The sequence below is a fragment of the Rhodoferax sp. BLA1 genome (assembly GCF_013416775.1).
GTDB lineage: Bacteria > Pseudomonadota > Gammaproteobacteria > Burkholderiales > Burkholderiaceae_C > Rhodoferax.
Genome location: NZ_SZVI01000009.1, coordinates 114890 through 171963 on the forward strand (window position 1 = coordinate 114890; position 57074 = coordinate 171963).

52 protein-coding genes and 2 pseudogenes (2 of these 54 running past the window's edge) are annotated in these 57074 nt (G+C 57.3%); 31 read left to right on the plus strand and 23 right to left on the minus strand.

What is annotated here, in order from left to right; genetic code table 11:
- Positions 1-262: the 5' end (the start) of an SPFH domain-containing protein gene (locus FDG13_RS09090; RefSeq protein ID WP_180126906.1), read on the minus strand. Its footprint begins 647 nt before the window's first position; only the first 262 of its 909 coding nucleotides appear in the window; its start codon is at positions 260-262; the stop codon falls past the left edge of the window.
- A 1-nt stretch (position 263) separates the two neighbouring features.
- Entirely contained in the window at positions 264-710 is a 447-nt protein-coding gene (locus FDG13_RS09095; protein ID WP_180126908.1) for an NfeD family protein, read from the minus strand.
- Between the two features lie 129 nt (positions 711-839).
- On the opposite strand from FDG13_RS09095, the gene FDG13_RS09100 reads away from it, so the two are divergent.
- The gene (locus FDG13_RS09100) at positions 840-3128 is read left to right on the plus strand and encodes an arginine/lysine/ornithine decarboxylase (protein ID WP_180126910.1); all 2289 of its coding nucleotides are present in this window, start codon (positions 840-842) and stop codon (positions 3126-3128) included.
- 72 nt (positions 3129-3200) lie between these two features.
- Here the strand turns inward: FDG13_RS09100 and fabI are convergent, their stop codons facing one another.
- On the minus strand, positions 3201-3992 hold the full coding sequence (fabI, locus tag FDG13_RS09105; protein WP_180126912.1) for an enoyl-ACP reductase FabI: 792 nt from the start codon (positions 3990-3992) through the stop codon (positions 3201-3203).
- 99 nt (positions 3993-4091) lie between these two features.
- Between fabI and FDG13_RS09110 the strand changes: the two genes are divergently transcribed.
- The 13 genes and pseudogenes from FDG13_RS09110 (at position 4092) to FDG13_RS09165 (ending at position 20297) form a co-directional block, all read left to right on the plus strand.
- The gene (locus FDG13_RS09110) at positions 4092-5891 is read left to right on the plus strand and encodes an extracellular solute-binding protein (RefSeq protein ID WP_255435178.1); all 1800 of its coding nucleotides are present in this window, start codon (positions 4092-4094) and stop codon (positions 5889-5891) included.
- A gap of 141 nt (positions 5892-6032) precedes the next feature.
- Positions 6033-7067: a microcin C ABC transporter permease YejB gene (locus FDG13_RS09115; RefSeq protein WP_180126914.1), complete on the plus strand. Its 1035-nt coding sequence runs from the start codon at positions 6033-6035 to the stop codon at positions 7065-7067.
- A complete protein-coding gene (locus tag FDG13_RS09120; protein WP_180126916.1) occupies positions 7033-8103 on the plus strand; it encodes an ABC transporter permease in 1071 nt (356 codons plus the stop codon). Before FDG13_RS09115 ends, FDG13_RS09120 begins: the two co-directional genes overlap by 35 nt.
- Positions 8100-9713: an ABC transporter ATP-binding protein gene (locus FDG13_RS09125; RefSeq protein ID WP_180126918.1), complete on the plus strand. Its 1614-nt coding sequence runs from the start codon at positions 8100-8102 to the stop codon at positions 9711-9713. The genes FDG13_RS09120 and FDG13_RS09125 overlap by 4 nt, the downstream gene beginning before the upstream one ends.
- 135 nt (positions 9714-9848) lie before the next feature.
- Positions 9849-10484, plus strand: coding sequence for a ribosome maturation factor RimP (rimP, locus tag FDG13_RS09130; protein WP_180126920.1), 636 nt, complete (start codon positions 9849-9851; stop codon positions 10482-10484).
- A gap of 17 nt (positions 10485-10501) precedes the next feature.
- Entirely contained in the window at positions 10502-12001 is a 1500-nt protein-coding gene (gene nusA / locus FDG13_RS09135) for a transcription termination factor NusA (RefSeq protein ID WP_078365617.1), read from the plus strand.
- A gap of 79 nt (positions 12002-12080) precedes the next feature.
- A pseudogene (locus FDG13_RS21365) lies at positions 12081-12381 on the plus strand (translation initiation factor IF-2 associated domain-containing protein); the annotation flags it as partial.
- A 68-nt stretch (positions 12382-12449) separates the two neighbouring features.
- Positions 12450-15008 (plus strand): annotated as a pseudogene (infB, locus tag FDG13_RS09140) (translation initiation factor IF-2); the annotation flags it as partial.
- 18 nt (positions 15009-15026) lie between these two features.
- Entirely contained in the window at positions 15027-15395 is a 369-nt protein-coding gene (gene rbfA, locus FDG13_RS09145) for a 30S ribosome-binding factor RbfA (protein WP_078365619.1), read from the plus strand.
- Positions 15396-15401: 6 nt separating this feature from the next.
- Positions 15402-16349 (plus strand): tRNA pseudouridine(55) synthase TruB, encoded by a 948-nt coding sequence (gene truB, locus FDG13_RS09150; protein ID WP_180126925.1) that lies wholly within the window; start codon positions 15402-15404, stop codon positions 16347-16349.
- Positions 16350-16360: 11 nt separating this feature from the next.
- On the plus strand, positions 16361-18184 hold the full coding sequence (gene typA, locus FDG13_RS09155; protein WP_180126927.1) for a translational GTPase TypA: 1824 nt from the start codon (positions 16361-16363) through the stop codon (positions 18182-18184).
- A gap of 134 nt (positions 18185-18318) precedes the next feature.
- Entirely contained in the window at positions 18319-19194 is an 876-nt protein-coding gene (locus FDG13_RS09160) for a DMT family transporter (protein ID WP_255435179.1), read from the plus strand.
- Positions 19191-20297 (plus strand): enoyl-CoA hydratase/isomerase family protein, encoded by a 1107-nt coding sequence (locus tag FDG13_RS09165; protein ID WP_180126929.1) that lies wholly within the window; start codon positions 19191-19193, stop codon positions 20295-20297. Before FDG13_RS09160 ends, FDG13_RS09165 begins: the two co-directional genes overlap by 4 nt.
- Before the next feature lie 7 nt (positions 20298-20304).
- Here the strand turns inward: FDG13_RS09165 and FDG13_RS09170 are convergent, their stop codons facing one another.
- From FDG13_RS09170 to smpB, 3 genes are all read right to left on the minus strand, one after another.
- On the minus strand, positions 20305-20730 hold the full coding sequence (locus FDG13_RS09170; protein WP_180126931.1) for an organic hydroperoxide resistance protein: 426 nt from the start codon (positions 20728-20730) through the stop codon (positions 20305-20307).
- Positions 20731-20865: 135 nt separating this feature from the next.
- Positions 20866-21342 carry a MarR family winged helix-turn-helix transcriptional regulator gene (locus tag FDG13_RS09175; protein WP_180126933.1) on the minus strand — a complete coding sequence of 159 codons (477 nt, stop codon included), beginning with the start codon at positions 21340-21342 and terminating at the stop codon, positions 20866-20868.
- A gap of 128 nt (positions 21343-21470) precedes the next feature.
- Positions 21471-21944, minus strand: coding sequence for an SsrA-binding protein SmpB (smpB, locus tag FDG13_RS09180; RefSeq protein WP_078365627.1), 474 nt, complete (start codon positions 21942-21944; stop codon positions 21471-21473).
- A 68-nt stretch (positions 21945-22012) separates the two neighbouring features.
- Here smpB and FDG13_RS09185 point away from each other — a divergent pair, with 68 nt between their 5' ends.
- Together FDG13_RS09185 and FDG13_RS09190 are read left to right on the plus strand one after the other, a co-directional pair.
- Positions 22013-22450, plus strand: a complete 438-nt coding sequence (locus FDG13_RS09185; protein ID WP_180126935.1) for a type II toxin-antitoxin system RatA family toxin — start codon at positions 22013-22015, stop codon at positions 22448-22450.
- A gap of 4 nt (positions 22451-22454) precedes the next feature.
- Complete coding sequence (locus FDG13_RS09190; protein WP_180126937.1) at positions 22455-22787, plus strand: RnfH family protein; 333 nt, start codon at positions 22455-22457, stop codon at positions 22785-22787.
- Between the two features lie 24 nt (positions 22788-22811).
- Here the strand turns inward: FDG13_RS09190 and FDG13_RS09195 are convergent, their stop codons facing one another.
- Positions 22812-23327, minus strand: a complete 516-nt coding sequence (locus FDG13_RS09195; RefSeq protein WP_180126939.1) for a DUF4124 domain-containing protein — start codon at positions 23325-23327, stop codon at positions 22812-22814.
- Between the two features lie 154 nt (positions 23328-23481).
- Here FDG13_RS09195 and guaB point away from each other — a divergent pair, with 154 nt between their 5' ends.
- From guaB to FDG13_RS09230, 7 genes are all read left to right on the plus strand, one after another.
- Positions 23482-24951 carry an IMP dehydrogenase gene (gene guaB / locus FDG13_RS09200; protein ID WP_180126941.1) on the plus strand — a complete coding sequence of 490 codons (1470 nt, stop codon included), beginning with the start codon at positions 23482-23484 and terminating at the stop codon, positions 24949-24951.
- A 129-nt stretch (positions 24952-25080) separates the two neighbouring features.
- Positions 25081-26697 (plus strand): glutamine-hydrolyzing GMP synthase, encoded by a 1617-nt coding sequence (gene guaA, locus FDG13_RS09205; RefSeq protein WP_180126943.1) that lies wholly within the window; start codon positions 25081-25083, stop codon positions 26695-26697.
- Positions 26698-26756: 59 nt separating this feature from the next.
- A complete protein-coding gene (locus tag FDG13_RS09210) occupies positions 26757-27392 on the plus strand; it encodes an FMN-binding negative transcriptional regulator (protein WP_180126946.1) in 636 nt (211 codons plus the stop codon).
- A gap of 76 nt (positions 27393-27468) precedes the next feature.
- Complete coding sequence (tadA, locus tag FDG13_RS09215; RefSeq protein ID WP_180126948.1) at positions 27469-28539, plus strand: tRNA adenosine(34) deaminase TadA; 1071 nt, start codon at positions 27469-27471, stop codon at positions 28537-28539.
- Entirely contained in the window at positions 28536-29495 is a 960-nt protein-coding gene (locus FDG13_RS09220; RefSeq protein ID WP_180126950.1) for an LD-carboxypeptidase, read from the plus strand. The genes tadA and FDG13_RS09220 overlap by 4 nt, the downstream gene beginning before the upstream one ends.
- A 53-nt stretch (positions 29496-29548) precedes the next feature.
- Complete coding sequence (locus FDG13_RS09225) at positions 29549-30463, plus strand: adenylate/guanylate cyclase domain-containing protein (RefSeq protein WP_180126952.1); 915 nt, start codon at positions 29549-29551, stop codon at positions 30461-30463.
- A 115-nt stretch (positions 30464-30578) separates the two neighbouring features.
- Complete coding sequence (locus FDG13_RS09230; protein WP_180126954.1) at positions 30579-31427, plus strand: plasmid replication/partition related protein; 849 nt, start codon at positions 30579-30581, stop codon at positions 31425-31427.
- Between the two features lie 1238 nt (positions 31428-32665).
- Here the strand turns inward: FDG13_RS09230 and FDG13_RS20870 are convergent.
- Together FDG13_RS20870 and FDG13_RS09240 are read right to left on the minus strand one after the other, a co-directional pair.
- Positions 32666-32986 carry a hypothetical protein gene (locus FDG13_RS20870; protein WP_218942679.1) on the minus strand — a complete coding sequence of 107 codons (321 nt, stop codon included), beginning with the start codon at positions 32984-32986 and terminating at the stop codon, positions 32666-32668.
- A gap of 15 nt (positions 32987-33001) precedes the next feature.
- The gene (locus tag FDG13_RS09240) at positions 33002-34045 is read right to left on the minus strand and encodes a DNA-binding protein (RefSeq protein ID WP_180126956.1); all 1044 of its coding nucleotides are present in this window, start codon (positions 34043-34045) and stop codon (positions 33002-33004) included.
- Between the two features lie 136 nt (positions 34046-34181).
- Here FDG13_RS09240 and FDG13_RS09245 point away from each other — a divergent pair, with 136 nt between their 5' ends.
- From FDG13_RS09245 to FDG13_RS09255, 3 genes are all read left to right on the plus strand, one after another.
- Complete coding sequence (locus FDG13_RS09245; RefSeq protein WP_180126958.1) at positions 34182-35354, plus strand: tyrosine-type recombinase/integrase; 1173 nt, start codon at positions 34182-34184, stop codon at positions 35352-35354.
- A 154-nt stretch (positions 35355-35508) separates the two neighbouring features.
- A complete protein-coding gene (locus FDG13_RS09250; protein ID WP_180126961.1) occupies positions 35509-36501 on the plus strand; it encodes a reverse transcriptase family protein in 993 nt (330 codons plus the stop codon).
- A gap of 3 nt (positions 36502-36504) precedes the next feature.
- A complete protein-coding gene (locus tag FDG13_RS09255) occupies positions 36505-37830 on the plus strand; it encodes an AAA family ATPase (RefSeq protein WP_180126963.1) in 1326 nt (441 codons plus the stop codon).
- A 490-nt stretch (positions 37831-38320) separates the two neighbouring features.
- On the opposite strand, the gene FDG13_RS09260 is transcribed toward FDG13_RS09255, so the two are convergent.
- Positions 38321-40093, minus strand: coding sequence for a hypothetical protein (locus FDG13_RS09260; RefSeq protein WP_180126965.1), 1773 nt, complete (start codon positions 40091-40093; stop codon positions 38321-38323).
- A 343-nt stretch (positions 40094-40436) separates the two neighbouring features.
- Here FDG13_RS09260 and FDG13_RS09265 point away from each other — a divergent pair, with 343 nt between their 5' ends.
- Entirely contained in the window at positions 40437-41687 is a 1251-nt protein-coding gene (locus tag FDG13_RS09265) for a metallophosphoesterase (RefSeq protein ID WP_180126967.1), read from the plus strand.
- An 80-nt stretch (positions 41688-41767) separates the two neighbouring features.
- Here FDG13_RS09265 and FDG13_RS09270 read toward each other — a convergent pair whose 3' ends face one another.
- The 3 genes from FDG13_RS09270 to FDG13_RS09280 form a co-directional block, all read right to left on the minus strand.
- The gene (locus tag FDG13_RS09270; RefSeq protein WP_180126969.1) at positions 41768-43261 is read right to left on the minus strand and encodes a hypothetical protein; all 1494 of its coding nucleotides are present in this window, start codon (positions 43259-43261) and stop codon (positions 41768-41770) included.
- A gap of 485 nt (positions 43262-43746) precedes the next feature.
- The gene (locus FDG13_RS09275) at positions 43747-44781 is read right to left on the minus strand and encodes an AAA family ATPase (RefSeq protein ID WP_180126971.1); all 1035 of its coding nucleotides are present in this window, start codon (positions 44779-44781) and stop codon (positions 43747-43749) included.
- Positions 44775-46727, minus strand: a complete 1953-nt coding sequence (locus FDG13_RS09280) for a hypothetical protein (RefSeq protein WP_180126973.1) — start codon at positions 46725-46727, stop codon at positions 44775-44777. Before FDG13_RS09280 ends, FDG13_RS09275 begins: the two co-directional genes overlap by 7 nt.
- A 245-nt stretch (positions 46728-46972) precedes the next feature.
- Between FDG13_RS09280 and FDG13_RS09285 the strand changes: the two genes are divergently transcribed.
- From FDG13_RS09285 to FDG13_RS09295, 3 genes are all read left to right on the plus strand, one after another.
- Complete coding sequence (locus FDG13_RS09285; RefSeq protein ID WP_180126975.1) at positions 46973-47509, plus strand: VC1465 family Xer recombination activation factor; 537 nt, start codon at positions 46973-46975, stop codon at positions 47507-47509.
- 92 nt (positions 47510-47601) lie between these two features.
- Positions 47602-47955: a hypothetical protein gene (locus FDG13_RS09290; RefSeq protein WP_180126977.1), complete on the plus strand. Its 354-nt coding sequence runs from the start codon at positions 47602-47604 to the stop codon at positions 47953-47955.
- Entirely contained in the window at positions 47952-48197 is a 246-nt protein-coding gene (locus tag FDG13_RS09295; protein ID WP_180126979.1) for a hypothetical protein, read from the plus strand. Before FDG13_RS09290 ends, FDG13_RS09295 begins: the two co-directional genes overlap by 4 nt.
- Before the next feature lie 210 nt (positions 48198-48407).
- Here FDG13_RS09295 and FDG13_RS09300 read toward each other — a convergent pair whose 3' ends face one another.
- The 6 genes from FDG13_RS09300 to mltG are packed head-to-tail and all read right to left on the minus strand — an operon-like array spanning position 48408 to position 52968.
- Positions 48408-49088, minus strand: a complete 681-nt coding sequence (locus FDG13_RS09300; protein WP_180126982.1) for an ankyrin repeat domain-containing protein — start codon at positions 49086-49088, stop codon at positions 48408-48410.
- Positions 49085-49882, minus strand: coding sequence for a TatD family hydrolase (locus tag FDG13_RS09305; protein ID WP_180126984.1), 798 nt, complete (start codon positions 49880-49882; stop codon positions 49085-49087). The genes FDG13_RS09300 and FDG13_RS09305 overlap by 4 nt, the downstream gene beginning before the upstream one ends.
- 52 nt (positions 49883-49934) lie before the next feature.
- Positions 49935-50306 (minus strand): PilZ domain-containing protein, encoded by a 372-nt coding sequence (locus FDG13_RS09310; protein WP_180126986.1) that lies wholly within the window; start codon positions 50304-50306, stop codon positions 49935-49937.
- On the minus strand, positions 50303-51316 hold the full coding sequence (locus tag FDG13_RS09315) for a DNA polymerase III subunit delta' (protein WP_180126988.1): 1014 nt from the start codon (positions 51314-51316) through the stop codon (positions 50303-50305). The genes FDG13_RS09310 and FDG13_RS09315 overlap by 4 nt, the downstream gene beginning before the upstream one ends.
- Entirely contained in the window at positions 51313-51960 is a 648-nt protein-coding gene (tmk, locus tag FDG13_RS09320) for a dTMP kinase (protein ID WP_180126990.1), read from the minus strand. The genes FDG13_RS09315 and tmk overlap by 4 nt, the downstream gene beginning before the upstream one ends.
- Before the next feature lie 24 nt (positions 51961-51984).
- Positions 51985-52968 (minus strand): endolytic transglycosylase MltG, encoded by a 984-nt coding sequence (gene mltG, locus FDG13_RS09325; protein ID WP_370528198.1) that lies wholly within the window; start codon positions 52966-52968, stop codon positions 51985-51987.
- A gap of 47 nt (positions 52969-53015) precedes the next feature.
- Between mltG and FDG13_RS09330 the strand changes: the two genes are divergently transcribed.
- The gene (locus FDG13_RS09330; protein WP_180126992.1) at positions 53016-53945 is read left to right on the plus strand and encodes a folate-binding protein YgfZ; all 930 of its coding nucleotides are present in this window, start codon (positions 53016-53018) and stop codon (positions 53943-53945) included.
- On the opposite strand, the gene FDG13_RS09335 is transcribed toward FDG13_RS09330, so the two are convergent.
- From FDG13_RS09335 to FDG13_RS09350, 4 genes are all read right to left on the minus strand, one after another.
- Positions 53921-55249 (minus strand): HAMP domain-containing sensor histidine kinase, encoded by a 1329-nt coding sequence (locus FDG13_RS09335; protein ID WP_180126993.1) that lies wholly within the window; start codon positions 55247-55249, stop codon positions 53921-53923. The genes FDG13_RS09330 and FDG13_RS09335 overlap by 25 nt on opposite strands.
- A complete protein-coding gene (locus FDG13_RS09340) occupies positions 55237-55914 on the minus strand; it encodes a response regulator (protein WP_180126995.1) in 678 nt (225 codons plus the stop codon). The genes FDG13_RS09335 and FDG13_RS09340 overlap by 13 nt, the downstream gene beginning before the upstream one ends.
- 113 nt (positions 55915-56027) lie before the next feature.
- Entirely contained in the window at positions 56028-56240 is a 213-nt protein-coding gene (locus FDG13_RS09345) for a hypothetical protein (protein WP_078365650.1), read from the minus strand.
- Positions 56241-56510: 270 nt separating this feature from the next.
- Positions 56511-57074 carry the 3' portion of an ABC transporter ATP-binding protein gene (locus FDG13_RS09350; protein ID WP_143541722.1) on the minus strand. It continues 123 nt past the right edge of the window, so only the last 564 of its 687 coding nucleotides appear in the window; its start codon lies beyond the right edge, outside the window; the stop codon is at positions 56511-56513.

Genomic DNA, 57074 nt, shown 5'->3' on the forward strand with positions numbered 1-57074 from the left:
AGTACAGGATGCCGTCCACCTGCAGCTGGGTGTTGTCGCGGGTGATACAGACCTGGCTGGGGATGTCGAGGGGAATCTCTTTGAGCACGTGTTTGTAGGCCACCTTGTCGATGAAGGGCATCAGAAAGTTGAGCCCCGGTGTCAGGGTGCCGTTGTATTTGCCCAGACGTTCCACCACCCAGGCATGCTGCTGCGGCACCACTTTGATGGATTGCCAGACAAAGATGCCAGCGATAACAAACAAGATAACAGCGATTTCCATATCAGGCTCCAGAGGTAGATGTTCGGATTGTTTTCAAAATCAGTCGGCTGCCCACCACTTCAACAATGGTGTAGCGGCCTGGGGTGGTGGCCTCACCGGGCGCGAGGGCGGCGTCCCAGCGGGCGCCACGGTAGAACACGCTGCAAGTGCCGTCGTTGTGGAAGCTGTCCACCTGCACCGTTTCACCGATGTCCAGGTTGACATCCTGATTGGCGTTGGCCGGGGCGGCAGCGGGCTGCGACTTCTTGAGCAGCCGCCAGGCCAGGACCGACCCGCCGCCGGCCAGCGCGGCCGTCACCCATTGCCCAGTGAGCGCCAAGCCAAGGTGAGCGGACACAGCCGCTGCCGCCAGGCCCAGTGCCATCATCAGTAAATAAAACGTGCCAGTGACCAGTTCTGCAGCGACGAGTCCGCCTGCAGCCAGCCACCAAAGCGTCGAATCAGCCATCTGGGTTTCCTGTAGTGTTGTGACCACGCCATTTTCAGTTGAAAGCGTGGGCGGGTCATCAAATCCTGGGTTTTAGTCCTTACACTTCGCGCCAATTTGTTCAATTACGCCAGTCGCTGGAGCCCCGCCATGAAGTTTCGCTTTCCCATCGTCATCATCGACGAAGACTACCGCTCAGAAAACACCTCCGGTCTGGGGATTCGGGCGCTGGCTCAGGCAATTGAGTCTGAAGGCTCCGAGGTGCTCGGTGTCACCAGTTATGGCGACCTGAGCCAGTTTGCCCAGCAGCAAAGCCGCGCCAGCGCGTTCATCTTGTCGATTGACGACGAAGAGTTCACCCCGGGCCCCGAGCTGGACCCGGCGGTGGTGAACCTGCGCCACTTCATTGAGGAAGTGCGCCGCAAAAATCTGGATGTGCCGATCTACATCTATGGTGAGACCAAGACCAGCCGCCACCTGCCCAACGACATCCTGCGTGAGTTGCATGGTTTCATCCACATGTTTGAGGACACGCCCGAGTTTGTGGCGCGTCACATCATCCGTGAGGCCAAGAGTTACCTCGAAGGGGTGCAGCCACCGTTTTTCAAAGCCTTGCTGGACTACGCCGAAGACGGCTCGTACTCCTGGCACTGCCCGGGGCATTCGGGCGGTGTGGCCTTCCTGAAAAGCCCGGTGGGCCAGATGTACCACCAGTTTTATGGTGAAAACATGTTGCGCGCCGACGTCTGCAACGCGGTGGAAGAGCTGGGCCAGTTGTTGGATCACGACGGCGCCATTGGCAAAAGTGAACGCAATGCGGCGCGTATCTTCAACGCCGACCACTGCTTTTTTGTCACCAACGGCACCTCGACCTCCAACAAGATGGTTTGGCACCACACCGTGGCGCCCAACGATGTGGTGGTGGTGGACCGCAACTGCCACAAGTCGATCCTGCACGCCATCATCATGACCGGTGCCATTCCGGTGTTTCTGAAACCCACGCGCAACCACTTTGGCATCATCGGCCCGATCCCCAAAAGCGAGTTTGAGCCGTCCACCATCAAGGCCAAGATCAAGGCCAACCCGCTGGTCAAGGAACACCTGCCCGACGTGGATGTGGACCTGATCAAACCGCGCGTGTTGACGCTGACGCAATCCACCTACGACGGTGTGCTCTACAACACCCAGACTGTCAAAAACATGCTGGACGGCTACGTGGAAAACATCCATTTTGACGAAGCCTGGCTGCCGCATGCGGCGTTCCACCCGTTTTATGGCTCCTACCACGCCATGGGCAAACACCGGCCTCGGCCCAAACATGCCATGGTGTATGCCACGCAATCGATCCACAAGCTGCTGGCAGGCATCAGCCAGGCCAGCCATGTGCTGGTGCAGGATTCCCAAACGGTCAAGCTGGACAAACACCTGTTCAACGAGGCCTACCTGATGCACACCTCTACCTCCCCGCAGTACAGCATCATTGCCAGCTGCGACGTGGCCGCCGCCATGATGGAGCCGCCCGGTGGCACCGCGTTGGTCGAGGAAAGCATTGCCGAGGCGCTGGACTTCCGCCGCGCCATGCGCAAGATCGATGAAGAGTACGGTGACGACTGGTGGTTCAAGGTCTGGGGCCCGGACAAACTGACCGAAGAAGGTATTGGCCGCGCCGACGACTGGATCATCAAGGGTGAGTCGCGCACCAACAAGAGTGGTGTCAACTGGCACGGCTTTGGCAAGATGGCAGCGGGCTTCAACATGCTCGACCCGATCAAGTCGACCATCGTCACGCCGGGTATGGATCTGAACGGCAAATTTGCCAAAACCGGCATCCCGGCCAGCATCGTCACCAAGTTCCTGGCGGAACACGGTGTGGTGGTGGAAAAGACCGGGCTTTACAGCTTTTTCATCATGTTCACCATCGGCATCACCAAGGGCCGCTGGAACAGCATGCTGACCGCGCTGCAGCAGTTCAAGGACGATTACGCCAAAAACCAGCCAATGTGGCGCATCCTGCCCGAGTTTTGCCAGAAACACCCCAAGTACGAAAACATGGGCTTAGCCGACCTGTGCCAGCACATCCACCAGCTGTATGCCAAGTACGACATCGCCCGGCTGACCACCGACATGTACCTGAGCGACCTCACGCCAGCCATGAAACCGAGCGACGCCTACGCCCACATTGCGCTTCGCAAGACCGAGCGGGTTGAGATTGACCACTTGGAAGGCCGCATCACCGTGGGCCTGGTGACACCGTACCCACCGGGCATTCCGCTGCTGATCCCGGGTGAGGTGTTCAACAAGAAGATCGTGGACTATTTGAAGTTCTCACGCGAGTTCAACGCGCAGTGCCCGGGTTTTGAGACCGACATCCACGGCTTGGTGGAAGAGCTGGGGGCGGATGGCCAGGTGCGCTACTTTGCGGACTGTGTGAAGTCCTGAGTTGCGGTCGTGATCATCTGAAATTGATAGCTGCTAGCCCTTATTGCATAAGGGCTAGCGCCTGATTTGACTTTAAGCGCCGGATTCAACCACCGCCACGGCAGTCTGGCTGACGCCGCAGTCCACGTACGAGATCTGTCCGGTCATGCCCGAGGACAGGTCGCTGAGCAAGAACGCGGCGACGTTGCCGACCTCGTCAATCGTCACATTGCGCTTGAGTGGGGAGGCCGAGGCAGAAATACCCAGCAGCTTGCCAAAGTCCTTGATGCCGCTGGCGGCCAACGTCTTGATGGCGCCTGCGCTCAGGCCGTTGACACGGATGCCTTTGGCACCCACAGCATCGGCCAGGTAACGCACCGAGGATTCGAGCGAAGCCTTGGCCAGACCCATGGTGTTGTAGCTGGGCACCACACGCACACCACCCAGGTAGGTCAGGGTCAGCAAAGACGAGGTGTCGTTCAGGTAGGGCAGGGCCGCCTTCGCCATGGCCGGGAAGCTGTAGGCGCTGATGTCGTGGGCGATACGGAAGTTCTCACGCGTCAGACCATCAAGGAAGTTGCCTGCGATGGCTTCGCGCGGGGCGTAACCGATGCTGTGGACAAAACCGTCGAACTTGGGCCAGTGGACGGCCAGGTCGGTGAACAGCTTCTCGATTTGGGCATCGTCAGCCACATCGCAATCAAAAATCAGTTTGGAGTCAAAGTCTGCCGCAAACTCGGTGATGCGGTCTTTGAAACGTTCACCCACGTAGCTGAACGCCAGCTCGGCGCCTTGTGCGTGGCAGGCCTTGGCAATGCCATAGGCGATGGAGCGGTTGGACAACACACCGGTGATCAACAATTTTTTGCCTGTCAGGAATCCCATTTCGACCTCTTCAATTTTTCTTGCTGCTGGAAAACACTGCAAACCGCACCCTTGAATGGGCCGACGAAACTGCAGTGACAGATGATGCAGAATTGTCGCATGCGTTGCCTTCTGTTTTTTGTGTGCCTGACTTGGATCAACCCGCTGTGGGCCGCGCATGGATACGCCCTGTGGGGCGATTTGAAATATCCGGCGGGTTTTACCCACTTCGACTATGTCAACCCGGACGCGCCCAAAGGCGGTGAGCTGCGGCTGGTCAGCAACCTGCGCGTCTCCACCTTTGACAAGTACAACCCGTTCACTATCAAGGGCAATGCACCGGCTTATCTATCTGACCTGATGTTTGACAGCCTGCTGGCCGGTTCTTCCGACGAGACCGGCTCGGGTTACGGACTGCTGGCCCAGGATGTGACGGTGTCGCCGGACGGGCTGAGCGTCACCTTCCAACTGCGCCCGCAGGCACGTTTTCACAATGGCGACCCGGTGTTGGCCCGCGATGTGGCCTTCAGTTTTGAGACGCTGATGGGCCCCTACACCTCGCCCGCGTACAAAACGGTGCTGAGCGATGTGGCGGGTCTCGATGTGCTGGACGAGTCCACCGTGCGTTACCGCTTCAAGAAGCCCAACCGGGAATTGCCGCTGACGGTGGGCAGCCTGCCGGTGTTCAGCCACGCCTGGGGCATGGCAGGCGGCAAGGCCAAGCGGTTTGACGAGATCGTGACCGACACACCCATTGGTAGCGGCCCCTACAAAATCGGCCCGGTGCGTTTTGGCAAAGACATCACCTACATGCGTGACCCCAACTACTGGGCCAAAGACCTCAATGTGCGCCGGGGCACCGCCAACTTTGACCGCATCACCGTCAAGATTTACAAGGACAGCACGGCGCGGCTGGAGGCGCTCAAAGCGGGCGAGTTTGATTTGATGCGGTTTTTCTCGGCGGGAGACTGGGCGCGCCGTCTTTACGGCAAACGTTTTGATACCGGTGAACTGGTCAAGAAGGAATACGCGCACCACTTGCCCACCGGGTTTCAGAGTTATGTGCTCAACACCCGGCGCGAGTTGTTCAAGGATGTGCGGGTGCGCCAGGCGCTGGGGCTGGCGATGGATTTTGAATGGATGAGCCGACAGCTGTTTTACGGCGCCTACCAGCGGGTCAACGGCCTGTTTGGCAACACCGACTGCGCCGCCAGTGGCCTGCCCAGCCCTGAGGAGCTGGCTTTGCTGACGCCCTGGCGCCAGCAGGTACCCGAAACGGTGTTTGGCCCGATGGCTCTGCCACCCAACACCGATCCGCCATCTTCGCTGCGCGCCAACCTGCGCCAGGCGCAGGCTTTGTTGAAGGCGGCGGGCTGGGAATACCGCGACGGTGCTTTGCGCAACGCCCAGGGCCGGGCTTTTGAGATGGAGTTTCTGGACAGCAACGAAGGCAGTGTGCGGGTGGTGTCACCCTGGGCACGTAACCTCGAAAAACTCGGCATCACACTCAAATTCCGGCCGGTGGACTTTGCGCTGTACCAGCAGCGACTGCAGAAATTCGAGTTCGACATGAGCTCCATCGCTTATGCCGGCACCAACAACCCTGGGCAGGAGTTTGCTGACATGTTTGGCTCCAAGGCGGCTGACCAGGAAGACTCTGGCAACATGACGGGCATGAAAAACCCCGCCGTGGACGCCCTGATCAGCCAGATGACCGCTGCCAAGACCAAGGCGCAGCTCTTGCCCGCCTGCCGCGCGCTGGAGCGGGTGATCACCCACAGCCATGTCTTGATTCCGCAGTGGTCAGCCAACACCCACCGCATGGTGTTCAACAGCTGGCGGCTGGACCAGCCGCCCGTCATGCCGCCTTATGCCCAGGGTGAAGGTTGGGCGATTGACACCTGGTGGGCTAAAAGATGAACACCCCCGTTGCTTGCTCGCTTCGCGTAGCCGCATCCCCCCTCAAGGGGGCAACACCGGTGGCCCGGCTAAGCCGGTTCCACGGTGTTTCTGGCTTTTGCGCTGTAGCAGGCCTGCACCAACTGATGGCACGGTACTGATATGTGGCTCTACATCCTCAAACGCCTGCTGTTGATGGTCCCCACCTTGCTGGGGGTGCTGTTGATCACTTTTGTGGTGATCCAGTTTGTGCCCGGTGGCCCGGTGGAGCAGTACCTGGCCGAGGCCAAAGCGGGCGTGGGCAAAGGCGCGGTGGCCGAAGGAGGGGGCTTGAGTTACCGTGGCGCGCAGGGGGTGGACCCCAAACGCATTGAACAGATCAAGGCGCTGTACGGCTTTGACAAACCTGCACACGAGCGCTTCGTTCAGATGCTGGGCCAGTTTGCCCGGTTCGATTTGGGCCGAAGTTTTTTCCAGAACAAAAGTGTGGCGGATCTCATCTGGGAGAAATTGCCGGTATCGATCAGTCTGGGCTTGTGGACGTTTTTCATCAGTTACCTGATTGCGGTGCCGCTGGGTGTGGCCAAGGCAGTGCGTGCCGGCTCCAAGTTTGATCTGGTCACCACGCTGCTGGTGCTGGTGGGCTACGCGATACCCGGTTTTGTGCTGGGGGTGGCGCTGCTGGTGATTTTTGGGGGCCAGTTGCAATGGTTCCCCCTGCGCGGCCTGACCAGCAGCAATTGGGATGAACTGACTTGGGGTGCACGTATCGTGGATTACCTGTGGCACATCGCGCTGCCGGTCACTGCGATGGTGCTGGGCAGTTTTGCGGTGACCACCATGCTGACCAAAAATGCGTTTTTGGAAGAAATCCGCAAACAATACGTGATCACCGCCCGCGCCAAGGGTCTCAGTGAACGTCAGGTGTTGTGGAAACACGTGTTCCGCAACGCGCTGATCCCGATCGTGACCGGCTTTCCAGCGGCCTTCATCGGTGCATTTTTCACCGGCTCGCTGTTGATCGAAACCCTGTTTTCACTCGACGGCCTGGGGCTGCTGAGTTACGAGAGTGTCATCCGGCGTGATTACCCCGTGGTGCTGGGCACGCTGTATTTCTTCACGCTGATTGGTCTGGTGACCAAGCTGGTCAGCGATTTGTCTTATGTTTGGGTGGACCCGCGTGTCAAATTTGACTGAGCCTGTCGCCAAATCGCCCAGCCCAGGTAAGCGCGCCTGGTTGCGCTTCAAACGCAACCGGCTGGGCTTCTGGAGCCTGATCCTTTTTTGTACGCTGGTGCTGTTGAGCCTGTTTGCCGAGGTGATCAGCAACGACCGGCCGCTGCTGGTGCGCTATCAGGGTGAGTTGTATGTGCCGGTGCTCAAGGACTACTCCGAGAAGACCTTTGGGGGCGACTTTGAGGCCAGCACCGACTATCTGGACCCGTTCATCCGCGAGCGCTTGAGTTCCAACGGCAACTGGGCGCTGTTTGCCCTCAACCCGTATGGCCCCAAAACGCTGAATTACTTTGCCAAAGCACCCAACCCGTCCGGGCCAACGCGCGAGAACTGGCTGGGCACCGACGACCGGGGTCGCGATCTGCTGGCGCAGCTGATCTACGGTTTTCGGGTGAGTGTTTTGTTTGCGCTGGCCCTCACGGCGATTGGCACCGTGCTGGGCATCATCACCGGGGCGATCCAGGGTTTTTTTGGGGGCAAAACAGACCTAGCTTTTCAGCGTTTTATCGAGATCTGGGGTTCGATGCCCGAGTTGTACCTGCTGATCATTTTCAGTGCGGTGTTTGCGCCCAGCCTGGCGCTGCTGCTGGTGCTGCTGAGTCTGTTTGGCTGGATGGGCCTGTCAGATTATGTGCGCGCCGAGTTTTTGCGCAACCGCCAGCTTGACTACGTGCGTGCCGCGCGTTCGCTGGGGGTGAGCAACTGGCACATCATCACCCGGCACCTGCTGCCCAACAGCATGACGCCGGTGGTGACATTTTTGCCGTTTCGCATGAGTGGTGCCATTTTGGCGCTGACCTCGCTCGATTTTCTGGGTCTTGGTGTGCCGCCGGGTACCCCGTCGCTGGGGGAGTTGTTGTCGCAAGGCAAAAACAACATCGACGCTTGGTGGATTTCGCTGTTCACCTTTGTCGTGCTGGTGGTCACGCTGCTGCTGCTGACCTTCATGGGCGACGCGCTGCGTGATGCGTTGGACCCGCGCAAGGCGGACGTATGAGCAGCAACGCCACACCCTTGCTCAGCGTGCACGACCTGTCGGTGTCTTTTGGTACCCACACGGTCGTGCATAACATCAGTTTTCACATCAACGCTGGTGAAAAGCTGGCCTTGGTGGGTGAGTCCGGCTCGGGCAAGACGGTGTCGGCGTTGAGCCTGCTGCGCCTGGTGGCTAATGCCAAAATCACCGGCCGGGCCTTGTTTAATAGGGGTGATTTGCTCTCATTACCAGAGCGCGAGTTACGGATCATCCGGGGCCAGGACATCGCCATGATTTTTCAGGAGCCGATGACGGCGCTGAACCCGCTGATGAGTGTGGGCGACCAGATTGCCGAGGTCATTGCCCTCAAACAGGGGCTAGCCCAGGTGAAATGTGCGCAGCTAGCTATTGATTTGTTAGCAGAAACCGGCATTGAGGAGCCGCAGCGGCGCTACCTGGCCTACCCGCACCAGCTCAGCGGCGGGCAGCGCCAGCGCGCCGTGATTGCGATGGCGCTGGCCTGCCAGCCGAAATTGCTGCTGGCGGATGAGCCCACCACCGCGCTCGATGTGAGCCTGCGCGGCCAGATTCTGGACCTGCTGGACCGCCTGCAGCGCGAGCGTGGCATGGCGGTGCTGATGATCACGCATGATCTGAACCTGGTGCGCCGGTTTGCCGACCGTGTGGTGGTGATGGAGCAGGGGCACATCGTGGAGCAGGGCAGCACAGCAGCCTTGTTTGCACAGCCGCAACACCCTTACACGCAGCGTCTGATGGCCAGCCGCCCAGAGCGTGATCCGCTGGCCAGCAACGCGGTTGCCAGCGAAGCTGACCCCGTCATGGTGGCCCAGGGCCTGCGTGTGACTTACCCGACACACTTGCCGGGCCTGAGAGGCTGGTTCAAGCGCGGCGAGTTTGTGGCGGTGCAGGGGGCCGATTTCAGCTTGTTGCCTGGCCAGACACTTGGCGTGATGGGAGAGTCCGGATCTGGCAAGTCCACACTGGCCTTGGCGGTGCTGGGTTTGCTGCCCAGCCAGGGGCGGTTGAGTGTGGCGGGTGGCCGTTGGGGCGCCACCGGCGCGGGTGACAAAGCCTTGCGTCGGCAGATTCAGGTGGTGTTTCAGGACCCGTTCTCATCGCTGTCACCCCGCATGACGGTGGAAGACATCGTGGGTGAAGGTTTGGGTGTGTTTGAGCCCCTGACGTCGCCAGAGCAACGCCGTTCACGTGTTGTGCAAGCACTACACGATGTGGGGCTGGATCGGGACACCACGGGCTCGCTCAGCACCTTGCTCGGGCGCTACCCGCATGAGTTCTCGGGTGGCCAACGTCAGCGCTTGGCGATTGCGCGTGCGCTGATCATCCAGCCGCAGGTTCTGGTGCTGGATGAGCCCACCAGTGCGCTGGATGTGACGGTGCAAAAGCAGGTGTTGCAACTGCTGCAGCGACTGCAACGCGAACGTGGTTTGAGCTACCTGCTGATCACCCACGATGTGGCGGTGATCCGAGCCATGGCGCACACGGTGCTGGTGATGAAAACAGGGCAGGTGCTTGAATCGGGGCCGGTGGAGACCGTGCTGAGCCAGCCAAACCACGCCTACACCCGGATTTTGGTGCGTGCAGCGGATTAAAGCGTTAAAAATCAAAGCTTTTCAGACATTTTTCAGGTACAATCCGTCGCTTCACGACCAAACGGGCGAGTCACTTCCGCCCGTTTTTTTTGGTCGATTGTTTTTGGGTGCATTGCGGCTTTATCTGGGGTTTTGGTGGCGCTAAAAGAAATCGTTGAACAAACTGTCATTGGCTTGGGTTATGACCTGGTGGAGATTGACCGCTCTGCCGGTGGTTTGCTGCGCGTCACGATCGACTTGCCCTGGGTGCCGCCGGTTGACGGTGTGACTGCTTCAGAGCAGTTTGTCACGGTGGAGGATTGTGAAAAAGTCACCCGCCAGTTGCAGTTCGCACTGGAAGTGGATGCCATTGAGTACAAGCGGTTGGAGGTCTCCTCGCCGGGGATTGATCGGCCATTGCGGCATCAGCAAGATTTTGAGCGTTTTGTGGGTCAGGTGATTGACATCACCCTCAAGGCGCCTTTGGGTGTGGCTGCTGCTGGACAGGTGAGCGCCAATCGCAAAAAATTTCGGGGTGTGCTGGAGTTGGCAGAGCAGATGCCGGGTGCTGATGCGCCAAGTGTGGGTTGCTGGCAGATTGTCTGGCGTGATGAGCCCGAGGTGAAGCCGGGAGCCAAAGTCAGCAAAAAGCGGCCATTGGCGCCGCTGCAGGCTCTGGGTTTTACGCTGGATGAGTTGCGGGATGCCCGTTTGGCGCCCATCGTCAGCTTCAAAGGCCGGGGACACACCGGTGGGGCTGAAGTTGGTGGCGAAGAATTTGAATCGAATTGAAACAGGAGACTCATGGCATGAATCGCGAAATGTTAATGTTGGTAGACGCCATTTCACGTGAGAAAAACGTGGAACGTGACGTGGTGTTTGGCGCGGTTGAGGCGGCGCTGGCCCAGGCCACAAAGAAGCTTTACGCGGGCGATGTGGATATTCGTGTGTCCCTGAATCGTGATACCGGTGTCTATGAGACCTTCCGGCGCTGGCACGTGGTGCCCGATGAGGCTGGTTTGCAACTGCCCGACCAGGAAATTTTGCTGTTTGAGGCGCTTGAGCAGATTCCTGACATCGAGGTGGATGAGTACATTGAAGAGACCATCGAGTCGGTGCCGATTGGCCGTATTGGCGCGATGGCTGCCAAGCAGGTCATCCTGCAAAAAATCCGCGATGCCGAGCGCGAAATGTTGCTCAACGACTTCATGTCGCGTGGTGACAAGATTTTTGTGGGCACCGTCAAACGCATGGATAAGGGTGACCTGATTGTGGAATCGGGTCGTGTGGAAGGCCGTTTGCGACGTGGCGAGATGATCCCCAAAGAAAATTTCCGCACTGGCGACCGGGTGCGCGCCATGATCATGGAAGTGGATCTGACCCTGCGTGGTGCGCCCATTGTGCTGTCGCGTTCGGCGCCTGAGTTCATGGTTGAACTGTTCCGCAACGAAGTGCCCGAGATCGAGCAGGGTCTGCTGGAGATCAAATCCTGCGCCCGTGATGCTGGTTCTCGCGCCAAGATAGCGGTGCTCTCGCATGACAAGCGTGTTGACCCCATTGGCACCTGTGTGGGTGTGCGTGGTACCCGTGTCAACGGTGTGACCAATGAGCTCGCTGGTGAACGTGTGGACATCGTGCTGTGGAGCGAAGACCCGGCCCAGTTCGTGATTGGTGCCCTGGCGCCTGCCAATGTGACCAGCATCGTGGTGGACGAAGAGCGTCACGCCATGGATGTGGTGGTGGACGAGGAAAACCTGGCGATTGCCATTGGTCGGGGTGGTCAGAACGTGCGCCTGGCCTCCGAGTTGACCGGCTGGAAGATCAATATCCTCGACGCCGCTGAGTCGGCCGAAAAGCAAGCCCATGAAGTGGACGCCAGCCGTGCCTTGTTCATGGAAAAGCTCGATGTGGACGAGGAAATTGCCGACTTGCTGATTGCCGAAGGTTTCATCAGCCTGGAACAGGTGGCTTATGTGCCGCTTGAAGAAATGCTGGAAATTGAGAGCTTTGACGAAGACACCGTCAACGAGTTGCGGACCCGCGCCAAAGATGCTTTGTTGACGATGGAAATCGCCAACGAGGAAAATGTCGAGAAGGTGGCAACCGAGCTGGCTGATCTGGAGGGGCTCTCTGCGGAACACATCAGCAAGCTGGCCGACAATGGCATCCATACGCTGGATGACTTTGCCGACCTGGCGGTCGATGAACTCACTGACATCACGGGGCAATCTGAAGAGGCTGCGACCGCGATGATTATGAAAGCACGTGCGCACTGGTTTTCCGGTGATGCAGCGTCTCAAGCGTCTTGAATCATGAATACAAAGTTTCAGTAAAGGCTGGCTGCCGCCCTTCGGGTGGCTTCAGCCGAAACTAAAGGTTACCCCACAAATGTCCAGTATGACCGTCGCCGAGTTCGCAAACGAACTCAAAAAATCTCCCGACACCTTGCTCGAGCAACTGAAGTCGGCTGGCGTGGCTAAAGCAGCCCCGACTGACACCCTCACAGAGGCTGACAAACAACGCCTGTTGGGGTTTCTTCAAACCGCCCACGGGACAGCATCGGCTGAGCGCAAAAAGATTACCCTGGTTAAGAAATCGACCACCGAAATCAAGCAAGCTGATGCCACCGGCAAGGCACGCACCATCCAGGTGGAGGTGCGCAAGAAGCGGACCTTTGTGCGTCGTGACGAGCCACTGGAGACGACGGGAGTCGCTGCGCCACGTGAGGAACAAGACGACACACCCGACACCACTGAGCCATTGATTGACCAGGCTGAATTGGCCCGCCGCGAAGAAGAGGCGCGACGTCAGGCAGAACTGATTCGCCGCCAGGAAGAAGAACTGGCAGAACGTCGCCGCCAACGTGAGGCGCTGGAAGCTGCTGCCCGTGAAGCGGCCGAAAAAGCGGCAGCGCAAGCTGCTCTGGAACTGGCTGCGCGTCAGAAGGCTCAGGCAGAACAGGCAGCGAAGGCACCGGTAGTCACATCGGCGCCGGTTGAGACGACCAGCGCCCAGTCCAAAGCCGTGGCGGTTGAGAAAGCCGCTGCCGAACAGCAATTGCAAGCCCAGGCCCAGGCCAAAGAAAAAGCCGCTGCCGAGTCGCAGACCCGTGCTGCCGAAGAAGCCGCGCGCGCTGTTGACCTGACCGAGCGTCGCCGCAAGGCCGAAGCCGAGGCCGCTGCCATCCGTTTGATGATGTCGCAGCCTGGCAAGAAGCTGCCGCCCAAAAAAGAAGAGCCACCCAAGCCTGCGCCCGAAGCGGCCAAGGCTGGCATCAAGGGCACCCTGCACAAACCTGCAGGCAGCCCAGCCGCCAAACCGGCGACACCGGCTGCGCCAGGGACGGCCGCCGCTGGTGCTGGCAAAGAGGTGAAATCAGCCAAATTGTCCAGCAGCTGGGCAGGCGATCCGGCCAAGAAAAAAGGCATTCCGACCCGTGGAGACACCGGTGCTGGCGCTGGTCGCAGCAGCAACTGGCGCGGAGGCCCACGTGGCCGTCGCGGCAGCAATGACCGTGATCGTGACGACCATCACACCCAAGCTGCCCCGGTCGAGGCGCGCGTGCTGGAAGTGCATGTGCCTGAAACCATCACCGTGGCCGAGTTGGCGCACAAGATGGCGGTCAAGGCCTCTGAGGTGATCAAACACCTGATGAAGCTGGGCCAGATGGTCACCATCAACCAGCCGCTGGACCAAGACACCGCGATGATTTTGGTCGAAGAAATGGGTCACAAGGCGATTGTGGCGGCGCTAGATGATCCGGAAGCCTTCACCGATGATGAAGTCTCCCTGCAACAAGCCGAATCTCTGCCGCGTGCACCTGTGGTGACCGTCATGGGCCACGTTGACCACGGCAAGACCTCCTTGCTGGATTACATTCGCCGCACCAAGGTGGCCTCGGGTGAAGCCGGTGGCATCACCCAGCACATTGGCGCCTACCATGTGCAAACCGCCCGTGGTGTGGTGTCCTTCCTTGATACCCCGGGTCACGAGGCGTTTACCGCCATGCGTGCCCGTGGTGCTCAAGCCACCGACATCGTGATTCTGGTGGTGGCTGCGGACGACGGTGTCATGCCGCAAACCAAAGAAGCCATCAAACATGCCAAAGCTGCGGGTGTGCCAATTGTGGTGGCGATCACCAAGGCCGACAAACCCGATGCCAACCCGGAACGTGTCAAAAACGAGCTGGTGGTGGAAGATGTGATCCCCGAAGATTTTGGTGGTAGTTCGCCGTTTGTGGCGGTCTCGTCCAAGACGGGCCTCGGTATTGACGAGTTGCTGGAACAAGTGTTGTTGCAAGCCGAAGTGCTGGAATTGAAGGCCCCGGTGGATGCCATGGCCAAGGGCCTGGTCATCGAAGCGCAGCTGGACAAGGGCCGCGGCCCGGTGGCCACTGTGTTGGTGCAAAGCGGTACGCTCAAAACCGGCGATGTGGTGCTGGCTGGCCAGACCTTTGGTCGCGTGCGTGCCATGCTGGATGAAAACGGCAAAACCATCAAGACGGCAGGTCCGTCGATCCCGGTTGAAATCCAGGGTCTGACCGAAGTGCCCCAGGCCGGTGATGAATTCATGGTGTTGTCGGACGAGCGCCGTGCCCGTGAAATCGCCACCTACCGTGCTGGCAAGTTCCGCCACACCAAACTGGCCAAACAACAAGCCGCCAAGCTCGAGAACATGTTCACCGACATGACAGCGGGCGAGGTCAAGATGGTGCCGATCATCGTCAAGGCTGACGTACAAGGTTCGCAGGAAGCTTTGGCGCAGTCGCTGCTCAAGCTCTCCACCGACGAAATCAAGGTGCAACTGGTGTACGCCGCTGTGGGTGGCATCAGCGAGTCCGACGTCAATCTGGCGATTGCGGCAAAGGCGGTCATCATCGGCTTCAACACCCGTGCTGATGCCGGTGCGCGCAAACTGGCCGAAAACAACGGCGTGGACATCCGCTACTACGACATCATTTACGACGCCGTGGACGACCTGAAACTGGCCATGTCGGGCATGCTGACACCGGACAAGAAGGAAGAAATCATTGGTACCGCCGAAATTCGCCAGATTTTCAAGGTCTCCAAGATTGGTTCCATCGCGGGTTGTATGGTTACCTCCGGTATTGTTCGCCGCAGCGCGCGTTTGCGCCTGTTGCGTCAAAACACGGTCATCTACACCGGCGAACTCGAATCGCTCAAGCGTTTCAAGGACGACGCCAAGGAAGTGCGCGAAGGCTTCGATTGCGGCTTGAACATCAAGAACTACAACGACATCCAAGAAGGTGACGTGCTGGAGTTCTTCGAGATCCGCGAAGTGGCGCGTACGCTGTAAAACTGACAAGAGATCAACGTGCGTCAAAAAGCAGCTGCTCCCAACCGCGCCTTCAAGGTGGCCGACCAGATCCAGCGGGATCTGACCGAACTGATCGCGCGCGAGTTGAAAGACCCGCGTGTGGGCATGGTGACGCTTCAGGGCGTTGAGGTCACTCCCGACTACGCCCACGCCAAGGTGTTTTTCAGCCTGCTAGCGGGTGACGTGAAAGCGTGTACCGAAGGTTTGAACCAGGCTGCGGGTTTTCTGCGCGCCGGCCTGTTCAAGCGCCTGCATATCCACACGGTGCCCACGCTGCACTTTGTTTATGACCAGACCCCTGAGCGTGCTGCGGACATGAACGCGCTGATTGCGCGCGCGGTGGCTTCCCGGGTCAAGGACGACTGAGCTCATATGAATGCGCCACGAGCACGGGTTGCCAGGCGCCCCGTGCATGGGGTGCTACTGCTGGACAAGCCATTGGGCTGGTCCAGCAACGATATTTTGCAGAAGGTGAAATGGCTGTTGCGCGCCGAAAAAGCGGGCCACACCGGTACGCTGGACCCTTTGGCCAGCGGGGTGTTGCCCCTGTGTTTCGGCGCAGCCACCAAGTTCAGCCAATTGCAGCTGGATGCGGACAAAACGTATGAAGCGGTGATGTGCCTGGGTGTCAAAACCAGCACCGCCGATGCGGAAGGGGATGTGATCGAAACCCGCCCGGTGGCCGTGTCGCCAGAGGATGTGGCGCGGGTAGCGGCGCAGTTCACCGGCCCCATCAGCCAGGTGCCACCAATGCACAGTGCCTTGAAGAAAGATGGCAAGGCGCTGTACGAGTATGCCCGCGCCGGGATCGAGATTGAACGGGCGCCTCGCCAAGTGCAGATTTACAAGCTAAATATGGCTCTAGCCCTTACAGATAAAGGGCATAGTGCTATTGATCTGGAAGTGAAGTGCAGCAAAGGCACCTACATCCGCACCCTCGGTGAAGACCTGGGTGAGGCTCTGGGATGCGGCGCTCATCTGAGCGCCTTGCGCCGGGTGGCAACCGGTGGCTACACCGCTGCCCAGTGTGTCACGCTGGCGGCGCTGGAAGCCATGACTGAGGAAGATCGCCTGAGATGCCTGTTGCCGGTGTCGTCCTTGTTGCCGGATCACACCGTGGTCATGTTGGACAAGGAGAATGCCGCCAGGTTTTCAAGCGGTTTGCGGCGCCGGGGCTCCTGGCCGGATGCAGCGCAGGTAGCGGTTTATGCAGAAAATGGCCAGGTGTTGCTGGGGACAGCACAGGTGGTGGCCGGTGAATTGATCCCCGGGCGCTTGTTGAGCCCGATTGAAATTGAACAGATGACTCAAGCTATTTAAGAAAGTGAACCATGGCTCATAAACAAATCCGAAACATTGCGATCATCGCCCACGTTGACCATGGCAAAACCACCATGGTTGACCAGTTGCTGCGCCAAAGCGGCACCTTTGCCGAGCACGAGAAAGTGGTCGACACCGTGATGGACAACAACGCGATTGAAAAAGAGCGTGGCATCACGATTCTGGCCAAAAACTGCGCTGTGACTTGGCAAGGCACCCACATCAACATCGTTGACACCCCCGGACACGCCGACTTTGGTGGTGAAGTGGAACGTGCGCTCTCGATGGTGGACGGTGTGGTGCTGCTGATTGACGCGCAAGAGGGCCCGATGCCCCAGACCCGTTTTGTGACCAAAAAGGCGCTGGCCTTGGGTTTGAAGCCGATTCTGGTGGTGAACAAGGTGGACAAACCCGGTGCGCGTCCGCAGTATGTGGTGAATGCCGCGTTTGACTTGTTTGACAAATTGGGTGCCACCGATGAACAACTGGATTTCCCGGTGGTGTACGCCTCGGGCATCAACGGCTGGTCGTCGCTGGAAGAGGGCGGCCAGGGTGAGCAGTGGGGCCCCGACATGTCGGCCCTGTTCGACACCATCCTCAAACACGTGCCGCACCAGCAGGGTGACCCTGCGGCACCACTGCAGTTGCAAATTTCTGCGCTCGATTTCTCGACCTTCGTCGGTCGTATTGGCGTGGGTCGTATCAGCCAGGGAACGATCAAACCGATGATGGACGTGGTGGTCATGGAAGGCCCGGACGGCAAGGCTGTCAAGGGCCGTGTCAACCAGGTGCTGACCTTCCAGGGCCTGGAGCGCGTGCAAGCCACCGACGCCGGTCCTGGCGAGATCGTGCTGATTAACGGTATCAATGACATTGGTATCGGCGTGACCATTACCGACCCGGCCACCCCGGCGCCGCTGCCCATGCTCAAGGTCGATGAACCGACGCTGACGATGAACTTCTGCGTCAACACCAGCCCATTGGCGGGTCGTGAAGGCAAATACGTCACCAGCCGCCAGATCTGGGACCGCCTGCAAAAAGAGTTGCAGCACAACGTGGCTTTGCGCGTCAAGGAAACCGACGAGGAAGGTATTTTTGAAGTCATGGGCCGCGGCGAACTGCACTTGACGATTCTGTTGGAAAACATGCGCCGCGAAGGTTTTGAGATGGCTGTCTCCAAGCCACGTGTGGTGATGAAGATGGTTGATGGTGAAAAATACGAGCCCATTGAGCTGGTAACCGCCGACATCGAAGAGCAGCACCAGGGTGGCGTGATGCAGGCCTTGGGCGAGCGCAAGGGCGATCTGGTCAATATGGAGCCAGACGGCCGTGGTCGCGTGCGCCTGGAATACCGTATTCCGGCGCGTGGCCTGATTGGTTTTACCAATGAGTTCCTGAACTTGACGCGTGGCTCTGGCCTGATCTCGAACATCTTCGACAGCTACGAGCCGCATAAAGGCGACATTGGTGGCCGCAAAAACGGTGTACTGATTTCCATGGATGCGGGTGAAATTTTCACTTACGCGCTTGGCAAACTCGATGACCGTGGCCGTATGTTCGTCAAGCCTAACGATCCGGTTTACGAGGGCATGATTGTTGGTATCCACAGCCGCGACAACGATCTGGTGGTAAATGCCACGCGTACCAAGCAGCTGACCAACTTCCGTGTGTCGGGCAAGGAAGATGTTGCCAAGATCACGCCGCCAATTGAATGCACGCTGGAATACGGTGTGGAATTCATCGAGGACGATGAGCTGGTCGAAATCACGCCCAAGTCAATTCGACTGCGCAAGCGTTATCTGACCGAGGGCGAGCGCAAGCGCGCCGGGCGCTAAAGCTTGTAGGCAATCGCAAAGTCCTTGTTCTTTGTGCTTGCGGGAATACGAGGGCGTTGTCAGTCCCGCTTCGGCGGTGATGGCAGCGCCTTTTTTACGTTTGAGGCGTCTCTTCTGATGTAGGAAGGTGATTTTTGAAACTCTCGCATAACCGTGCAGTGCTGCTGATGGTGGCGGTGACCCTGATGTGGTCTATCGCCGGCGTTGTCACACGCCATCTGGAGCACGCCCAGAAATTTGAAGTCACCTTCTGGCGCAGCCTGTTCACAGCACTGTCTCTTTTGGTGCTGTTGCCCCTGCTGCAAGGGCGTGCTGTGTTTGCACGCATGCGCCATGGCGGCACTGCGTTGTGGGTGTCAGGGCTGTGCTGGTGCGGCATGTTCACCTTCTTCATGCTGGCCATCATGCTCACCACGGTGGCCAATGTGCTGGTGACGATGTCGCTGACACCGCTGCTGACCGCGCTGGCCGCGCGTCTGTTCATCGGGCACCGCATCCCGGCGCGTACCTGGTTGGCCATTGCTGTGGCGGGTTTTGGCATTGCCTACATGTACGCCAGCCAGTTGGGGCAGGGCATGAGCCTGGCGGGCACGCTGGTTGCGCTGTGTGTGCCGATCTCTGGTGCAGCCAACTGGACCGTCACCCAACATTCCCACGCCCAGGGGCATGATGTGGACCTGATTCCTGCGGTGCTGATTGGCGCGGCGTTGTCGGCGCTGATCACACTGCCGCTGGCCTGGCCGTTTCAGGCCTCAGCCCATGACCTGGGCCTGCTGGCCGGGCTTGGTCTGGTGCAACTGGCGATCCCGTGTACGCTGGCGGTGGTCTGCACCAAGGTGTTAAAAGCCCCTGAGGTGGCGCTGCTGGGTTTGCTGGAGGTGATTTTTGGCATTTTGCTGGCCTGGTTTGGCGCGGGCGAGGTGCCAGGGCATGATGTGTTTGTCGGCGGCGCACTGGTGATTGGGGCCCTGGTGGCCAATGAAATAGTGGCTTGGCGGGGCAGGGCGTGAGTGTTGTTGCGGGTGACGTGCTGACAGAAGTCCGTGGCCAAGTAGGCTTTATCACTCTGAACCGCCCTGCTGCACTCAATGCGCTGAGCTTGCAGATGATCCGGGGCCTGACGATCTGCCTGCTGGACTGGCGCAACAACGATCAGGTGCAGGCGGTGGCGATTCGCGGCAGCAACAAAACTGGGCCGTTCGGGGCCTTTTGTGCTGGCGGTGACATCCGCTTCTTTCACCAGGCGCTGTTGTCGGGCGACCCCAGTCCTGAGGATTTTTTCACCGAGGAATACACCCTCAACCACCTGATTCACTCCTATCCCAAGCCCTACCTCGCCTTTATGGACGGTGTGGTCATGGGTGGGGGCATGGGCATCAGCCAAGGCGCATCACACCGTCTGGTGACCCTGCGTACAAAAATGGCCATGCCCGAGACCTCCATTGGCCTGTTTCCGGATGTGGCGGGCGGTTATTTCTTGAGCCGTTGTCCAGGGCATGTGGGCGAATGGCTGGCACTGACCGGCACCACCCTGACAGCGGGCGACGCCGTCGTCCTGGGTTTGGCCGACCACTGTATCGAGGTGGCGCAGCTGCCCGATGTTTGGCACGCGTTGGCCCAGCTTGAGTCGTTGGATCATGCGAGCCTGGATGCTTTGATAGCTACTTATTCAGTAGCTACTAGCCCTTTTGATACAAGGGCTAGAGACCAAATTGACCAATATTTCGGCAAAGCGTCCGTGCTGAGCATCGTGCAGGCCCTGGAGGCTGACCCTGGCGACTGGGCACAACACACAGCCCAGCAGCTGCGCCAGCGCTCACCCTTGATGCTGCATGTGACGCTGGAACAGGTCCGCCGGGCCCGTCAGATGGCGCTGGCTGACGAGTTGCGTATGGAGCGCGACATGGTGCGCCATTGTTTCTTCCCGGCGCACCTGGGCCGCTCTGCGGCCCAGACCGAGACCGCCGAGGGCGTTCGCGCCCTGGTGATTGACAAAGACAAGCAGCCGAAGTGGCATCCCGCGCGCATTGAAGATGTCACGCCCGACATGGTGCTGCCCTTTTTTGACAGTCCCTGGGCGCGACACAGCCACCCGCTACGAGATTTGACCTGAACTGGGCTCAGGCCAGGGTCAGACGAACGTCGATATTGCCGCGCGTTGCGTTCGAATAAGGGCAAACGATGTGGGCTTTGTCGACCAGCGCCTGGGCGACGTCGCGCGCCATGCCTGGCAATGAAACCTTCAGGTCAACCTCGATACCAAAACCGTTGGGAATCGCACCAATACCAACGCTGCTCTCGATCGAGACATCGGCGGGCAGGGCAATCTTGTCACGTGCGGCGACGAACTTGATGGCACCGATAAAACACGCGCTGTAGCCTGCAGCAAACAACTGTTCAGGATTGGCGCCTTCACCACCTGCGCCACCCAATTCCTTGGGTGTGGTCAGTTTGAGATCCAGCTTGGCATCAGGAACAACGGTTCGGCCATCACGGCCTCCGGTGGACGTGGCATGTGCGCGATAGAGAACTTGTGCGATGGACATGGTGAAACTCCAGTAAAGATTTAACAACTCGGCGACTTGGTGAGAACTGTTGATGCGCCATGTCAACAGAAATAGATAGCTATTAAATAGCGCACTACATATAAACTTTAAAAACTCGGTTCTTTGTTGCGGTGCTCACTGTGAGCATGCATTTTTGAACAGCCTTTTTCGCAAAATCAGCAAACTGTCACGCAAGGCCATCAGTTCATCAGGGGTGCTTTCGGTGGCACAGAACACACCCAAAGCCATTGTTTTGGCGGACTCTTGAAGCGCATGACCTTTGGACGTCAGGCTGATGATCACCTGGCGTTCGTCGGCTTTGGCACGAACCCGTTGCAACAGCTCCTGCTTTTCCATGCGTTTGAGCAACGGTGTCAAGGTCGCCGAATCCAGGAAAAGGCGCTCACCAATTTCAGAGACCGTCATGGCATCACGCTCCCACAACACCATCAGCACCAGGTACTGTGGATAGGTGATGCCCAAGGGTTGCAAAGACTTGCGATAGACCTTGTTCATCCCCAACATCGTTGAGTACAAGGCAAAACACAACTGCTCACTCAGAAGCAGCGATGGCTCAGGCTGAATTGGCAAAGGCGGTGTGTGTGAAGGCATGCCTGAATTATACATAGCACACGATTTGTTTGCAAGCGACTTAATAAAAATAATGAAAGTGAACGCCGCTGATCCAACAGCAGATCTTCGATGGCTCAGCGACGGTTAAAACCATCGCTCACCCGCGTTCAGCGCTGGCGTGACTTCATGGCGCGTTCCACTTCACGCTTGCCTTCGCGGTCCTTGATGGTGTCGCGCTTGTCGTGCTCGGCCTTGCCTTTGGCCAGCGCTACCTCGCACTTGATCTTGCCTGCTTTCCAGTGCAGGTTGATCGGCACCAGCGTGTAACCCTTTTGCTCGACCTTGCCAATCAGGCGCTTGATTTCTTCCCGGTGCATCAGCAGTTTGCGGGTGCGCTGTTTGTCCGGGGTGATGTGGGTGGAGGCGGTGCCCAAGGGCTGGATCTGCAGGCCGATGATGAACAACTCACCATTGCGGATGACGACATAGCCGTCGGTCAGCTGCACCTTACCTTCACGCAGGGATTTGACCTCCCAGCCTTCGAGCACGATGCCGGCTTCAAAGCGTTCCTCAAAAAAGTAATTGAATGCCGCTTTTTTGTTGTCAGCAATGCGGGTTGCGGTGTCGGGTTTTTTGGCCATGGGGGAGAGCTTGAGTGGGAATGAATGCGAACCAGGCTTGACTACAATCCCGCGCAAAGCTCCATTCTATGAAAACTGTCAAAAAGTCCGTTTTAATCTGGTACAGCCCTGCAGAAATGTACCGACTGGTGGTGGATGTGGACGCCTACCCCCAATTCTTGCCATGGTGTGACAAGGCCCGAGTGGTCAATCACGAAGAGAACGGCATGCTGGCCGAAATTGGCATCGCTTTTGGTGGCATCCACCAAACCTTCACCACCAGAAACGCCCATGTGGTGGACCAGCAGGTGATCATCAAACTGGTCAACGGGCCTTTCTCCAAGCTGGAAGGTGAGTGGAACTTTGTGCCTCTGGGCGTAGACCAGCGCGCCTGCCGGGTGGAGCTGGTCTTGCAATACGGTTTTGACAGCACCTTGGGCAAACTCATCAGTCCGGTGTTTGACAAGATCGCCAGCAACATGGTGGACGCCTTCATCAACCGTGCCAAACAGGTCTACGGCGAGTGAAACCGTGATCCGGGTGTGTGTGGTGTATGCGCCAACGGCGCGTGAGGTCTACGAAGTGCCTCTGAGCTTGGCTGAACCCAGTTGTGTTTTGGACGCCTTGCAGCTCAGTGGGCTGCTTCAGAGTTTTCCCGAGCTGAACCCCCAAAAGCTGCTGATGGGGGTCTGGGGTCGGCAGGTGGGTTTGACACACGCCCTGCGTGACCAGGACCGAGTGGAGATTTGCCGACCACTTCGAGTCGACCCAAAAGTGGCGCGGCGTGAGCGTTTTGTGAAACAGGGGGCACGCGCCGCCGGCCTCTTTGTGAAAAAGCGCCCGGGCGCCAAAGCTGGTTATTAAGGGCGGCGCTGCTGCGCTAGCCAATCACTTGCAATCGGAATTGATGATCGCCTGAAGACGTTGTGACTCAGCCGCCCGGGTGGCATCGTCGATGATCTCGCGTTCACCCTGTTTGTTGACATGTGCGATGCGCACACCCGAGTCGTAATTGGCCTTGGCCTGCTTGGCACGGGCACAGTTCTCGGCCTTGGCTTTGGCCAGTTTGTCTTCTTCGGCCTTGCGTTTGGCAGCTTCTTCCTGCTCGGCCTTTTTCTTCTTGTCAGCCAGCTCTTTGTCGACACCGCTGATTTTGGGTGCGCTGCTGGCGGCAGCTGCAGGCACGTCAGTGGCGGCTACCGGACTGTCCTGGTTGGTCAATGTTGGCAAGACCCGTGGCCCACCGGGGCGTTTGAGGATGTTTTTGTCAGGGATGCTGGGTGGTGGTGCGCGGTCGCTGAACACCTTGCGGCCATCCGTGTCCAGCCATTGCCATTGCGCCATGGCCGCTGTGGATAGCAACAGTGCGGCAACTATTGTGAAAAAGCGGATCAATGGGTTCATGGGGCGCAAGTTTATGCCACTCAGTCGCGGGTGCTGTGTTTTCATGCGGTTTTGTCGCAACAGTGCCGTTCTGGCGGGGCCGCACATGCCGCCTGGGCCGCAGAAGAGCCCCACTGATCAGGCCAGATACAATTGACGATTTGGAGCTTAAACCATGCGCCTGATTGGCAAAGCGCTCACCTTCGACGATGTTTTGTTGGTGCCTGCGTACTCCCAAGTCCTTCCAAAGGACACCTCTCTTTCCACCCTGTTTACCCGCAATATCGCTTTGAACCTGCCCCTGGTGTCTGCCGCCATGGACACGGTGACCGAGTCGCGCCTGGCGATTGCCATCGCACAAGAAGGCGGCATCGGTGTAGTGCACAAAAACATGACCGCCCAGCAGCAGGCTGCCAAGGTGTCTAAGGTCAAACGTTATGAGTCTGGTGTGCTGCGCGACCCGGTGGTGATCACACCTGATCACACGGTGCGCCAGGTGATGGCCTTGTCCGAGCAACTGGGTGTGTCGGGTTTCCCGGTGATCGATGGCGGCAAGGTGGCGGGCATTGTCACCGGGCGTGACCTGCGCTTCGAGACCCGTTACGACCTGCCGGTCAGCCACATCATGACACCGCGTGACAAGCTGGTCACCGTGCCCGACGGCACCACCCTGGCGCAGGCCAAGGTGCTGCTGAACCAGCACAAGATCGAGCGTTTGCTGGTGGTCAACGATGCGTTTGAGCTCAAGGGTCTGATCACCGTCAAAGACATTACCAAACAGACCAGCTTTCCGAATGCCGCCCGTGACGCCCATGGCAAACTGCGTGTGGCCGCTGCCGTGGGCGTGGGCGAGGGCACCGAAGAACGCGTGGAACTGCTGGCCCGCGCCGGAGTGGATGCGATTGTGGTGGACACCGCACACGGCCACAGCAAAGGCGTGATTGACCGGGTGCGCTGGGTCAAACAGAATTTTCCGCAAGTCGAGGTCATTGGCGGCAACATCGCCACCGGTGCTGCTGCATTGGCCTTGGTCGAAGCCGGTGCCGATGCGGTCAAGGTCGGGATTGGCCCGGGCTCGATCTGCACCACCCGCATTGTGGCGGGTGTGGGTGTACCACAAATCATGGCCATCGACAGTGTGGCTACCGCGCTCAAAGGCACCGGTGTGCCCCTGATTGCCGATGGCGGCGTCCGTTTCAGCGGTGACATTGCCAAAGCCATCGCGGCCGGCGCTGGCACGGTGATGATGGGTGGCATGTTTGCCGGCACCGAAGAAGCACCTGGTGAAGTGATCCTGTTCCAGGGCCGCAGCTACAAGAGCTACCGTGGCATGGGTTCGATTGGCGCCATGCAACAGGGCAGTGCCGACCGTTATTTCCAGGAGTCCAGCAGTGGCAACCCCAATGCCGACAAGCTGGTGCCCGAAGGCATTGAAGGCCGCGTGCCGTACAAAGGCTCGATGGTCGCCATCGTGTTCCAGATGGCCGGTGGCTTGCGTGCCAGCATGGGTTACTGTGGCTGTGCCACCATTGAAGAGATGCAGAACAAGGCCGAGTTTGTCGAAATCACCTCAGCCGGTATCCGCGAAAGCCATGTGCACGATGTGCAGATCACCAAAGAAGCGCCTAACTACAGGGCGGACTAGGCACACCCCCAGGCTGCGCGCACGTCGTGTCGCTGCGCCACCCCCCTTGCAGGGGGCAACACCAGTGGCCCGGCGAAGCCGGTTCCACGGTGTTTCTGGCTACTGTCAACCATTTTCCGGAGCTATTGAATGCATCAAAAAATTCTCATCCTCGACTTCGGCTCTCAAGTCACCCAGCTGATTGCGCGGCGCATCCGTGAAGCACATGTGTTTTGTGAGGTCCACCCGTGTGATGTGAGTGACGAGTGGATTCGTGACTATGCGCGCGACGGCAGCCTCAAAGGCATCATCCTGTCGGGCAGCCACGCCAGCATCTACGAAGAAACCACCGACAAGGCACCCCAAGTGGTGTTTGAGCTGGGTCTGCCAGTGCTGGGCATTTGTTATGGCATGCAAGCCATGGCGCACCAGCTCGGTGGTGTGGTGACCAGTGGTCACCAGCGCGAGTTTGGCCATGCCGATGTGCGGGCCCATGGCCACACCGCCTTGCTCGACGGCATTCAAGACTACGCCACCCCCATGGGCCACGGCATGTTGCAGGTCTGGATGAGCCATGGCGACAAGGTCACCGAACTGCCTCCTGGCTTCAAGCTGATGGCCAGCACCGACAGCTGCCCGATCGCTGGCATGGCCGACGAAGATCGTCGTTTTTACGCGGTGCAGTTCCATCCCGAAGTCACCCACACCAAGCGTGGTGCGGCGATTCTGGAGCGTTTTGTGCTGGACATCTGCGGCACACGTGCCGACTGGATCATGGGTGACTACATCAGCGAAGCGGTCGAGAAAATCCGCGCCCAGGTCGGTGACGAGGAAGTCATTCTGGGCCTGTCTGGTGGTGTTGATTCTTCGGTGGCTGCTGCGCTGATCCACCGCGCGATTGGTGACCAACTCACCTGCGTATTTGTCGACCACGGCTTGTTGCGCCTGAATGAGGGCGACATGGTGATGGATATGTTTGTCGGCAAGTTGCACGCCAAGGTGGTACGTGTAGATGCCGCAGACCAGTTCCTGGGTCACCTGGCCGGTATCAGCGAGCCGGAAGCCAAACGCAAGATCATCGGTCGCGAGTTTGTTGAGGTTTTTAAGGCGCAAGCCCTTGCACTAAAAGCATCTGATGCTACCAAAAAAGGTGCAAAGTGGTTGGCCCAGGGCACCATTTATCCGGATGTGATCGAGTCCGGTGGCGCCAAGAACAAGAAGGCCGTGGTGATCAAGAGCCACCACAACGTGGGTGGCCTGCCCGAGCAACTGGGTCTGAAGCTGCTGGAACCCCTGCGTGAGCTGTTCAAGGACGAGGTGCGCGAACTGGGTGTAGCACTGGGCCTGCCCTACAACATGGTTTACCGCCATCCGTTCCCCGGCCCGGGCCTGGGCGTTCGGATTCTGGGCGAGGTCAAAAAAGAATATGCCGACCTGTTGCGCCGGGCCGATGCGATCTTCATCGAAGAACTGCACAACTTTGTCGATGAAGCCAGCGGCAAAACCTGGTACCAGCTCACCAGCCAGGCGTTCACCGTGTTCCTGCCGGTGAAAAGCGTCGGTGTCATGGGTGACGGCCGCACCTACGACTATGTGGTGGCGCTGCGTGCGGTGCAAACCAGCGACTTTATGACCGCTGACTGGGCCGAGTTGCCCTACGCGCTGCTCAAAAAGGTGTCCAGCCGCATCATCAACGAAGTGCGCGGCATCAACCGCGTTACCTACGATGTGAGCAGCAAACCACCTGCCACCATCGAGTGGGAATAAGCATCCCGGCCTAGTGCATGTGGCGTGTTGCGGCGAGGGTGAGCTGCAATAATCGCCACATGTATGTGCCACCGCAGTTCGCTTCCACTGACCCCTCGCATGCCAGCGAGCTGATCCGCAGTTACCCGTTCGCCAGTCTGATTTCGGTGGATGACAAGGGCCTGCCTTACATCACGCCGCTGCCGCTGCATTTGCTTGAAGAGGAGGGGCGTTGGCTGTTGCTGGGCCATTGCGCCAGACCCAACCCACACTGGCGTTACCTGCAGGCGCGTCCCCAGGCTGTGGTCAGCTTCATGGGGCCACAGGCCTACATGAGCCCGAGTGTCTACCCGGATCTCGCGCGGGTGCCCACCTGGAGTTATCTGACCGTGCAGTGCACCGTTCAGGCGCGACTGATCGAGCACTTTGATGACAAGGACCGCTTGCTCAAACACCTGATCCATGAACACGACCCCGCTTACGCGCAGCAATGGCGCGGCTTGGGGGAGGACTTCCAGCACAAGATGATGGCAGGCATGGTGGCGTTTGAGCTGGAGGTGATGGATTGGCAATGCAAGCTCAAACTCAACCAGCACCGGCCTGAGTCCCATCAGGCGCTCTACAGCACCTATGCCAGCGGCACGGCAGACCAGCGGGTGTTGGCGGACTGGATGGTGCGCCTGGGGCTGATCGGTGCGATCCGGGAGGAGACCTGATGGCTTGCATGCCCCTCTTGGGCGCGGGTGGATGTCGCCCATTCCTAGTAGCACTGTGACAACACCTGGGTCAAACATGTCCGAGACAGCTGACATGACCTGGATGCAGGCTGCGCTGGCCCAGGCACAGGCAGCCGGGGCTGCGGGTGAAGTGCCGGTGGGTGCGGTGGTGGTGCGTGACGGCCAGATCATTGGTGTGGGGCGCAATGCCCCGATCGCGTCGCACGACCCCACCGCCCATGCCGAGATCGCCGCCCTGCGTGCGGCAGCACAACACCTGGGCAACTACCGGCTCGATGACTGCGAGTTGTTTGTCACGCTGGAGCCGTGCACCATGTGCGCGGGTGCCATGTTGCACGCGCGCCTCAAACGGGTGGTGTTTGGTGCGCTAGACCCCAAAACCGGTGCTGCAGGCTCGGTGAGCAACGTGTTTGCCCAGCCCCAACTCAACCACCATACCCAAGTGCAAGGCGGCGTGTTGCAGGAGACCTGTGCCAAGTTGTTGCAGGACTTTTTCAAACACCAGCGGACCCGTCAGCAATTACAAGCGGCTCAGGCGGGCAGGGCCTTGCGTGAGGATGCCCTGCGCACACCAGAGAGTCGCTTTGCCAATCTGCCCGCTTGCGCAGCCACTTCCTTTTATGTCCATGATTTGCCCAGTCTGACCGGTTTGCGCTTGCACTATCTGGACACCGACCTTGCGTCAGCCAGTGCCCCCCAGCTGTGCCTGCACGGGGTGCAGGAATGGAGTTACGCCTGGTGCAGCCAGATTCAACAAGCCTCTGCTGCCGGGCAACGTGTGATCTGCCCGGACCTGATTGGTTTTGGCAAGAGTGATAAACCCAAAAAGAAAGCTTTTCACACCCTGGGTTGGCACGCCCAGGTGCTGTTGGAGTTGATCCAGCGGCTGGGCCTGCCCGCTGTGCAGTTGGTGGTGGCCGAGTCGGCCTTGCCGCTGGCGCACAAACTCCAGATGATGGCGCCCCAGAGTGTGGTGGGCATCGTGGTGGCGCACACCGATGCACTCGACAACGAGGCTTTGTACGCACCTTATCCAGATAAAGGCCATCTCGCCGGTCCGCAGGCGTTTTCTTCGCTGAAAATCCTGCCTAGCCCATGTGGGTCGAGCCCAAGCCACTCCGTATGAAAAAACACATCTATATCTACTCCCCATCCGGCGCTGTGCGCGACAAGGCGGCCTTCAAACGCGGCATCAAACGGCTGCAGAGCTTGGGCCATGAGGTGGAGGTGGACGAAGCCGCGCTGGCCAGCCACCAGCGTTTTGCGGGCGACGACGCCACCCGCCTGTCCGCCATCCACCGTGCCGCCGACAGCGGTGCCGACGTGGCGCTGATGTCTCGCGGTGGATACGGCTTGACGCGCCTGCTGCCCGATATCCGCTACAAAAAGATCGCCAAAGCCATCGACAAAGGCATGCAGTTTGTCGGCATCAGCGACTTCACCGCGTTTCAGAGCGCGGTGTTGGCCAAAACCGGCGCTGTCACCTGGGCCGGTCCGGCACTCGGTGAGGGGTTTGGCGCGCAGGACGGGCCAGATGACATCATGGAAGCCTGTTTTGACGACCTGTTGTGTGGCCAAGGGGAGGGTACCGGCTGGCGTCAGCTGCGTCAAGAGCCTCAGTTTGATGCAGAAATGGTAGCTATAAGCCCTGATTTCAAAAGGGCTGGAGGCACATTTTACATAGAAGATGGGGTGTTGTGGGGTGGCAATCTGACGATGCTGGCTTCTTTGTTGGGCACGCCTTATTTTCCCAAGGTCAAAGGCGGCATCCTGTTTCTGGAGGATGTAGCGGAGCACCCCTACCGCATTGAACGTCTGCTGGCCCAACTGCTGTACGCGGGTGTGTTGAAGCGCCAAAAAGCCATTGTGTTGGGCCAGTTCATCGATTTCAAGCTCACCTCACATGACCGGGGTTTCAAGCTCGCCAGTGTGGTGCAGTGGTTGTCGCAGCAGGTGAGTTGCCCGATCCTGACCAACTTGCCGTACGGGCATGTCCAGACCAAGGTGTTGTTGCCGGTGGGCGCCCGGGCTGACCTGAGTGTCAACGCACGGGATGTGCTGCTGGTGTGGGGCCATGTTTGATCGGTCACGCGCATGACCTAAACTCGCAGCATAGCCACCGGAATTCAACAGGTATGAGTGTCCAATCCACCGTTGTTTTTGCTGACCTGTTTGGTAGCACAGGCGTTTTCGAGGCCTTGGGCAATGCCAAGGCCACCGAATTGGTCACCCAGGCCACTGCATGGGTGGCCCAGCGCTGCAGCGCCCAGGGGGGCAGGGTTGTCAAGTTTCTGGGTGATGGTGTGTTGATCATTTTCACCGACAGCACCAAGGCAGTGCTGGCGGTGATGGACCTGCAGCGTTCCTACCAGCAGTTGCTGGGGCGTATGCCACCCAAAGCCTATATGCCGCTGCGTATTGGTGTGGCCCGTGGTGGTGTGGAAATTGTGGACGACGACTGTTACGGCGACGCTGTCAACATTGCCGCTCGCTTGAGTGAGCTGACCGGCCCTCATCAGATTTGGGTCAACAGTGACGCCATCGAAGACGGTTTTGATGTGCCAGACGAGCGTTTTCGCATGCTCGGGCCCATCCACATCCGTGGTCGGGCCGAGTCCTGCAAGGTGTACCAGGTCGAGTGGCAAGACAACCAAGGCTCCGAATTGCTGACCATTGCTGCAGGTTTTGCTGTGCCCAGCCGCTTTGGTGGCCGGGATGTCCTAGGTGCACATATTGAGTTGACCTGGCTGGACAAGAAAAGGGTGTTCAACGCATTTGACCTGCCTATCCACATTGGCCGAACCCATCAGGTCGAGTTTGTGGTGAGTGATGCACGCGTGTCGCGCACCCATGCGCGCCTTGACTGGCGCAATGGCAATGTGGTGCTGGTAGACCTCAGTTCTTACGGCTGCTGGATCCGGTTTGCCGGTGGTGGCGCCGACCTGCTGCTGCGCCGCGAGGAGTGCGTCTTGCATGGTCGTGGTGAAGTGGCCTTGGGAACGCCGTTCAGCGACCCCAGCGCGCCGGTGATTGGTTTTCTGGTGATCTGACGGCGTCAACGCAGGGGTGTTTGCCGGGTTTGCGCAAACGGCCCAAAAAACAGCGGGCACTGCCTACAATGCGCCCCCCTTGTCCAACAAAGAACCTGGCCCAGACGCCCGACCCATGAACATCATCGTCAACGAAGAACTCAAAGCCTATATCGACCCCTTGACCCCGGAGGAATACACCTCGCTGGAGCGCAGCATTCTGGCCGAGGGCTGCCGGGATGCCCTGGTGCTGTGGGGTGAGGTGCTGGTGGACGGCCACAACCGCTATGCCATTTGCCAGGCGCATGGCCTGCCGTTTCAGACCATCCAAAATACGCTGTTCAAAAGCATGGAAGACGTCCACCTCTGGATGATTGACCAGCATCTGGGGCGGCGCAGTGTGTCTGACTTCCAGCGTGGTGTTCTGGCACTGCGCAAACGTGAAATCATTGCGGAGCGACGTGCACGCACCCAAGCCCCCGCACCAGCAACGGCCGATTCGGAAGACACCAGCAGCCCGCCTTGGGACGACGCAGGATCTGCACAGGAACTTGCCACCGTGCCACCGCTGGCCAGCCGGGACGACATCGCCAAAGCGGCGCGCCTGAGCAGCAACCAGGTGGTGTTGATTGAAAAAATCCGCAACCAGGCCACACCCGAGGTGGTGGCCGCGCTGAAATCCGGCGCGATCTCTCTCAATGCGGCCGCCGCAGTGGCCAGTTTGCCTGCGCAAGAACAGGTGGCTGCAGCGGTGGGTGGTGCCGATGAACTCAAACAGGCCGCCAAACGCGTGCGCGAGGCCAAGCGCCCAACACGAGTGGTTTCAGCCGATGCAGGGGATCAGCCAGAGGGTGCCGCACATAACGCCAGCCCGAGCGATGACGTGTCAGCGCTTAAAAAGCGGATCGCTCAGCTGGAAAAAGAAAACGATGCCTTGCGCAAGCAGGTGCTGAATTTGCTGGAAAAAAGCAGTCGCAGCGCTTGAAGGGTTGAAGCTCCACCGGTATGAAACACTTGGGCCCGCTCCAGCGTTTGCACCAACCATCCGCTGGCGAGCTGTGAACAGGGTGGCCAAACGTTTGTCTTCAAGCAAGGCCTACCGTCAACATTTGGCAAGCTTTGTCTTCGGACTTCCACACACCCATTCATAACTTAACATAATGCACATCGTATCTACTGGCTTTTTTGTCAGGCTGGTGCGGCTCCGACGCCTACGCAAGAGAAATTGATGTCACTTTGCAAGTAAATTTGATGTTAACGGTGAGGCCTCTTCCAGCGTAGCGCAGGCGCTCTCTGGTGAGAGCATTTCCGGGCAAACATTATGCGCGCGCATCAGATCGGTTTGCAACCTGTTTCCTCCGCCTGGCATCATAGGCATGCAAGTTGGTCCAGCAGAAAAGCAGAATCTCTCAGAACCGCATGTCAATGCACTAACAATTGCCATCAACGTATGCAGTTCGACATTAGGGCCAGCGAATTGCGCTTCGTGCGGTGTTTGGTTGCCGCTTTTGCAACAGTTAAAGCTTCAGTTCGTATCATCTGAGCGCGTTCTCTAAGTATTTTTTCGGGCAGCAAGGCCAAGGCTTAGACCGGTTGGTAGTTGCTCTATCGCAATAAGCTTAATGCTATCCGTTACTATTCTCCCGTCTCTCAATACAGCGAATGATGGATACCATCGGTGGGTCTCTTTACTAAATTCGTAAACTAACTGACGAGCTGGTGAGGAGCCGGTTTTGAGCTTCGCAACCAATGTAGCTGCCTGAGCAGCGGCCGCATGTAGAGCGTCATGCGCTGCGTAATGCAACGCTAAATCCTTTCCACGCAATAAAAATGACACTTGGCAGTCGTCATAGAACGTGTGGAAATCGAGTATGGGATTTTGCCGCTCAACGAGCCGCTCAAGTAACTTTCGAATCCAAGTGTGTATTCCTGCGTATGCTTTTTTCCCGGCCTCAGATGCAATTGAGGTTACGAACGGATTCCAGACTATTGCTAAATAGACTAGTCCTACCCGGATCAACTCTGAGGTGGACTCAGCGCTGTTGTGCGAGAGCGGACTATGCACAATAGGTATAGGGGCATTGCTGGCTACTTGCTCCAGCCATTCCTTATCCACGTCTCTCGGGTCGACAGCAATCTCTATCCAACAGTCAGCCGGAAGCGATGGAAGAAACTGCGCCGATGGCACAGATGCATCAGTGTCCAGACCAAGCTCCTTGAAATTTAAAACGCCCCCCCTGCGTAGAACCCAAGAATCGCAGCTGCAAATCGTTGCCCTTCTGGATTTTTGAAATTCGCAATTTCAAGTACTTGCCCTTTAGGTTTCCCTGGATCGTGATTGTGGAGCAATATCAAGGGCGCTTTAGTGAGGTGGGCTGTAAGTGTCTCCGGATCCACATCTACAAGAGGTTGACCATCTGTATTTCGTGCGTCCGACCAAATAACTGCTGGCACCAATTTTCCAAAAATACCACTGGAATGTCTTTGAATTGCCTCGCTAGTCCAATCCCTGGCAGCGGGGGTTTCGTTGATAAAGTCTGACATCAGTACCTCTAAAAGCTAGTTGTCTGATTGAAGAATAAAATTGGGAACCTTCTCTGCCGCCGATGGCGCCGCAGCGTTGAGCGGTTTGGCGGGGGGGGCATCGCGCTTCACACGACGTTTAGCCACCGGTTTTTCCACAGGCAAAGCTTCAACCCGTTGCCTCAAGCTGTCAATATCCCGGGTCATTTGATCGCGTTGGCCCCGCAGTTCAACAACTATGCCTTCGAGTTCACCATTGCGGTGGCGAAGCGCTTCAACCTGTGATTGCCGTTCAGCGAGTTGCGTCCGACGGCTATCCAGTTGATTAGACAGAGTGCGACGGGATTGCTCCAGCTCCTTTTGAACGTTGGTCACCTGGACTCTTTCGCGGTCGACGTCCAATAGCACGCGCTTCATGTCTGCAGCGTGCCGCTCCTCGGCCGCCACGCTGGCTGTGCGCTGCTGCTCCAACTCTCGGGTGAACTGCTCTCGAGCTGCAGCCAAGGCCTGCTGCAGTTCCTGACGTTGCGCCATGGCGGCGTCAATCTGGCGCTGCTGGGCAGTGACCTCACCCTGCGCACGGGCCAAATCAGCTTGGGTGGCGATCAAAATGCTACGGGTCGCCTCCAAATCTGTGGTGCTTGCGGCCAGTGCACCCTCTGCCAGCGCCGCCTTGGCAATCGCAGCCGTCATGTCCGCGTTGGCTGACACGACGGCTGAGCGCGCATCTTCTCGTAGCACCAACAAGTCTTCCTGTGCAGCCGTCTGAGCCCGTTGCCATAAACAGCCCATCAGTTCGCCAGCGGCGTCACGCAACGGCTCAGGCAGATCCGGGTGCTCGATCCGAACACGGCTTTTTTCCCGCAACGTTTCCCAGAACCTGGTTAAGGCCTCCGCTGGAGCACTCATGCTGCCCTTACGCACCAGTTGATACAGCTTATTGGCGGTGGGCGTAATGCCGTACCGGAAGAACAACAGCACGCACACCTCGCGGTACAAATCCTGGGTTTCCGTGTACTGTGAGCGTAGCGCCTCGATTTCAGCCTGCAAACGGGCTTCGGCTACGGCAATAGTTTCCATGACAGTACCTTTTCGATGAATCATTAAATATTACAACGTAATACGTTGCAATATTAACCATTAAATAAAATTTATGGACATAACCAACATAATGTCCATAATGTGATTCCATGTCACGATTTGGAACTAGCTGATCATGAATGCGGTCGTTCGTTTGGATGAGTTGATAATTCCTGCTCACCTCGATGGTCATCGCGGGCAAAATCGCACATCCTCGCCGGGCCAATTAGCGGCCTTGGATGACCGCTCGGCTCTGTTGGCCTGGCTGGCCCGTTACGCGGACACTCCCGCCACCTTTGCCAGCTATCGGAAAGAGGCTGAGAGGCTCATCCTCTGGTGTACGCAGCAGCACGGCGTGGCGCTCTCCGACCTAACGCATGAAGACTTGTTGGTCTACCAGCGCTTCCTTTGCAACCCCCAACCGGCCGAACGTTGGGTCATGGCATCACGCCAGAAGCCGGGACGCAATTCTCCATTGTGGCGCCCTTTTGCCGGCCCCCTTGGGCCATCGAGCCAGCGCCAGGCGCTGTCGATCCTGAATGTGATGTTTTCCTGGTTGGTGGAAGCCGGTTACCTGGCGGGCAATCCATTGGCGCTGAGCCGACGAAAGCGTAGGACTGTGGCACCACGCGTGAACCGTTTTTTGCCCGTAGCGCATTGGAATGTGGTCAAGGCCACCATTGAAGCGATGCCCAATGTGAGCCACCGTGAAAAGCTGCATGCGGCACGCTGCCGATGGTTGTTTTCACTGCTGTATATCGGCGGCCTGCGCGTCTCAGAGATTTGCGGCACGGCCATGGGGGGATTCTTCAGTCGGCGTAGCGCTGACGGCCGCGAACGCTGGTGGCTGCAGGTTACTGGCAAAGGTGAGAAGACCCGGCTGGTGCCAGCCACGGATGAGTTGATGTCGGAGCTGATTCGGTACCGAACGACTTGCGAACTCAGTCCACGAGTTCCTCAGGAAGGCGAAGAGACGCCTTTGGTCAGGCCGCTGATTGGGCCCAGTAAGCCTGTGGCCCGGAGTGCGATTCACGAGATCGTCAAAGGCATTTTTCGGGAAAGCGCAATTCGCTTGCGGCACCAAAACCCTGAACTTGAGGCCGCCGCTGCCCATCTGGAACAGGCCTCAACCCATTGGATGCGTCATACGGCAGGAAGTCATCTGAGCGGGAAAGCGGATCTGAAAGTGGTTCGGGACAATCTAGGCCATGCCAATATCAGCACGACCAGCATTTATCTGCATTCGGAAGATGATGCCCGTCATGATGCAACGGCATCTGTGCATCGCGTGGGATGGCTAACTCAATGATAAATGATGGAGAAAGAGCCTCTACGCCTTGTGTGGCGTGCTCGGTAAACCGAGCACGCCACACAAGTAGATCAGACGGCCTAGAGGTCAGCCTTATGACTGGAGATGCTCCTAGTCAGCTGACATGCGTATAGTCTACGAAATTAACCACCTTATGTCCACCCCAATCTCACCTCTGCCAGCCTCGCCGAAGCAACCAATCGAGGCACTCTTCAATGCCATGTATCACGGCAAAAAGAGTTTCTCTGATTTCGCAAATTTATCTATTGATGAGAATTTCACTCGAAAAAGCATCAACCGATCAGGAAAGACTAGGGAGCTGCTGAAGCCAAGTGACAAACTCAAAGGATGCCACGAGTTTCTGCGTCTCTTCCTGTTGGATTTCCTGCCGTTGAACGATGAAATTGTGTTTTCTTACCGCAAGGGTTCGAATGCATACGATGCTGTTGCACGGCACGCTAAAAGTAAATCCTTCTTCGTTTGTGACATCGAGCATTTCTTCCCAAGCCTTAAGCGGACTCGAGTCAAATCGACAATTGCCACCGCTCGAGACTCCTGTCCAATTGAAGATATAGATACCTGGTTAGAGCGCATCGTTGACCTTGTGTGCGTCGACGATGCCTTGCCAATGGGATTCTCGACATCACCCAATATCAGTAACGCTGCACTTTTGCCGTTTGACAACGCGCTCCAAAGCTATTGTGAGAGTCGCAACCTCATATTGACGCGTTATTCTGATGACCTCATCATATCTGGAGAAAATTTCGCGTCGCTTGATGGCATTGAGGCACAAGTCGCCACTCACCTTCAAGAGACGATGAATGGTGAACTGAATCTTCACCCCAAAAAATCAAAATTCCTTCACGGTGGCGTCAAAATCAAGCTACTCGGCATGGTTCTGTTGCCCAATGGGACCATCTCGGTGGATGCAGGAGTCAAGGAAGAAATCGAAATCCTAATCCATTTCTACTTGCGCGATAAGAGCAAGTTCGCGGATCGGGTCGAAGGTGGCTTGCAGAAGGCAGAGGCTCGTTTGTCTGGTCTTCTAAACTACGTCAACACAGTCGACCAGGCGTATCTGGACAAATTGCGCAAAAAATTCGGAACGACTGTCGTTGATTTCTTTCTCCATCGCTCATTTTCATAAGCCATGCACTTCCGTGTACAGATCGAAAGCGTTCGACCCATCGCAGCTCTTGCGTTCGAAATCGATCTGACCCGCCATGGATTGCTTTGCATAGTCGGAAAAAACGGTGCCGGCAAGACGACCCTGGCCAAGGCGCTTATGAATCTAGGCCTTGCCGATACTTTTGTTCGGACCTCATCTGAGGGAATTTTCGACAGTTCCAGCACGATACGGTATATGGTCAATGAAGACGAATACCTGTTCACATATGACTCTGCGCTGCGCTCACTCAGCTCAAAGAAGCTAATACCAACACATTTAAAGAAACTGATCGCCGTCGAAATGCCTGCACCGCATGGACAACGATTCACTTTTTTCCGAACATTGGCGAATGCGGATGATGAGATTCGTCGTGCGATTGTGCTAAAGCAGTATCGACGGCCCACTGGAATCATCGAGTTTTTGTCCAACATTTATGGAGAGCGTCGATTTGATAATCTAGTCGAGGTGAATTTCCGTGGTGGCGTTTGCTGTTGTATTATTCAAGCCAACCAACGGTATATCAGGGAAGACTACTTCAGCTCCGGAGAGTATTTTCTCATCAATCTTTACCGCAAGATATTAAAAAAAACGTCTCTCGTGGTCATCGACGAGATTGATATCGCTTTGGATGCAAATGCACAAGCACATTTGGCAAACCAGTTGCGGCAACTGTGTCAGCAGCATCACGTGACAGTGATGTTCACCAGTCATTCACTTGCGTTGATGCAAACCCTTGATTCAAGTGAGTTGCATTACCTGGACCGCACCGAAACTGGTGAGGTCCTCACGCCCATGTCGTTCAATGCTGTAAAGAGCTTGTTGTTTGGTTTCAAGGGATGGGATAGGTACATCCTGACCGAAGACAAGGTTCTAGCGCAATTTCTTGAGTACATCATAAATTGTTACTGTTCACCTGTATTTTTTTCGTATCAGATCATTCACGCGAGTGGTAGTGGTCAAGCCGTAGGCCTAATGAATAGGAATATTGAATACCAGTTCCTTGGGGCACCTGCGCAAGTAATCTCCGTTCTGGATGGCGATCAGGTTCGTCCAAATATGCCTCCCCGTGTGCACTGCATCCCTCTGCAGGATGTCGAGAAGGCACTGTGGGAAGAGTACCGTCAACCCGACTTTCTGTATTCATTTGAGGGAGGAGAAAAACTTGACCCCAAACAACTGTACAAAGAATACCGTCGATTGAGGACACTGTCGCCTGAGGAAATATTTGCAATGCTTTGTGCTCGCCATGAGGTGGGAATTGCACAGTTTTCACAAGTCCTTAGGACGTTCCTTTGCCGACCAAGTTAGGTTTTGGCCCTCGAAGCTGGCATGTGACGAACGTCGCCGAATCGCAGTTGACGAGCCATGCAGGGATTGGTCCAATTAAGTGCAATGCTTGTGAAAAGAAAAGACGTAGAACCGATTCAGTTTCAAGACTATAAGCACGCCGTATCGCCGATGAGGGTCAGCTTCAAGTATCGCTCGGGGCCCGCCGCCCTACGCTGCTTATCTGACGGCCTTGTCTATTTCGCAAAACCATCCGAGTTCAACGACTGTCTTGAAGCCAAGTTCGATCATTCGACTGCGCTTGACTACATTGAACGCATGAATCGGTCTATCAGAAGTGTGGCTGAGCAACGCGGTTATGCAGGTGGATACACAGTACCGAGGAGCGAGCTTTTGGCGTTTAAGTTATTGACAAAGTGTGATAGCTTGTTTATGCAGATTCCGATCACCTATGACAACCGTTGCCGATCATAGGTGATGAATTGAAGTGTGGCACGTAATTTTCCAAAAACTAAACGTAGATTATAGGCCCCTTGTCTATTAGGAACTTGTTGTTATCAATGGTGAAATTTTGGACCTCTGTTAGATTTTTATCGAACTTTATTCTTAATATTTTTGCTATTTCAAAAGCTTGTTCCAACGTCTCTGTTCGATACTCTCCACATGTCATTTTTATTAAATCGAATATTATTTGATCTAAATATTCATGACCATTCTCAATTAAAGTTGTGAGGTAGCTTGGGTACCGACCCGAATGCACAATTAAATTTCTAGTTCTGTATATCCTCCTCAGCTGCCAAGCCAGCTTCTTCTCGTGAGTCTCCAGTAGAGTTTTTATGTTTTTTGGTTCACATAGAGATGCGGAGAGGCTATATGCTCTGTATCGAAGAAGATGAAAATCACTTAAGGCAGCATAAAGTTCTTGGCGAAGTGTCTCATTTTCCTTGATTGTTAACAGGTTTGCAGCTCGGGCAACCAAGTTGCTTCCGGGTTGACTTGGCACTTTTCGAAGTATTTTTTTTGCGCGCCATTGATCCCATCGCATAAGATCAAATGTAAACCTCTCCACTATTCGACCTATGTAGGCCTTCATTAAAAATGGCAACATCGCGCTCGTTATGTTTGATATCTTAGAACTTCCAAGATTGGAAGGAATTAGTGTTTCTAGTGCGGTCCAAATATTTACGAGTTGATTTTCACTAATTGCATGTGAAACGCATATACCATGTAAGTCCGCAACTCGCATTAGTCGAGTGCTACTGGCTTTATTTAATGGCAAATTATCAATAAGCCTATTTAACTCTTTTGATGCTTTGCTTGGCCTCATGTCCGCAACCTTATCCATTGCGCTTTTTGGTGGATTGACGAGGACTATGCCAGGGGCACAACACTGTGTTGCTAACGCCGCTGGTTTCCAGGTAACCTTTGCTTTATGGTGGAAGACTGTGAATAAGTTGCTTAAGTTCTCAAGTGTTCTGATTGCCTCATCGCGTGCCGAATATTTGTCATATGACCTGATGTCGCGTATGTGGACATAAACCTCATTTTCATCTTTCGAGAACCCACATTTTTTTGCAATATCAGATGCCTCAGACGGGAGGTTTTCGATAATATCAGCGTCCATGGAGGATATGGAGTCTGAGATTTCATTTATCAGGTTTGAGGCAATGAAAAATAAATCGAATGAGTGCGTTACTGGCAAGATGCTATCTATGAATTTTTTATAACACTCTGTCGATTTAATCAGGTCACCCTCCGGTTTGAAAAAGAAATCTTGTGTTGCCTCATATAGATGCTGCTTACTCAGTCCTATATTAATAAGCGTAGTGACGACGTTTCGACTTAAGGCATCAATAGATTTTTTTGATTTTTTATCAATTGCATCATGGAGCGCATCTGTGCATACTTGCAAGTATCGATATGGTTCAAGCGTCTTGCTTAGTACTTCAAGTCTGAGCTTGACTTCCGTCAACTTGGTTTCGTCACTTTTTAGTATGTAATATTCAACCCTAGCATCTAATAGTTTTTTACTGATACTATCGTTCTGAATTGCCCATTCGAGTTCTTGTAAAACTGGCTCAAGATTTGCCACATCAATGATGCCAGACTCTATATCTGAAATGAGGCTTACAGCCTCCTTCGCGAGGAAAGGTGCGTTAAGGGCTGAAGGTTTAAATGTATCAAATGTGTAGTCGAATAATAATTCATTCATCCTCTGTGCAAAAAACAGGAGACCTTCGATTTCCGGGGTGACAATCCATCTAGATATATTTTTGAAAATCATTTTCTACTTTAGTTGATGTGCGAAGTTTTTAAATTTCAGAGGTATTTTTCACTGCAAGACCTAAAAATATTATGGCACTACGTAATAGTCTGATCTTGAGGTCCTACGCGACGAGGCTTGCAGTCTTGCTTTCGGCGAATTTGCCTGAAATTTATATGATTATAAGAATTTGACAAACTCCACAGACTAGCTTTTCTTTCTAGAGTCTAAGCACGGGAGACTCGAAATAAAGCGGCATCTTGTAGGACAGCTTCCACTGGAATTTTGACAGCTAGTTCGTTGTCTGAATATCCCCCAAATGGGGGATATTGACGGAAGTCGGCTTCCGCGGCAATCAAGCGCCATGGTGGATATCCCAGATAAGCGCTTGCAATTGGCAATGGACCTGCATGGTCCAAAGATGATTAGCAACAGAGTGGTCAGCAGTTACCGGAACGATGGCCGGAGATTTCTGGAACACGCACCACCCCGCTTCCAGCAATCAGTAAACCAAGCAGGTCAAACACCTGTAGCATGTTCCTTTCGCAGAGTGCAAAAAACAGAACCGTCACGATTGTTAAGGAGCGAGCGCCTGATGAAGCTGCTAGTGCTGTCCGACCTGCATTTGGGCTTCAAACCCATGTCGCTGGAACATGAGGGCCAGCACATCGGTGTCGACGCTGACCTGGTTATCTTGGCAGGCGACATCGCTGAAGGCCACAAAGGACTGCGCTGGGCCCGGGATTCCTTTCGGGACAAACCAATCCTCTATGTTGCTGGCAACCATGAGTTCTATGGCCGCCACTGGAGTGGACATCTTCGCGATATGCGCGAAAAAGCTGCGGCACTGGACATTGCCTTTCTGGAAGACGAAGTCTTCGAGTTCGAGGGTTTGCGTTTTCTAGGCTGCAGCCTGTGGACAGACTTCGAACTGCACGGGCCTGAAGCCAAGCGCCAAGCCATGCGCGCAGCCCAGGAGCATTTGAACGACTATGTACGCATCAAAATATCCAGGCCCAAATGGCTTGGCCCTGATATTGATGGCAACCACCCTAACCTGTTGTCGCCTGAGTTCACTGTGCGGCGGTTTCAGCAAAGTGTGACATGGTTGGAGCGGGAACTGAACAATTGTGATCCTGAGAACACTGTGGTGGTGACGCACCACGCACCTCACCCGAATTCGGTCCCTGCCGAGTACGTGGGTGATGCGTTGACGCCAGCGTTTGTTTCCGACTTGCAACGGCTGATGGGTAAAGCCTGCCTATGGGTACATGGCCATGTCCATGACAACTTTGACTACCAGGTCAATGGCACAAGAGTGGTCTGCAATCCAAGGGGGTACGCACACCGGGATGGGGGAATGGAGAACGAGAAGTTCAATCCGGCACTGACTATCGAGGTTGACCGCAGGCATGGACTACCGATCCTCAAAGAGCGACAGCGCAAAGATGCCGAAGAGGTGGCAGCAGGTAAACGATCTCCGAACAGTCTCCTGGCGGTAGGCAAAGGGGATCTGGATGGCGCCACCTTCACGTTCAACCCAGAATCTGAGTTTGCAGGGCCAGGCTGGACAGAAAGAACCATTGATGCAAAGCGGACGAGTGAAGGCCGATGATCATCTGATTTGGTTGCGATAGTGTGTGTTGCGATGAGCGGTCAATAGCTTTCTAACCCTGATTCGAGGTGTTACCAATGTTATCGACCGGTGCGCAAGCGGATTTCGTCCAGCTTCAGTGCCTGCACATCAAACAATGCCATTGTTTCTGTATTTATTGGTGCAAGTCTGCCCCCTTCGTACTCGTTGCGTTTGTCTTGGGCTATAACCCTCACCCCCATCTCCCGCGCGATGAATGCCGCCGACCAAAACCGTTCGGTGCCTTGACCGCGCAACTGCATAACGTGCCATTGCGCACAGCGCGTCGCACCAGCCAGCGCAGGCGAAACAGCCTGCAGCACTGATTGACTCTTCGTTCGTATCGCATGGTTGGCTTCATAGGTCTGTCGATAGTGCATGACGGCTCGGCGCAGACCACACAAAGCATCCCGAGCAGTGTGCCCTTTAGCCTGGATGAGGCCGTTGACCACCCGTGCTACAAACAAATTGTGGCTTTTGAAAATCCAGCAATCCGTCGCCTGCCCGGTATGCAGGAGCACCACCTGCCGCACATCGTCATCGGTGGAACGTGCTCCTGTCTCGACGTGCCAACCTTCACGCTGGCTCCAATCCAAACAAGACCATTTTGCAAGGTCATCTACGCATCTCTTTCGTTCGCGCGGTGCCTTAGCCCAAGCTTCACGGCGTTGTTGCTTCGTCGGTAAGTCGACCATGAACCGAGATGAGTCCGCGTTCCGCACATACCCGACGAACTGAGTACGTTTACCTGTCGGGCGAGAGAACCAAACAACGCAATCGGAAAAAGATGTGCTCCCATTGCTTTCGTCTTGAATGGACCAATCTGCCCAACCTTCGGCAATAGACCGGTCAGTTTGCCGTATCGCCCGTGCCCAAGCTTGCCGCGCCTCCAGCGCGGTAACGTGTTGTGCAATCCAGCGACGGGCTGAATCAGAAATGAGAGGTGCACCGAAGCTGAAGGTGCGCCCCACGTTGTCATGCAGCTCAATCCGCGTTTTGTGGGTCGATGGGGTACCAAAATCAGATTGAAGCTCATCTGGTCGATTGGGCCAGCGTCGGGTTATAGCCCTAGGCTCTAGCTGCCTAGTCCATAACATTTCTGTGAATGCGACGCGTGCCTTCGGACGTTTAGCCATCATGATCGCAAAAGCAGCTGGATCGAACGTGCGCATCAATATTCTGATCAATCGATCAGGATTGGCCAATCCGTGTCGGCGTAGATGACGCGCCATCGATCTATATACAGTGGACTGGTCCGATTCTGAACATGAGGACTCACCATTCTGTCGCATCGGTGGTTTGACGTCCTGTAGACTGCCGCTCAAGGCTTTATAGATCGACCAGTACTTCGCTTCATCGGGGTCACGCCAAAGCATGGACTCATCATCGAAACAATCTGGATATTCGATTGCGTTATCGTGACACCACCGGGCAATGAGGGCGAGTTGGATATGCGCTGGCAAAAGTCGCTCGAACGATGGTGAATGCAGTACAGAGCCAATGTGTTTTACCCATTGAGCAACTGGGGTCCAGGCTGCAGTTTCCGCATTAGGCATACTGGGGTATCTAGCTTCACGTGGTGCTAAAAACTGGGTGTGACCGCATCGACACCGCCGCTGGCTTACGGTTAGTCCGTCGTGCCGCATCTTGAATTGTTCACGGCATTTCGGACATTCTTCGATCAGGGGCAGCGCATGGATTGGACAGCGCGACACCAGCCTGATATTACCAAGGAGGGTATGAAATCCTGCCGATATGCAAGCCGGACACCACCGAAGCCGCCTCACCATGCAAGTGCGACACAGACCGGCCGGAAATTGCTCTATCACTGCAAACTTTGACAATGCACGCACTGGCTCCCCGAGGGCGGCTGCAAGGACTTTTGCTTCACGTACCGCGCGCTCTTCACAAGTGGATTCCCTCGACATGTATAGTTGCCGAATATCACCGGAGCGCAAATCATTCAACCAAGTCGCGCGCAGTAAGGTGTGCCACAACGATGCATAAGGCAAAATTGTCCCAGGGTACCAGGTCAGCGGCTTCATACCCCACTACGACCTGTTGACCGTTTCGCCAAATGGGCCGTGGCGGTAACCAATGCCAGCAACTGTCGGTGGCCGCTTGCTGTCACGACGTCGGACAAGCTTTCTTGGGATGTCACATCGCGCCAATCGGCACCACCCGCGATGCGCAACAAAATATTGCGGCAGCAGTGCGCGATGGTCTTCATCGGAAATTCGAGCGGCCCAGGGTAATTCGACGGTACACCTGCCACCAAAGCTGCGTGCAGCGCTTTCGCGTGGCTTTCAAGTCGAAATCCGTGAATCCACGCTTCTGGGGCGACACCTTCGGTAAATGACTTGCCTGAATGTGCCGGCCATTCGGTGCCTTCGTCGTAACCCGCCATCACGCAGGCAAGCTCATCCAGGCCTTCAATGCCGTGAAAGCGCTCGCTGGCCAGCATGAAGCGCGCAGCCACATGCGCTCCTCCTACCATGGCTAGTGCCATGGGCTCATCAAAAAACTGCAACGAAGCAATTGAAAAAACGCACAGTCGCAGGTTCTCCTTTTCCAACAAACTGTGTAACTCAACTAGCCATAACCATTCACGTTGCGTCATTCCCTGTGCCTCGTCGATGATGAGGATGAGAAATCGGCCTCCCCCCCGACACGCCAGCGAATACCAACGTTCCATCAACATATGCTGGCGGCTTAAGGGACTGCGCGTGGCTTTTGACAAAGGATGTTTGCTCGCGTGGAGTAGACAGGCATAAAACCGTCCAATGGAGTTGGCCCCACCAGCGTCGGTGTGGCTCCAGACCACCATCGGCAGCGTATTCTGAAAACGCTCACTCAAGAGCGTCTGCACCCAGTGGTCCACGGCACTGGATTTCCCATAGCGCGATGGTCCATAGATCGTGGCTCCCTCGACTTGGTTGTCAATCCACGACGCCAGTTGGTCCACCATCCGCTGGATGGGGGGCGTATATAGCGAATAGTCGCGCGTCACCAAAGGATGATCCCGAGGAATATGGGCCGGTACCAGCGGCGCAGGCAGATGCTGTCCGTTCACCATGTCTTGGCTTTCGGCAAATTGCGCGCTGGTCTTGACAAAAGTTCGGCATTTCCCGAAGACAGTCCGGTTTCTACGGCCTTGCTGACGGACTCATTGTTCGGCTCGTGCTTCGAGGCCGCATCACTATCAACGAGGGGCGCTGGTTCGTAAGCGGTCTGTGGACATGTGGGTAACTGGGTCGTAAGAATGCGTCGCACACTCAGATAAGCAGGATGCGCTGGCAATTTGCCACCGTTGTTTTCGGCAAACCGTACCAATTCTTCCACTGCGTCGCATTGCGTGGATAAATGCAGTAGTCTGCGCCTCTCCAGCGATCGAATCGATTGGCGAATAAACAAGCTATGCGGTGTCCGATGCCAGGGTGGCGCAGCCCGCACAACGCCGAGAAATAAGCCCTTGCCATTCGACACGGTGGCAAACCGCGCATCGTCCTCGTCCTCAATCTGAAGCCAAAGGTCTTTGCCTACTAAATCAGTGCGTAAAGCGAGCCATTCCGCAGAATAGCGGGCATTGGCAAAGTTGAAATACGGTCGTCTACCGGTAGCGACACCTCCCAATACCGTACACAGACGGCGCACGCCGACCATGCGTCGCACTGCGTCCGAATCGGCGCATTTCATCGGCTGTGATGGGGGAAGCAAAAACTGGAGCTGTGCCAATGGTGACCGGTATCCGAGTCCCGAGTGTGGCGTTGCGTTGTAATTCGCGATCAGAGTGTCGAGCAGTTCTTCGGCATATTCCAGTTGGAAGGCAGTCGCCTCAGCAGTTGCAACTGGATCAGCCCCATGTTTGTCGGTCGGTTTGCTTCCTGTCGTAGGCGCTAATTGGTGGAAACCTCCTGCTGCCAGGTGCCTGAAAAAGGACTCAATGAAGGGACGATCATCTTTGCTGCGACGGCTGCTGAAGCTGTTCTCATCCTGCGGTTTCAAAATGCGACAACCCACGACCTCATGCAGTGTGTTTTCTACCCGTTTGCAGACATTAGCGAGCGCTCCATCCACGCTGAACTCAGACCAGCAAGCTCCTATCAGATACGGCGCCACTGAAGATGGGAACCCAGCACCCTCCACATAGGCGTTGTCGCTGAAGTGCAGTTCGCGCGGCGCCCAGCGCGACAACGCATGCTTTACAGCTCGCAGCACGTCTTCGGCGGCGCATTCGCGACGTAAGCTGAGGTGGTAACCGAGCACGGTCCGGCTGGTCACTTCCAGCAAAACTATGACCCACAACCGGTGAATCTTGCGCATCTCATGCCCGCCATGTGGTGAGGGCACAGCAACCACCATGCGCACATCCAGTTTGTGGGCATCACACTCCACCCGTTCAAAAGCCACCAAATGGGGGCGCCGAGTACCATCCCCGGCTATCGCCTTGCGGCGTGCTTCTTCACCCCCCAGAAGCAGACGTTGAAGCGCTGGATCCTCAGCAAGCACCCGATTGATATAGGCTGTAATCGTGACGTATCCCAACCTATCAACGGTAAACGGCCATTCTCTACGTTGTTCATAGCCCATCTTCCGAAGTTCACCGATAAACCATCGGAACAACGGTTGCTTGGGCCTACCCGGGCCTGCCAGGCCGCTTGCCTTGGACAGAATTTGCTTACGAAATTGCTGCTCCAGTTCCCGCCCCTCTGATGAAGAGAATAACCATTGCAGTGAGCCCGCCGACCCCGCGCCATCTTCCCCTGCGCGTGGCTTTGACTTTCGTTTGTAATTCGTCACGCGGAGGTAGGGCAATGCTCCTCGCCAGCCATATAAATCTCCATCTGGATGTGGTAACAAGCAGCGTTCGACAATTAGTCGATAAACATTTTGCCAAGACATTCCGGCTTCTTGCCGTATTAGCGTGGGAGAGGCGCCCGACAAATACAACTCGATTCCACGGCGCCGCTGGATAAACATCTTGTGTTGTTCGGGCGGCAATGCATCAACATCGACTGCCACCCAGACTTTGGTGTCAATGTCCCGCCCCCTCATGGGCGCATGAAGTGCAGAACGCGACCCAACCCGAGACAGCATTGATCAAACCTCCGGCGACGTACAGCTATTTTGAAATTCACTTGCAGTACGTACTTGACACCAAATTTGCTTGAAAATCAACATCATTTTTCACTCTGGTGAGTGACTGTTCTCCCTCTGAGGGGAATCGCACACTAAACATCAAATTTGCTTGTGTAGGCGCCAAACAAATGCGCGCCACGCTGGGTGAACGCTTCAAAATCCTGCTGGCTGATGCTGGGCTGACACCTGAGCAAGCCGGGAAAGAATTGCACGTCACACCCAGGACGATTAGGTACTGGATTTCCGGCAAGGTGCTGGTGCCGTATGCCGCTTTTCGGCTGATCCGCATCCTGCGCATGTACGAGCTGCCGCAGCCCGGCTGGGACGGATGGCGCATGCACTCCGGTCGGCTGTGGTCGCCTGAGGGCTTCAGCTTCAAGCCTGATGACGCCAATTGGTGGCATTTGCTGGTTCGGCGTGCCCAGGGCTTCGGGCGTGTGTATGATCGAAACACCCAGCTTCATCTGGCCTTGCAGCGCCTGCAAGCCGGCACAGATGATGATCTGGCGCAGCGCGGCCCGGTAGACGGGACCCGCCTGCGGGAAGTGGCTGCCGGGCCGCGCTGCGCCCCCGCCGAAAGCTCCCAAAATTGGGAGCACCCCGTTGGTAATACGGGGATAACCTCAGCGTTTCCCACAATGCGGAATGGCCGGGTGTCACCATGACCCGCCCGTCAACCTCCAAAAAAGGCATTCCGACACGGGATGCTGCCAGCGGAAAATTTGAACAAGCAGACCCGCTGGCCGATCCGGCTTTGATGGATTTCGCCCTCAAAACCGTCCGCGCCATTCAGCATTTGGAGCCTGTGCTCGCTGGTGTGGCGGCTGCGCCACATGATGCAGATGATCATGATCTCTCCAAGCTCTGCGCCATCGCGGGCCTGTGTCTCTCTGCCATCAAGGATGCCATGCTGGAGCAACTCGCGGCCGACCCTGAGTCTCTGGCTGAGACGAAAAAGAGGCGTATTGAGGCGCGGCGTTTGGGCAACATGCCACTGGCTGAAGTGCAGGCAATTCAGCAAAAGGCGCAAGCCTGGATGGCCCTGCCAGACGTTGCAACCAACCTCCTCCAGTCCAAGCCAGTGACTCCAGCCATTGGAGATCAGCAATGAGCGCCCTCCTTCGGGCCGTCGATGCCCTCAATGATCGACTGATCGCCGCTGGGGCCATTGGTGAAGCTCTGGACCTCGCAGGCGGCGAAAGCCCGCCCGCCTGGGTGGCGGTCTACCAAAGCCAAATCGAGGCCATCAGAGAGGCCGCAGAGGCCCTGGAAACCCTGGTACGGGGTATCGGGGGCGTAGCCCCTGATATAGCCGCAACGCGGCGTAACGGTATTGAAGGGGGTATCGAGTGATGAAACAAATATCCCGTAGGGATTTTGTCCTGGTCGCGGGTGTTATCTGGACCTGTCACAAGGCAGTATCTCGTCGCCCTGAAAGACAGTTTCTCTATATACTCAAATGAAAGGATTTCCGTGAATATCTCGAAAACCACCTGTGCACATCGTATCTACTACGATGCTGGAAAAAATTAGACCAGCTATCAGGCGCAGGACTTGCGGCAATTACCAGGTTCCCTTGGATTGACTGCGGCGCACGAAGTTTGAGAGCAACTGTGCCGAATCTGATCTGCTGGCCTGGGTGGCAAAGTCCAGTGCGCTCAAGCCAAGCTCGTTAACCAATGACGGGTCTGCGCCAGCCTCCAGCAGCAACTTGACGGCCTCCGGCGTGCCGTAACGTGCGGCCATCATCAGCGGTGTGCTGCCGTTGGGTGAGCCTGCATCGATGTACGCGTTTTCTTCAAGCAGCAGGTTCATCACCTCCAGATGCCCATGGGTGGCGGCGTAATGCAAGGGTGTCCAGCCGGTTTTGTTGACGTCGGCATCCTTCTCGATGAGCATCCGGCACATCCGCACATCGCCTGCCAGGGCTGCGAGCATCAGCGGGCTCTCGTCGGCGGCATTGCGCACCTCGACCTTGGTGCTGGGCCAACGGATCAGCGCCTCGGCCACCTTCAATGACTCCGCCTGGATGGCCAAAATCAGGCCAGGCCGACCTTTGGGGTCCACTGTGTTGGGGTCAAATCCTCTTTGCAGCAAAGCCGTGATGGTCCCCACGTCGTTTTGCCTGACGGCGGTGAAAAAGTCGTCGTAGGAACCAGCTTGAACCGATGAAAATCCAATAAAAACAATTAAATAAAAGATTTTTTTAAAGCAATTTCTGATGTTTGAAATGTGGATATTCATGTCGTTATCACCCCGGCAAAGAGTTGTTCGAAGTTCCGGCTGGTCAGCCTGGCGATCTCGTCCGTGGTGACACCACACAGCTGTGCCAGCTGCTGCGCCACATACGGCACATAAGACGGGTTGTTGGTTTTACCGCGGTACGGCACGGGGGCCAGGTAGGGGCTGTCGGTCTCGATCAACAAACGGTCCAGTGGCACCTTGGCCGCCACATCGCGGATGCTCTGTGCACTCTTGAACGTCAGGATGCCTGAAAACGAGATGTAAAAACCCAGGTCAAGCGCCGCCTTGGCCACGACCCAGTTCTCGGTAAAGCAGTGAAACACACCACCCGCACAACCCGTCGAGCCGTCTTCGCCCTCCTCTCGCAGGATGGCCAACGTGTCATCGGAGGAGCTGCGTGTGTGGATGACCAGGGGTTTGTGCAACTGGCGTGCGGCACGAATATGCAGACGAAAGCGTTCACGTTGCCAGTGCATGTCGGCCAGCGTGCGACCGTTCAGGCGGTAGTAGTCCAGCCCGGTTTCCCCAATACCCACCACGCGCGGCAAACTGCCCAAATGGATCAGGTCGTCCAGAGAGGGTTCTTGAACACCTTCGTTGTCCGGGTGCACACCCACGGTCGCCCACAGATGGGGATGTTGCAGGGCCAGTTGGTGTACGTTCGCAAACTCTTCGAGTGTGGTGCTGATACACAGCGCCCGCGTCACCTGGGCCTGTGACATGGCGTCCAAGATGGTTGGCAGGTTTGACACCAGCTCGGGAAAATTCAAATGGCAATGGGAATCCGTGAACATGCGTCTGTCAATCGGTCAAGGTGGGAGCTGCCCACAACCTGGGGCAGACAGCTCAGATGGTTTGTGTCTGGCGGTCAGAGGCCAGTTGGGCGCCCAAAATCTCTTCGATCTTGAGTTTGAGGGCTTGTGCGTTGTCGTCTTTGGGGAAACGGATACCAACGCCCTGGGTGCGGTTGTAGGCCGCCTTGGCTGGTGTCACCCAGGCGACTTTGCCAGCAATCGGGTAACGCTGGGGTTCGTCAGGCAGGGAAATCAGCACATACACCGCGTCGCCCAACACATAGTCGCGGGTGGTGGGGATGAACATGCCGCCCTCGGTGAACAGCGGAATGTAGGCCGCATACAGCGCAGACTTTTCCTTGATGGCCAGCTGGATCACGCTGGGGCGTGGTGTGCCCGGGGCCTGGGTGGTGGTGGCGTTCATGGTTTGGAGTTTAGAGCCAATTGCGCCTGGCTGACCAGAGCTTCCTGCATCAGCCCGGGGTTAAACGGATGCTCCACCGTGCGGCGGGTCTGTGCCAGCGACTTGGCCCAGTCGCTCAGGCTGTGCCAGGAGCCGGGTGTGGGCAGGTCAGCCACCTCAAAATAACGTGGCTGGGCACCACTTTTGAGCGCCAGCAGGTCGTTGCACAGCTTGTGCAGCGCATCGACCGTCTGCGCCCCTGTCCAGTCCTTGAACACCGCCACCTCTCCGCGCAACACCGCTTTGGGCAGCAGTCGCCAACGATCACTCACCGGCGCCATCAACAATGCGTCTGCCGGGCGGCCACCCGAGGCCCGCAACATCACGGCAGCCTGGGGCGCAGGCATACCCTGGGCCTGCAGCCAGCGCAGGGCGGTGTCGTGATCGGGCCAGACCATGGTGTGGCCCAGGCAGCGGCTACGGATGGTGGGTAGCAGCAAGTGGGCAGCGTCGGTGGCCAGCACAAACTTCACATCCCCGACAGGCTCCTCCAAGGTCTTAAGCAAGGCGTTGGCGGTGAACACGTTCATGCGTTCGGCCGGAAACACCAGCACCGCCTTGCCTCGGCCACGGGCGCTGGTGCGTTGTGCAAACTCCACCGCGTCGCGCATGGCCTCCACGCGGATCTCTTTGCTGGGCTTGCGTTTTTTGCTGTCAATCTCGGACTGTGCTTTTTCTCCCAGGGGCCAGCCCATGTCCAGCAGCACGGTCTCCGGGCACAACACACAGAGGTCGGCATGGGCATGCACATCGATGGCGTGGCAGCTGGCGCAAACGCCACAGGCGCCTTGTGGCCCGGCTTGCTCACACAGCCAGGCACGCACCAGGGCCATCGCCAGCTCGTACTGGCCCAGGCCCGAGGGACCGGCCAGCAGCCAGGCGTGGCCACGCTGTGACAGCAGGCTGTGCAACTGGGCCGTGATCCAGGGGGCCACGGTCTGGCTGGGTGTTGTCTGGTCTGCAGACGTCATGCCAGCCAGCCTTGCTGTTGCATCACTTGCCGCACCTCTTGCCAGACGGCCTCACGTGCCTGGTCGGCGTTGATGCGGGCAAAACGCGTTGGATCGGCCTGCAGGCGCTGGGCGTAGCCATCGCTGACACGTTTGAAAAACGCGGCGTTCTGTGACTCGAACTTGTCGGGCACACGGGCGCCAGCCAGGCGCTGGGCGGCAATTTCGGGGTCCAGCTCAAACCACAGCGTGACATCGGGTTGGCGAACAAAAAAACCCTCTAGACCTTGTGTGGTCTGGATCATCCGCTCCAGATTCAGGAGTGTGTCCCAGTCGTAGCCACGACCACCGCCCTGGTAGGCGAAGGTGGCGTCGGTGAAGCGGTCGCTGATCACCACCTCGCCGCGCGCCAGCGCGGGCTCAATGCGTTGCTGCAAATGGTCGCGCCGTGCGGCAAACACCAGCAGCGCCTCGGTCAGTGCGTCCATGGGGTCGTTGAGGATCAGGGTGCGCAATTTTTCGGCCAATGGGGTGCCACCGGGCTCACGTGTCAGGGTGACCACCCTGCCCTGCGCCTCAAACGCGCGTGCCAGGGCATCGATGTGGGTCGACTTGCCTGCGCCGTCGATGCCTTCAAAAGTGATAAAAAGTCCGTGATGTGTCATGAAAAAACGAAGTGTTGGCGCGCTTCAACGCCCAAGCTGGTATTTGGCCACCGCGCGGTTGTGCGCGTCGAGGGTGTCGCTGAACTGGCTGCTGCCGTCGCCCTTGGCGACAAAGTACAGCGCCTTGCTGGTGGCGGGTTGCGCCGCCGCCAGCAGCGCCGCTTTGCCAGGCATGGCAATCGGTGTGGGTGGCAGGCCAGCACGGGTGTAGGTGTTCCAAGGGGTGTCAGCCAGCAGGTCACGGCGGCGCAGGTTGCCGTCAAATTTGTCACCCAGACCGTAAATCACGGTGGGGTCGGTCTGCAACATCATGCCGATGCGCAAGCGGTTGCTGAACACAGAGGCAATCATCGGCCGGTCACTGGCCAGGCCGGTTTCTTTCTCGATGATGCTGGCCAGGGTCAGCAACTCGTCCGGGCTTTTCAGCGGTGAGTTGTTCGAACGGGTTTGCCAGGCGGACGCCAAGTGTTTGTCCATCGCGTGCAACGCGCGCTTGAGCACCGCCAGGTCACTGCTGCCCTTGGTGTAGGTGTAGGTGTCGGGGTAAAAACGCCCCTCTGGCGCCAGGCCGGGTCGCTCCAGCTTTTGCATGATCACATCGGCCCCTAGCCCTTGTGTATCCTGGGTAAGCTGCTCTGCTTTCTGGAGTGCTTGGCGGAATTGTTTGAAGCTCAGGCCCTCGACCAGGGTCACCGCCCGCAGGGCTTCTTCACCACGCACCAGCTTGGACAACAGGCTGCGCGGGCTGACTTCACCCTGCAACTCGTAGCTGCCGGCCCTGATCTGGCGCGATTCACCAGACAGGCGAAACCACCAGTACAGCAGCTGCGGTGACGTGGCCACACCGGCATCCACCGCGTCCTGCGCCACACCACGCGCACTGGTACCGGGCTCGATCGACAAGTCCACCACGGGCGCGCGCAAGGCCAGCGGCTGGTTGATCCACCACAAGCCCAGGCCTGCTGCGCCCAGAATCACCATCACTACGAAACCGATTAGTCGCTGCACAACCCCGCTGCCTTCCCCACATTGAACACCGCATCATAATGCGCGGCATGCAACAACAACTTGACGGCGTGGCCCGGCTGACACATTCAGGGCTGATACGTGCACAGGGCGAAGATGCTGCCAAATTTCTGCATGGCCAGTTCACCCACGACTTTGCGCTGCTGGGCCAGAACCAGGCCCGGCTGGCGGCCTTTTGCAACGCCAAAGGGCGTGTACAGGCCAGTTTCATCGGTTTCAAACGCAGCAACAGCGACATCCTGCTGGTGTGCAGCCGCGATCTGCTGGCGACCACCCTCAAGCGCCTGTCGATGTTCATCCTGCGTGCCAAGGTCAAGCTGACCGATGCCAGTGAGGACTTTGCGCTTTATGGGTTGGCTGGTTCAGCCTTGAAGAACGCTACGTCAAATATAGCGGACTACCCAGACAGTACTTGGGCCAAGACCGATTTTGATGAGGTATCTCTGATCAACCTGTACCCGGCAGACGGTGTACCGCGCGCGCTGTGGGTGGCACCTGTGGCTCACTCTGCACCCGCAGGCCAGGCCTTGACTGAGGCACTGTGGGACTGGAGCGAGGTGCGCAGCGGCATCGTCACCGCCAGTCAGCCGATTTTTGAAGCCTTTGTGCCGCAGATGCTCAATTACGAGTCGGTCGGTGGAGTGAACTTCAAGAAGGGTTGTTACCCCGGCCAGGAGGTGGTGGCACGCAGCCAGTTCCGTGGCACGCTCAAACGCCGCGCTTACCTGGCCCATGCAGAGGCGCCGCTCAAGGCCGGTGACGAGGTATTTTTGCCGACCGACCAAGGCCAGCCCTGTGGCACCGTGGCGCAAGCTGCAGCCGCGCCTGCGGGCGGGTTTGACGCCATTGTGTCGATGCAAATCAGCGCGTTTGAGGCCGGTGGTGTGCGTCTGGGCACGGTAGACGGGCAGGTGCTGACCCTGGCAGCGCCGCCCTACCCTTTGCTGGCCGACATCTGAGCCGGACAAACCACCCGCACCAACAAGCCCGGCCCTGAAGCCGGGTCTTCCAGCACCAGGCTGGCCCCGTGCTTTTGCACCACCTCCAGCACAATCGCCAAGCCCAGGCCCGCGCCGTCCACGGCGGCGTTGACCCGCACAAACGGCAGCAACATGCGCGCACGCAGCTCCGGCGCGATGCCTGGGCCGTGGTCACGCACCAGCAGGGTCACGCCTTGTTCATCACCCCGCAGGTTGACCTCAACCACCGCATCCGGCGGTGAAAACTTCAGCGCATTGCCCAGCAGGTTGTCCAGCAGCAGCCGCATGTCGTCCGGATCACCCTGAACCACGGTAACGCCGTGGGTGTCCAGCGCAAATTCGATGCCGCGCTGGCTGGCCAGGGTGGACAGACCCACCATCGCGTCCTGAGCCAGGGACTGCAGATCAACTACCACGCTGGGCCGGGGTTTGGCACGGGCTTCCAGCCGGGCCAGGGTCAGCATCTGTTGCAACAGGTGCTGGCTGCGTTGTGCACCCAGTTTGAGGCGGCTGGCCGCCTGGCGCATCTGGGCCGGGTCCTGGCTGCACAGCAGGTTGTCCACCTCCAGGCTGATCGCGGTGATCGGGGTGCGCAGTTCGTGCGCGGCATTGGCAATGAACCGTTTGTGGGCCTGCAAACTGGCGTCGAGTTGCTGCAGCAGCCGGTTGAGGGTGTCCACCACGCTGGCCAGTTCGGTCGGCGCCTCGGGTATCTCCAGCGGGGCCAGCGAACTGGCGTCGCGTCGGCTCAGCTCCTCGTCAAGCTGGCGGATCGGCGCCAGACCTCGCCTGAGGGTGAAGTTCACCAGCAGAGCCCCCACCAGCACCACCAGCATCGACGGCAGCAGCACCTCCAGCACCGCGTTCCAGCGCAACTCGTCACGCAGGGACTTGGCATGCATCACCTGCACCGTGCGTTGGCCGTTGCTGATGGTGAAGACTTTCAGCGTCACCGCGTCCGCCTGGTGGCCGCTGCGCACCAGGGACAGGCCCGGCGGTGTGTCCAGGTCCACGTCGATCTGCTCGCTGGAGCGGTACAGCAGCGAGCCCACGGCGTCCCACACCTGCACGTCCAGGTGCAAGGCCGGGTCATCGTCCCAGGTTTGCCGGGTGCCTTGCAGGTCGCTCAGGATCAAGGCGCGCGCCACCTGTTCCAGCTGGTAGTCCAGCATGTCGCCCTGTTGGCGGTGGACCTGCATACGCACCACCAGGCCCAGCACCAGGCCCACCAGTAACATGCCCAGCAGCAGGCGGACTTTGAGGCGTTTTTCTAAAGAGAACATGCGGGTTCGTCGCGCGGCACAAAGTAGCCCACGCCGCGGATGTTGAGGATGCTCTGGGCACCCAGCTTGCGGCGCAAGTTGTGGATGTTGACCTCCAGCGCATTGCTGGCCACCTCTTCACCCCAACCCAGCAGGCGTTCTTCGAGCTGGGCGCGTGACATTGGCATGCCCGGGCGGCGCATCAGCAGCTCCAGCAAGGCAAATTCACGTGCAGACAGGCTCACCACCGTGCCATCTTGGGTGACCAGTTTGCTGTCCGGGTGCAAGGCCAGCGTACCGCTGCGCAGCACCGGATCGGCCCGGCCCGATCGGCTGCGGATGGCTGAGCGCAGGCGCGCGGCCAGCTCGTCGATGTCAAAAGGTTTGAGGATGTAGTCATCGGCTCCTGCGTCCAGCCCCGCCACCCGTTCGCTCAAGGCGTCTCTGGCGGTCACGATCAGGATCGGCAGGCCATGGCCACCGCTGCGCAGATCACGCAGCACCTGCATGCCGTCGCGCTTGGGCAGGCCCAGGTCCAGCACCACCGCATCAAAGGGTTCTGTACGGGCGCATTGCAGGCCCAAGTCGCCGTCGCGCACCCAGTCAACCGTGATGCCCAGGCGATGCAGCCCCACACGCACCGCTTCACCAATCAGGGGATCGTCTTCCACCAGCAACACACGCATCGGTTTTTCCAGAACAAAGAACTGACTTTCAGCTTAGCACGCCCACACGCGACAAAGCCGCGCAAAAGCGCGGCTTTGTTGTGAGGCGGATAGGCCACCTCCGGTCAAGCGGTTTAGCTGGCGACCGCTTCTTTCTTGACAGCCTTCTTGGCAGCGTGTTTTTTCACAACCTTCTTGGCCGGTGGGGTCACCGCTGCGGGTTCGGCGGCGGTTGCGGTGGCAGCCGGAGCTGCAGGCGCGGCGGGTGCCTCAGGTGTGGCGGCAAAAGACAGGCTGGCGCCCAGAAGACCAGCGGCAAGGCACAAAGCAGAGAGACTTGATTTCATGATGTTTCCTTGACAGGTTGAGGTTGTTTACTCAGGGGTTGGTTGCTCACCAACTGAGGGGAACTGTAGAACCCGCAACTTAGTCTGACCTTAGGCTTGGCTTAGCCAAAACTTAAGGTGGAGGTCCGGCCAGCACAGCGCGGTTGAAAGGCTTCCAGTCCAAGCATTCACCGTCGCCCTTCGTTGTTCAAGCCACACCCGCAGAGCCAGCAAGAAAATATCAAAAGTGATAGCGGTATATCCTTTTTAAAAAAGGGCTAGAGGCCAAAACTATGCAGATTCGGCGTCCAGGTGAACCCGGCCCGCCTCGATCGTGATCACCCGCTGGCAACGTGCCGCCAGCGCCTTGTCATGCGTCACCAACACCAGGGTGGTGCCGAGTTCGCGGTTCAGGGTCAGCATCAGCTCCATCACTGTCTCGCCGGTGGCGAAGTCCAGACTGCCCGTGGGTTCGTCCGCCAGCAGCACCGCCGGTTGCACCACAAAAGCGCGGGCCAGCGCCACGCGCTGTTGTTCACCGCCCGAGAGCACCTTGGGGTAATGCCCCAGACGCTGTGACAGCCCCACCCGCGCCAACAACTCGGTGGCGGTCTGGCGGGCGTGGCGGTGTTTGGCCAGTTCCAGCGGCAGCATCACGTTCTCTAAGGCGGTCAAGTTGCCCAACAGCTGAAAGCTTTGGAACACAAAACCCACTTTCTGGGCACGCAGTGCGGCACGCGCGTCTTCGTCCATGGCAAAGATATCCTGGCCTGCCAGACGGACGGTACCTTGGCTGGGTACATCGAGACCGGCCATGATCGACAACAGCGTGCTTTTGCCCGAGCCGGATGCACC

Excerpts from the sequence above, each read along its gene's own strand:
- FDG13_RS09110 (WP_255435178.1), top strand. The coding sequence starts at position 4,092 with ATGCGTTGCCTTCTGTTTTTTGTGTGCCTGACTTGGATCAACCCGCTG.
- FDG13_RS09210 (WP_180126946.1), top strand. The coding sequence starts at position 26,757 with ATGTATGTGCCACCGCAGTTCGCTTCCACTGACCCCTCGCATGCCAGC.
- FDG13_RS09120 (WP_180126916.1), top strand. The coding sequence starts at position 7,033 with ATGTTTGGGTGGACCCGCGTGTCAAATTTGACTGAGCCTGTCGCCAAA.
- truB (WP_180126925.1), top strand. The coding sequence starts at position 15,402 with ATGAATGCGCCACGAGCACGGGTTGCCAGGCGCCCCGTGCATGGGGTG.
- FDG13_RS09315 (WP_180126988.1), bottom strand. The coding sequence starts at position 51,316 with ATGACGTCTGCAGACCAGACAACACCCAGCCAGACCGTGGCCCCCTGG.
- FDG13_RS09335 (WP_180126993.1), bottom strand. The coding sequence starts at position 55,249 with ATGTTCTCTTTAGAAAAACGCCTCAAAGTCCGCCTGCTGCTGGGCATG.
- FDG13_RS09290 (WP_180126977.1), top strand. The coding sequence starts at position 47,602 with ATGGATTTCGCCCTCAAAACCGTCCGCGCCATTCAGCATTTGGAGCCT.
- FDG13_RS09260 (WP_180126965.1), bottom strand. The coding sequence starts at position 40,093 with ATGATTTTCAAAAATATATCTAGATGGATTGTCACCCCGGAAATCGAA.
- guaA (WP_180126943.1), top strand. The coding sequence starts at position 25,081 with ATGCATCAAAAAATTCTCATCCTCGACTTCGGCTCTCAAGTCACCCAG.
- FDG13_RS09300 (WP_180126982.1), bottom strand. The coding sequence starts at position 49,088 with ATGAATATCCACATTTCAAACATCAGAAATTGCTTTAAAAAAATCTTT.
- FDG13_RS09340 (WP_180126995.1), bottom strand. The coding sequence starts at position 55,914 with ATGCGTGTGTTGCTGGTGGAAGACGATCCCCTGATTGGTGAAGCGGTG.
- FDG13_RS09100 (WP_180126910.1), top strand. The coding sequence starts at position 840 with ATGAAGTTTCGCTTTCCCATCGTCATCATCGACGAAGACTACCGCTCA.
- FDG13_RS09310 (WP_180126986.1), bottom strand. The coding sequence starts at position 50,306 with ATGAACGCCACCACCACCCAGGCCCCGGGCACACCACGCCCCAGCGTG.
- FDG13_RS09175 (WP_180126933.1), bottom strand. The coding sequence starts at position 21,342 with ATGCCTTCACACACACCGCCTTTGCCAATTCAGCCTGAGCCATCGCTG.
- FDG13_RS09250 (WP_180126961.1), top strand. The coding sequence starts at position 35,509 with ATGTCCACCCCAATCTCACCTCTGCCAGCCTCGCCGAAGCAACCAATC.
- smpB (WP_078365627.1), bottom strand. The coding sequence starts at position 21,944 with ATGGCCAAAAAACCCGACACCGCAACCCGCATTGCTGACAACAAAAAA.
- FDG13_RS09240 (WP_180126956.1), bottom strand. The coding sequence starts at position 34,045 with ATGGAAACTATTGCCGTAGCCGAAGCCCGTTTGCAGGCTGAAATCGAG.
- FDG13_RS09295 (WP_180126979.1), top strand. The coding sequence starts at position 47,952 with ATGAGCGCCCTCCTTCGGGCCGTCGATGCCCTCAATGATCGACTGATC.
- FDG13_RS09245 (WP_180126958.1), top strand. The coding sequence starts at position 34,182 with ATGAATGCGGTCGTTCGTTTGGATGAGTTGATAATTCCTGCTCACCTC.
- FDG13_RS09125 (WP_180126918.1), top strand. The coding sequence starts at position 8,100 with ATGAGCAGCAACGCCACACCCTTGCTCAGCGTGCACGACCTGTCGGTG.
- FDG13_RS09345 (WP_078365650.1), bottom strand. The coding sequence starts at position 56,240 with ATGAAATCAAGTCTCTCTGCTTTGTGCCTTGCCGCTGGTCTTCTGGGC.
- FDG13_RS09255 (WP_180126963.1), top strand. The coding sequence starts at position 36,505 with ATGCACTTCCGTGTACAGATCGAAAGCGTTCGACCCATCGCAGCTCTT.
- FDG13_RS09305 (WP_180126984.1), bottom strand. The coding sequence starts at position 49,882 with ATGTTCACGGATTCCCATTGCCATTTGAATTTTCCCGAGCTGGTGTCA.
- FDG13_RS09220 (WP_180126950.1), top strand. The coding sequence starts at position 28,536 with ATGAAAAAACACATCTATATCTACTCCCCATCCGGCGCTGTGCGCGAC.
- FDG13_RS09330 (WP_180126992.1), top strand. The coding sequence starts at position 53,016 with ATGCAACAACAACTTGACGGCGTGGCCCGGCTGACACATTCAGGGCTG.
- typA (WP_180126927.1), top strand. The coding sequence starts at position 16,361 with ATGGCTCATAAACAAATCCGAAACATTGCGATCATCGCCCACGTTGAC.
- FDG13_RS09265 (WP_180126967.1), top strand. The coding sequence starts at position 40,437 with ATGGTGGATATCCCAGATAAGCGCTTGCAATTGGCAATGGACCTGCAT.
- FDG13_RS09270 (WP_180126969.1), bottom strand. The coding sequence starts at position 43,261 with ATGCCTAATGCGGAAACTGCAGCCTGGACCCCAGTTGCTCAATGGGTA.
- tmk (WP_180126990.1), bottom strand. The coding sequence starts at position 51,960 with ATGACACATCACGGACTTTTTATCACTTTTGAAGGCATCGACGGCGCA.
- FDG13_RS09225 (WP_180126952.1), top strand. The coding sequence starts at position 29,549 with ATGAGTGTCCAATCCACCGTTGTTTTTGCTGACCTGTTTGGTAGCACA.
- FDG13_RS09115 (WP_180126914.1), top strand. The coding sequence starts at position 6,033 with ATGTGGCTCTACATCCTCAAACGCCTGCTGTTGATGGTCCCCACCTTG.
- FDG13_RS20870 (WP_218942679.1), bottom strand. The coding sequence starts at position 32,986 with ATGTCAGACTTTATCAACGAAACCCCCGCTGCCAGGGATTGGACTAGC.
- guaB (WP_180126941.1), top strand. The coding sequence starts at position 23,482 with ATGCGCCTGATTGGCAAAGCGCTCACCTTCGACGATGTTTTGTTGGTG.
- FDG13_RS09230 (WP_180126954.1), top strand. The coding sequence starts at position 30,579 with ATGAACATCATCGTCAACGAAGAACTCAAAGCCTATATCGACCCCTTG.
- FDG13_RS09170 (WP_180126931.1), bottom strand. The coding sequence starts at position 20,730 with ATGTCCATCGCACAAGTTCTCTATCGCGCACATGCCACGTCCACCGGA.
- FDG13_RS09195 (WP_180126939.1), bottom strand. The coding sequence starts at position 23,327 with ATGAACCCATTGATCCGCTTTTTCACAATAGTTGCCGCACTGTTGCTA.
- FDG13_RS09275 (WP_180126971.1), bottom strand. The coding sequence starts at position 44,781 with ATGGTGAACGGACAGCATCTGCCTGCGCCGCTGGTACCGGCCCATATT.
- tadA (WP_180126948.1), top strand. The coding sequence starts at position 27,469 with ATGTCCGAGACAGCTGACATGACCTGGATGCAGGCTGCGCTGGCCCAG.
- nusA (WP_078365617.1), top strand. The coding sequence starts at position 10,502 with ATGAATCGCGAAATGTTAATGTTGGTAGACGCCATTTCACGTGAGAAA.
- FDG13_RS09285 (WP_180126975.1), top strand. The coding sequence starts at position 46,973 with ATGCGCGCCACGCTGGGTGAACGCTTCAAAATCCTGCTGGCTGATGCT.
- FDG13_RS09095 (WP_180126908.1), bottom strand. The coding sequence starts at position 710 with ATGGCTGATTCGACGCTTTGGTGGCTGGCTGCAGGCGGACTCGTCGCT.
- FDG13_RS09185 (WP_180126935.1), top strand. The coding sequence starts at position 22,013 with ATGAAAACTGTCAAAAAGTCCGTTTTAATCTGGTACAGCCCTGCAGAA.
- fabI (WP_180126912.1), bottom strand. The coding sequence starts at position 3,992 with ATGGGATTCCTGACAGGCAAAAAATTGTTGATCACCGGTGTGTTGTCC.